This is a genomic window from Thermocrispum agreste DSM 44070, from assembly GCF_000427905.1.
Lineage (GTDB): Bacteria > Actinomycetota > Actinomycetes > Mycobacteriales > Pseudonocardiaceae > Thermocrispum > Thermocrispum agreste.
In genome coordinates this window covers 402305-450000 of the sequence record NZ_ATYX01000006.1, presented here as the reverse complement: position 1 = coordinate 450000, position 47696 = coordinate 402305, and the positions used below count along the sequence as shown (strand labels likewise).

Below are 47696 nucleotides of genomic sequence, written 5' to 3'. Positions count from 1 at the left end.
GGCGACGACGGCTCGGTCACGTCCACGCCGTTGTGCTCCCGGGTGATGCCCAGGGCGGTGCACAGGCGTGCCGGGCCCCGCGCCAGGTCGGCGTGGTTGCGGGCGGCCGGGCGCCGCCGGGCGGCCAGCTGCACGCCGTCGACGATCTCCGCCGCACGCAGCAGCACCGCGCCCGGCTCACCGTCGGTCATGCTGACCACGTTGGCGCAGAAGTGCATGCCGTAGACGAAGTACACGTACAGCCTGCCTGCCGGCCCCCACATCACATCGTTGCGGGCGGTGCGCCCGCGGTAGGAGTGCGAAGCGGGGTCGTCGGCGCCCCGGTAGGCCTCCACCTCGACGATCCGGGCGCGCACCCCGTTGGCCTCGATCGTGCTGCCCAACAGCAGGTGAGCGGCGTCCACCGGGTCGACCGACAGTTCCTCGCGCGTCAACAGCCGGGTCACGCTGCCGCAGCTTACGGCGGCCGCCGTAGGCCCACGCAGCGGTCCCCCGCCCATCCGGCTCAGCCGAGGTGCGCGGGTGCTGCCGCCCACCGGCGAGCCTCACTCAGCCGTTCGGCGACCGCGGCCAGCTGCTCGGCGACCCGGGACGGCGCCGTGCCGCCGAGGGCGTCGCGGCTGGCGATCGACCCTTCCACCGACAGCACCTCGCGCACCTTCGGGGTCAGCGCCGGGTGCACCGCGGCCAGCTCGCCGTCGGTCAGGTCTTCCAGCCCGGCTCCCCTGCTCTCGGCGATCCGGACGCACTCGCCCGCCGCCTCGTGCGCCACCCGGAACGGCACGCCCTGGCGCACCAGCCACTCCGCGACGTCGGTGGCCAGCGTGAACCCGGCAGGAGCGAGCTCGGCCATCCGGCCGGTGTGGAAGGTCAGGGTGCTGATCATCCCGGCCAGCGCCGGGTACAACAGCTCGAGCTGCTCGATCGAGTCGAACAGCGGTTCCTTGTCCTCCTGCAGATCGCGGTTGTAAGCCAGCGGCTGCGCCTTCAGCGTGGCCAGCAGGCCGGTGAGGTTGCCGATCAGTCTGCCCGCCTTGCCCCTGGTCAACTCCGCGACGTCGGGGTTCTTCTTCTGCGGCATGATCGACGAGCCGGTGGCCCACGCGTCGTCCAGCGTCACGTAGCCGAACTCGGCGGTGTTCCAGATGATCACTTCCTCGGCGATGCGGGACAGGTGCACTCCGAGCATCGCCAGTACGAACGCGAACTCCGCGGCGAAGTCGCGCGACGCGGTGCCGTCGACGGAGTTCTGCACCGCCGCCGGGAAGCCCAGCTCGGTAGCCACCGCCTCGGGATCCAGGCCCAGCGACGAACCGGCCAGCGCGCCGGATCCGTACGGCGACTCGGCCGCCCTGGCGTCCCAGTCCCGGATACGCGAGACGTCCCGCAACAGCGCCTGCGCGTGCGCCAACAAGTGGTGCGCGAGCAGGATCGGCTGCGCGTGCTGCAAGTGCGTCCGGCCCGGCAGAACAGCGTCCGGATGACGCCTCGCCTGATCCACCAGCGCTTCGACGATGTCGAGCACGCCGTTGGCCGCCCGGCGCGCGGCGTCACGCAGGTACATGCGGAACAGCGTGGCGACCTGATCGTTCCGGGATCGGCCGGCGCGCAGCTTGCCACCCAGCTCCGTTCCGGCGCGCTCCAGCAGACCGCGCTCCAGCGCCGTGTGCACGTCCTCGTCGGCCGGCTCCGGCCGGAAGGCACCGGACGCGACGTCGTCGGCCAGCTGGTCGAGGGCACGCAGCATCGCGTCGAGCTCGTCGTCGGTGAGCAGACCGGCCTTGTGCAACACCCGGGCGTGGGCGCGGGACCCGGCGATGTCGTACGGCGCCAGCCGCCAGTCGAAGTGGGTCGATGCGCTCAACGCGGCCATGGCTTCGGCCGGCCCGCTGGCGAACCGGCCACCCCACAGCGACGTCGCGCGCTGGTTCTGCTCGTCGTCGGCCATCAGTCGGTCCCGTACTCCATCGCGGCTTCGTCCAGCGTCTTGCCCTCGTCGCCGGACACGGCCGGGTTCGCCGTGATCCGGTCCGCCCCGCCCGCGGGCAGCTCGCCGAACAGGGTGCCGTTCTCCACCAAGACCTGCCCCTGGTCGAGCGGCTGGCGGGCGTAGAACTCCAGCTTGTCACGGGAGTCGGCGATGTCCAGGTTGCGCATGGTCAGCTGGCCGATCCGGTCGGTGGGGCCGAACGCGGCATTGGACACCTTCTCCATGGACAGCCGCTCGGGGTGGTAGGAGAAGTTGTCGCCGCGGGTGTCCAGGATCGTGTAGTCCTCGCCACGCCGCAGCCGGAGGGTGACCTCGCCGCTGACCAGCGAGGCGATCCAGCGCTGGATGGCCTCGCGCAGCATCAGCGCCTGCGGGTCGAGCCACCGTCCCTCGTACAGCAGCCTGCCGAGCTTGCGGCCCTGGGCGTGGTAGTTGGCGATGGTGTCCTCGTTGTGGATCGCGTTGAGCAGCCGTTCGTAGGTGATCCACAGCAGGGCCATCCCCGGGGCTTCGTAGATGCCGCGCGACTTGGCCTCGATGATCCGGTTCTCGATCTGGTCGGACATGCCCAGGCCGTGCCTGCCGCCGATGGCGTTGGCCTCCAGCACCAGCTCGACCGGGTCGTCGTAGGTCTTGCCGTTGATGGCCACCGGGCGGCCTTCTTCGAACCGGACCGTCACCTCCTCCGGCTCGATGTCCACCTCGGGGTCCCAGAACCGTACGCCCATGATCGGCTCGACCGTCTCCAGCGACACGTCGAGATGCTCGAGCGTCTTGGCCTCGTGGGTGGCGCCCCAGATGTTGGCGTCGGTGGAGTAGGCCTTCTCGGCCGGGTCCCGGTACGGCAGGCCGTGCGCGGTCAGCCACTCGCTCATTTCCTTGCGGCCGCCCAGCTCGCTCACGAAGTCCGGGTCCAGCCACGGCTTGTAGATGCGCAGCTCCGGGTTGGCCAGCAGGCCGTACCGGTAGAACCGCTCGATGTCGTTGCCCTTGAAGGTGGACCCGTCACCCCAGATGTCCACCCCGTCGGCGTGCATCGCGCGCACCAGCATCGTGCCGGTCACCGCGCGCCCGAGCGGTGTGGTGTTGAAGTAGACCCGGCCCGCGGAGCGGATGTGGAACGCACCGCAGTTCAGTGCGGCGATGCCCTCCTCCACCAGCTGCCTGCGGCAGTCCACCACCCTGGCGATCTCGGCGCCGTACTCCTTGGCCCGGCCGGGCACCGAATCGATGTCGGATTCGTCGTACTGGCCGAGGTTGGCGGTGTAGGCGCACGGGATCGCCCCGTTGGTGCGCATCCACGCGACGGCGACCGACGTGTCCAGGCCGCCGGAGAAGGCGATCCCGACCCGCTCTCCCTTGGGCAGCGACGTGAGAACTTTGCTCAACCTTCTTCTCTTCCTTCGTTGTCGACGTGCTCGTTCCGGTGCCGATCGGCCATGCCGGTGAACCGGCTTGCCAGCTCCGCCCCGGTGACCGGTTCCCTGGCGACGACCATGACCGTGTCGTCGCCCGCGATGGTGCCCACCACTTCGGGCAAGGCCGCCCGATCGATCGCGCTGGCCAGGAACTGCGCCGCGCCCGGCGGCGTGCGCAGCACCGTGATGTTGGCCGAGCCTTCCGCCGAGACCAGCAGTTCGCTGAGCAGCCGGGACAGCCGGGACGTGCCGCCTTGCACGCCGCGCACCGGGCTGCCGTCCTCCGGGATGACGTAGACTGGCATGCCGCCGTCGGCGCCGCGGAGCTTGACCGCACCGAGCTCGTCGAGGTCGCGGGACAGTGTCGCCTGGGTGACCTCGATGCCTTCCGCGGCCAGCATGCGCGCAAGCTCCGTCTGGCTCCGGATGGCCTTGGTGGAGACAAGCTCGACGATGCGCGCCTGACGGGCGGCGCGCGTCGCTGCCGGATGCGCCCCGGTCACCGTCGCTCCCATCGTCGTCGTGTCCCGTCTGCGCGGCTGCGGGCCGCCGCGGTGCCTGCCCGGCCCGCCTCCGGCGGCCTTCCGGGCGTGTGTGCCCGACCGGTCATGCCGCCGCTCCCGCATCGAACGCGGCAGGCGCGGCGGCCAGGAACGATTCGGCTTGTTCCTCGGTCAGGATCAGCGGGGGTGCCAGCCGCACCGTGTCCGGGCGGACCGGGTTGACCAGAAAACCTGCCTGCTGGGCCGCCTTGGCGACGGCGCCTGCCGCCGGCTTGGTGAGTTCCACGCCGATCAGCAGCCCCGCGCCGCGGACCTCCGCCACCAGGGGGTGCTTCAGGTCCGCCAGGCCGGTCATGAGCAGCTTGCCGACCTTGCCGACATGGTCGAGCAGTCCTTCCGCGTCGATGGTGCGCAGCACCGCGAGTCCGGCCGCGCAGGCGACGGGGTTGCCGCCGAACGTCGTGCCGTGCTGCCCAGGAGCGAGCAGGGTCCCGGCCTCGCCCACACCGATCACGGCGGCCAGCGGGAGCCCGCCCCCGAGGCCTTTGGCCAACGTGACGACGTCCGGCACGATCTGCGCCTGCTGGAAGGCGAACCACGAGCCTGCCCGCCCGATGCCGGTCTGCACTTCGTCCAGCACCAGCAGAGCGCCGTGCCGCCGGGTGATGTCCCGGGCGGCCCGCAAGTAGCCGTCCGGCGGGACCACCACGCCGCCTTCACCCAGGATCGGCTCGAGGAACACGGCCGCCGTTTCCCCGTCGACCGCGGCTTCCAACGCTGCTGCGTCCCCGTACGGCACGTGGTGCACCTGCGGCAACAGCGGTTCGAACGGCGCGCGCTTCGACGGCTGCCCGGTCAGCGTCAGCGCACCCATGGTGCGGCCGTGAAAGGCGTTCTCACAGGCGACGATCTTCGTTCGGCCGGTCAGCCTGGTGATCTTCAATGCCGCTTCGGCGGCCTCGGCACCGGAGTTGCAGAACAGCACCTTGCCGCCGTCCGGCGCGAGATACGCGACCCGCAGCAGCTGTTCGGCCAGCTCGAGGGCCACCGGGTTGATGTAGAGGTTCGACGTATGGCCGAGCGTCGCCACCTGGGCGCTGACCGCCTGGACCACGGCCGGGTGCGCGTGGCCGAGCGCGTTCACCGCGATACCGCCGACGAGGTCGACGTACGAACGGCCGTCGGCGTCCCACACCACGGCGCCTTCGCCGCGCACAAGCTCCAGCTCGGGGGTGCCGTAGTTGTTCATCACCGCGGCCCGCCAGCGCTGCTGCGCTGCGGCGTTCGAGCCCGACGGCTGGACCGTGTCAGACACTCCTGGCCTCCTCCTGGCGCGGCTCGGGCAGCACCATGGTGCCGATCCCGCTGGTGGTGAACACTTCGATCAGCACCGAGTGCGCGATGCGCCCGTCGATCACGTGCGCCGATCGCACGCCGCCGCGGATGGCACGCACGCAGGCCTCCATCTTCGGGATCATGCCGCTGGACAGCGTGGGCAGCATGTCCTCGAGCCGGTCGACGTGGATCTTGTCGATGAGCGACGAGCGGTCCGGCCACGCCGCGTAGAGGCCTTCGACGTCGGTCAGCACGACCAGCTTCTCCGCGCCCAGCGCGGCGGCCAGCGCACCCGCTGCGGTGTCCGCGTTGACGTTGTGCACGACGCCGTCGGCGTCCGGCGCGACCGTCGACACCACGGGAATGCGCCCGGCATTGACGATGTCGAGCACCGCGTCCGGATTCACGCTGGTGACCTCGCCGACCAGCCCGAGGTCGACGACCTCGCCGTCGACCGTGGTTTCCTTGCGGGTCGCGGTGAACAGGTGGGCGTCCTCCCCGGAGATGCCCACGGCGTAGGGGCCATGCTGGTTGATCAGGCCGACCAGCTCACGGCTCACCTGCCCGGTGAGCACCATGCGGACGACGTCCATCGTCTCCGGGGTGGTGACCCGCAACCCGTTGCGGAACTCGCCGCGGATGCCGAGCCGCTCGAGCATCGCCGAGATCTGCGGGCCGCCGCCGTGCACCACGACCGGCTTCAGGCCCGCCAGCCGCAGGAACACCATGTCCTGCGCGAACGCGGCTTTCAGCTCGCCGTCGACCATGGCGTTGCCGCCGTACTTGATTACGACGGTGGCGCCGTGGAAGCGCTGCAACCAGGGCAGGGCTTCGATCAGCACTCCGGCCTTCTCGGCCGCGGAGGCCAGCCGTTCGTCGGCCGGAACGGTGTGTTGCTTCGTCTCGTCCGGGGTCATGAGGAGTACGCGCTGTTCTCTTCGACGTAGCCGTGGGACAGGTCGGTGGTCAGCACGGTGGCGCGGCCGGGGCCCGCGTGCAGGTCGACCTCCACCGTGATGTCGGTGCCGGACAGGTCGGCCTTCGCGCGGTCCTCCCCCGCGGCACCGCCTTCGCACACCCGCACGCCGTTGATGGTGATGTCCAGTCGTTGCGGGTCGAACTCGGCCGCGTTGCCCACGGCCATGGCGACCCGGCCCCAGTTGGGGTCGGATCCGAAGAACGCCGTCTTGCACAGGTTGTCCCTGGCCACCGCGCGGGCGACGGCTTCGGCCTCGGCATCGGTGGCCGCGCCGGTGACGGTGATCGTCACGTGCTTGGTCACGCCCTCGGCGTCCGCCTGAAGCTGGGCCACCAGATCACGGCTGACGCGGGTCAAGGCCGCCGTGAACTCGTCCAGGCCCGGCTGCACGCCGCTGGCGCCCGAGCTGAGCAGCAGCACCGTGTCGTTGGTCGACGTCCCCCCGTCGACGTCGAGCCGGTTGAAGGTCTCGTCGACCGCCGCACGCAACGCGGCCTGCGCGTCGGCCGAGCTGGGCAGCTGGGCGTCGGTGGTGATGACCGACAGCATGGTGGCCATGTTCGGCGCGAGCATGCCCGCTCCCTTGGCGAAACCGCCGACGGTCCATTCGCCTGCGCTGAGCGCGCTTTGCTTCGGCACGGTGTCGGTCGTCATGACGGCCGTCGCGGCGGCAAGGCCGTGCTCCGGAGTCGACCCGAGCTGCCCGGCCGCGGCGTCCACACCGGACAGCACGGCGTCCATGGGCAGCCGCTGCCCGATCAGGCCGGTCGAGCACACGGCCACCTCGATGGCGCCGATGCCGAGCACCTTGGCGACGTGCTCGGCGGTGGCGTGGGTGTCCTGGAAGCCTTCCGGGCCGGTGCAGGCGTTGGCACCGCCGGAGTTGAGCACCACGGCGGTGAGCTTGCCGGTGGTCAGCACCTGCTGCGACCACAGCACGGGCGCGGCCTTGACCGTGTTGCGCGTGAAGACGCCTGCCGCGATGCGGGACGGGCCGTCGTTGACGACCAGGGTGAGGTCCTTGGCGCCGGATTCCTTGATGCCGGCGGCCACGCCGGCGGCCCGGAATCCCCGCGCGGCGACGACGCCTTGCGACCGGTCCAGCGCGTCGTTGTCGGTCATGGTGCGACTCCCGTCGTTGGCAGGCCTGTGGTTTCCGGCATGCCGAGGGCCAGGTTGAGGCACTGCACGGCGGCCCCGGCGGTGCCCTTGGTCAGGTTGTCGATCGCGGCGACCACGACGAGACGACGAGCGTTGGTGTCGACCGCGATCTGCAGGGCCACGTTGTTCGAGCCCAGAGTGGCCTTCGTGGTCGGCCAGGAACCGTCGGGCAGGACGTGGACGAACGGCTCGTCGTGGAAGGTCTTCTCGTAGACGGCGCGGGCGGAAGCGGTGTCGACGTCTCCGGCGTCAGGCGACAGCGGGGCGGTCGCCGTGGTCAGGATGCCGCGCGGCATCGGGGCGAGCACCGGTGTGAACGAGACGGTGACCGGAGCACCGGCGGCAGCCGCCAGGTTCTGCTGGAACTCCGGGGTGTGCCGGTGTACGCCGCCGACCCCGTACGCCGACGCGCACCCCATCACCTCCGCGCTGAGCAGGTGGGGCTTGAGTGCCTTGCCCGCCCCGGACGTCCCGGTCACCGCCACCACGGTGACGTCAGGCTCGATGAGTTTCGCGGTCAGCGCCGGCGCCAGGGCGAGCGACCCACCGGTCGGGAAGCACCCGGGCACCGCGATGCGCCGCGCTTGCGTCAGCCGATCCCGCTGCCGCGTGCCGTCGGCCAGCGGTAGCTCCGGCAGGCCGTACGGCCACGCACCGGCGTGCTCGCCTCCGTACCAGCGAGCCCAGTCGCCGGCGTTGGTCAGGCGGTGATCCGCGCCGAGATCGATGACGAGTACATCGTCCGGGAGCTGCGCGGCCAGCGCCGCCGAATGACCGTGCGGCAGCGCCAGGAACACCACGTCGTGCCCGGACAACACCTCCGGCGTGGTCTCTTCCAGCACGCGGTCGGCCAAGGGGAACAGATGTGGATGGTGCGCGCCCAGCGGCGTGCCCGCATTGCCGCCCGCGGTCAACGCACCGATGCGAACGGACGGGTGGTCGAGCAGCAACCGGAGCAGTTCTCCACCGGCGTAGCCGCTCGCGCCCGCCACGGCAACCGAGATCATGCGAATAATTATGCACCCCCATGCAAACTCACTCAACGCGGGCCGGTCGACGTGACACTGCTGAGCGAAGACAGGCCCGGTAGCGGCCGGTCCCAGCCGCTACCGGGCGAACCCGGACAGCAACTCGGCTCCCGCCTTGCGCCCGCAGAGCGGAAGGGGGCGCAGGCCAGCGCGCCGATCCTCGCTGTCTCCCCCCGTGCGCCTGCTGAGCGGGGTGCGGACGGAGATCGATTGCCCTCATGTGGCGTCACGGATGGGGCGGTCCCCGCCGTCCGTCAGCACAGCCGGGCGAGTCCGGCTGCGCGGATGGCGTGCGGCCTGCCGCTGCCGCGCGCCCAGCCGCGGAGGGCTGGCCGCCTGCGGCTGCGGAGCGTGGCCCGCCACGGATGGGCTCGCTCCCCTGCGACTACGGCCGACTGCAGGTCCGCACGCCGGGCGGGACGCACCTACTGGCACTTCCGGACCGCAGATCATGGCGGTTTTCTGGCGCCCGGCACGCCCACCTGCGGTCGGCTCTGGCGCGCGGACCCTTCGGCACTGGCCCGGCGGCCAGCTGGTCCGAGGCTCGAGCAGTGAGCTGGCGGAGGTACACCGTGCCGCCACGGCACCGGAGAGGTCGGCCGGTCCTTCCGAGCTAGGGCCGCCGAGCTGAACGCCCACGCTCGGCGGCCCTCGCCGAAAATGGCTGCCTTCCGTGCCGATGCCCCGTGTCGGCCCGGCATTCCAGGGCACTCGGTTGCGACGCTCCTGCCCCGCACCAACGATCCCCACCAGCCCGGACTCCCGGGACGTTCGATTGCTTCCCTCGTGGCCGAGCGGTCCCTTCCGGGCCGATACGGCGCATCCCGGCTGAGCCCCCAATAGCACAGCGAACGCCCCGGCAGCGGCGGCTGACCGGGGCGTTCGCGAGGTTCAGCGGATCAGCGGAAGCGGGCGGGACGCAGCGCCTCCTCGAGGACGGCGGGCTGCTTCGCCGTGCGAACCTGCGCCTGCGCCGCACCCTCCGGCACCGGCTTGGGCAGCGGCGCACACTGCGCGTCGGAGTCGTTGCCCTTCGTGCGTTCCGGCAGCTTGCCGGTCGCCAGGTAGTCGGCGACCTGGTCGTCCACGCAGACGTTGCCGCCGAGCGAACCGGAGTGAGTGGTGCCACCCGGCACGCTGATCAGGCTGGACTTCGGGAACCGCTTACGCACTTCCAGCGCACCGGAGAACGGCGTCGCGGCGTCCTCCTCCTCGCTGATCAGCAGAATCGGCGGGGCCTTGCTCCCGTCGACCGTGGGCGCCGTGCCCGGCTTGGCGGGCCAGCTCCGGCACGGCGCGTTGTACCAGGTGTTGGCCCAGGTCAGGAACGGGGCCCAGGAGTGGATGCGCCAGCTGTCCTCGCGCCACGTCTTCCAGTCCTTCGGCCACGGCGCGTCGGTGCACTCCACCGCCAAGTAGATGGCGTAGCCGTTGTCGTCCCCCATCCCACTGACCGCGTCGTACTGCTCCTTCAGCAGCGACCAGTCCTTGTCGTGCACCCACGCGGCGAACGCCGTCGCGATGGCGTCCCAGTCGTACTGGCCGTATCCCGCGGGCAGGAACAAGTCGATCAGCTCGGCAGACCCGATCTTGCCGCCTGCCGGTTCGCGGTCCAGCAGCTCCTTCTGCCGGTAGAACTCCCGCTCCACCTCGATCGCCTTGTCGCCGAGGTGGTAGACGTCGTCGTAGCGGGCGATCCAGTCGAAGTAGATCTTGACCACCCGGTCGAAGTGGATGTCCTGGTTCAGGTTCGCCTCGTACCAGACCGTCGCCGGGTTCACCACACCGTCGAAGACCGCACGGTGGATGCGCGACGGGTACTGCGTGGCATAGACCTGGCCGAGGTACGTGCCGTAGGAGAAGCCGTAGTAGCTGATCTTGTCCGCGCCGAGCGCTTTGCGGATGGACTCGATATCGGCGACCACGTCGCGGGTCTTCAGGTGCGGCAGCAGCTCCTTGGCCTCGGCCTTGGCGCACGCCTTGGCGTACTCCGCCATCTTCTTCAGCCACGTGCGCTCCAGCTCGCTCGTCGACGGGACGTACTCCGGCTTGTCGTAGCCGAAGTAGTCCGGATCGCAGCGCAGCGCGGGCTCGCTGGAGCCGACTCCGCGCGGGTCGAACCCGATCCAGTCGTAGGCCTTGCCCGCGTTCTTCGGCACGAAGTCACCCAGAATCGACAGACGCAGGCCTGCTCCCCCCGGCCCGCCGGGGTTGACCAGGATCGGCCCCTGGTACTCCGCCTCGGACGACGTGTGCTTGATGCGGGAAACCGCCAGCTTGATCTTCTTGCCGCCCGGCCGCGCATAGTCGAGCGGGACGACGACATGCCCGCACTCCGCGCCCGCCCTGGCCAGGACCGGATCCTCGCACTCTCCCCACTCGATCGGCGGAGGCTGGTAGGTCGGCGCGGCTTCCGGCGCCGCACCGGCGGCCGGCGCCAGCGCCGCGACGCCTGCCGCCAGTCCGGCAGCGGCCACCGCGGCCATGATCTTTCTCATCGCTGTCCCCTCGTGTGTTCGCCCGATCATGCCCGGGCCGGACGATGATCAAGCGACAATACTCAGCGAATCGCCGCGCGTCCGCCAGCCAACGGTCGTCGGTCATCACCCAGCCGGATGTACTTGCCTCGAGCCCCGGGCGAGCCGGAGGGTGGCCGCTGCACATGTGTCGGCCACATCAGTGCGGCCGTCCCCGCCACGTCAATGGATCGGGCGAGATGGTCGTCCATGAGGCCAACCGATGCAGCGAGACGGTCACCACGGCGCCGTCAATGCAGCAAGACCATCACCACCGCGCCAGTCGCCACCCACGCGGATGGCACCAGCTGCACGGGCCACAGCAGCAGTGCGATGTCCACCGCCGCACCGGGTCGATCGCTCCCTGGCCTGGCCGATCGCCGTGGCCGGGCGGACACGGTGCCCCTCGACACCACACTCGACACCGCAGTAGCGCCATGCGGCCAGCCGCACCAACAGCCACAGCAGCGCGGTGCTCGCCCGGCCGAGCACCGATCTGGGCGGGCTCGATCGCAGCTGCCGCATGGACACGTTGCACGGATGTGGGCATCGGCCGGCTCGACGGCGCCGGCCACGTCCGCCCGCCCTCCCCTGCCCGCTACCGTCACGACCATGACCCAGCCGTTGATCCGGGCCGTCCGCGACGGCCTGGCCGAGCTCGCCGACTCGGGCAGGGCCCCGGACATGCAGCGCTACATGAAGTCCGCCATGCCGTTCCGCGGTGTGCCGAAACCCGCGCGCGCCCAGCTGGCCCGGCGGGTCTTCGCCGAGCACGTCATCGCCGACCGGGCGACCTGGGAGGCGACGGTGCGGCAGCTCTGGCACGAGGCGACCTACCGCGAAGAGCGCTACCTCGCCATCGAGCTGACCGGCCACCGCATGGCCCGCGCCTGGCAGGACCCGGACGCCGTGCCGCTGTACCGCGAGCTGATCGTCACCGGCGCATGGTGGGACTTCGTGGACGAACTCGCCATCCGCCGGATCGGCCCGATCCTGCGCCGGTTCCGCGACGAGCTCACCCCGCTGATGCGGTCGTGGGCCCGGCACGAGGACCGCTGGCTGCGCCGTTCCGCGGTGATCTGCCAGGTCACCGCGAAGGCCGCCACCGACCGCGACCTGCTCGCCGATGTCATCACGGCCAACATCGACGACAAGGACTTCTTCCTGCGCAAGGGAATCGGGTGGGCACTGCGCGACTACGCGAAGACCGACCCGGATTGGGTCCGGGCTTTCGTCGCCGAACACCCTGGGCTCTCGCCGCTTTCCCGCCGGGAGGCGCTCAAGAACCTCTGACCACTCGGGCCGACACCGCCGTCCTTTCGTGCCGGGGCGCCGGGCCAAGCGCTCCCACCGGGAACACGGCCCTGTCAGGACATCCCGCCCACACGAACCGGCGCCGCACACGAGCGATCCGGCCTTCCCGAACCCGACACCACGCTCGAGCGACCCGGACCTGCCGAACCCGACACCACGCTCGAGCGATCCGGACGTCGTTCCGACGGAGAACCAGGGGAAGTATGCCGCCGCATCCTCGATGCGCTGGAGCGCGAGATCGTGCCGCAACCGACGACGAGCCATGAGACTGTCGGATGCCAAGTCCGGTCCTTGCGGACCGAAGCCACGCACTGTCCGATCAGCCCGGACCAGTGCCATGCTCGCGCTGTGCGACCCGCCCGGGCCGGTTCACCCCCTGTCCTCGTCGCGTTGACTCGGCGGGGGCGGCAGGTACGCGCCCGGCGTGTACGGATCGCAGCCGATCAACGGCAGCCTGCGCAAAATGGCGCTCTGGGTTCGGCCGAACGCTTCCGCGATGTCCCGCAGGTCCTCGCCCGCGATCCAGCGCTTCTCCAACTCCGCATCCAGCTCCGCGGTCCACGGCCGCCCGGTGTTGCTCGGCTGTTCCCGGCGCCGGTGCCGATGTCTCCGCGGCTGCCCGGCCGCCGCCAGCAACTCGTCCGACAGCACCTCGGCCACGGCACTCAGCGCGCCGGCCGCCACCTCGACCTGGCCGGCCGCGACCGGGCGGCCTTCCGGGTCCGCCACGTCCAACCGCACGGTGACCTGCCGCTCGGCGGCCTCGGATTCCTGCTGCGCGACCACTTCGAGGCGGTACGCGTGGCCATCTCTCCGGAACTGGGTCCGGTGCTCCTCGATGATCGTCATGGCCCCGACGGTATGCCCGGTCCCGGCCTCAGCGAGGCGTCCGGCGCGAACGACGCCACTTACGGCGCCACTGACGTCACCAGGGTGATCAGCGGCGCCCGGAATGCGCCACTCACGTCACGCGCGCAGCGTCGCCCCGAACTCCTCCGCCGCAGCAGCCACCGCCGCGTCCCGCAGCTCGACAGCTTCCTCGCTGGACAGCGTGCGCTCCGGGTCCCGGAACCGCAGCTTGAACGCCAGCGAGCGCTTGCCGTCGCCGATCTGCTCACCGGTGTAGATGTCGAAGAGCGTGACGTCCTCCAGGCGCGCACCGGCACCGGAGCGAAGCGCCTTCTCCACCGATGCCGCGGGCACGGATTCGTCGACCACCAGTGCGACATCCATCAGGACCGGCGGGTACGGCGACATCGGCGGAGCAGGCCGGTTCTCCACCACCGGGACGGCGTCCAGGTCCAGCTCCATGGCCACGGTCCGCTTCGGCAGGCCCATCGCCTCGACGACCTTCGGGTGCAGCTCACCGGCGTATCCCACCGGGAAGTCGCCCACCAGCAGCCGCGCACACCGGCCCGGGTGCCACGGCGCGTGCTCGGCCGCCTCGATCTGCAGCTCGACGCCGGACACCTCGGCCACGATCCTGGCGGCCTGCACCGCGTCGGCCCACGCGGCCGACCGTCCGGGACCCCACCAGCCGGCGCGCTCCCGGTTGCCGCTCAGCACCACCGCCACATGCAGTGGTTGCTTCGGCACGGAGGCTTCCAGCGTGGCCAGTTCCTCGTCCGACGGACGCTCGGTCACCGGAGGGTCGGGCACCCGGGGGGCGCCCTTCTGCGGCAGGAAGACCTGGCCGATTTGGAACAACGCCACGTCCCGCAGGCCACGCGACTGGTTGCGCTGCAGCGCGTCGAGCAGCCCCGGCAGCAGCGTGGTGGCCAGCTCCGCGCTGTCGGCATCGAGCGGGTTCAGCAGCGAGACGGTGTTCCGCCGGACGTCGTCCGCAGGCAGGCCCATCTTGTCCCAGGTCTGCTTCGACACGAACGGCGGCGGCGCCACCTCCACGTAGCCCGCTTCGGCCAAGGCGCGGGCCACCGACCGCTTGCGCCGCTGCTCGGCGGTCAGCCCGGTGCCGGGCGGGGCGGCAGGCACCGTCGACGGAATGGTGTCGTAGCCCTCCAGCCGCAGCACTTCCTCCACCAGGTCGGCGGGCCGTTGCAGGTCGGGCCGCCACGACGGCGGCTCCGCGACGACCAGACCGGTCCCGTCCGGCGCGGTGTCGATGGAGACCTTGCACCCGATCTGGGTCAGCCGCCTGGCCGTCACGCCGCGCTCGTACCGCACGCCCGCGACCTCGTCCGGCAGCGAGATCGGCATCGTCACCGGGGGAAGCTTCTCCATCCGGCCCTCGTCGGTCCGGCCGAGCTGGACGGTGCCCCCGCCGTAGGTGCGCAGCAGGTTCGCGGCCATCTCGACGGCCACCGGGGCGACCGCCGGGTCGGTGTGCCGCTCGAACCGTTTGGCCGCCTCGGAGAACAGGTGGTGCCTGCGCGCCGTGCGGCTGATCGACGCCGGATTCCAGAACGCGCCTTCCAGCAGCACGTCGGTGGACTCCGGGGTGATCTCCGTGCTCGCCCCGCCCATCGTGCCTGCCAGCGAGATCGGGCCGGTGTCGTCGCAGATGACGATGTCGCCCGGGTCGAGCACCCGCTCCACGTCGTCGAGCGTGGTGAGCTTTTCGCCTTCCTTGGCCCGGCGCACCACCAGTTCGCCCTTGACGCGCTCGGCGTCGAAGGCGTGCAACGGCTGGCCCAGCTCCAGCATCACATAGTTGGTGACGTCCACCGCCAGCGAGATGGACCGGATGCCCGCCAGCATCAGCCTGCGCTGCATCCACCACGGAGTCGGCGCGCTCGGGTCCAGCCCGGACACCCGCCGCACCACGAACCGCTTGCAGCCGTCCGGGTCCTCGATCCGCACCGGCCACGCGTCGCCCTTGGCCTTCGGCAGCTCCCGCAGGCCGGGATCGGCGAACGGCAGGTCCAGCGCGCACGCCAGCTCCCGGGCCAGGCCGCGCACCGACAACGCGTAGCCACGATCCGGCGTCGGCGTCACCTCGAGCACGGCGTCGTCCAGCCCCAGCCCCTCGGTGGCGTCGTCACCCGGCGTGGCCGAGTTCCTCGGCAGCACCAGGATGCCGCTGTGGTCCTCGCCCAGGCCCACCTCCCGGGCCGAGCACATCATGCCCTCGCTGAGGTGGCCGTAGGTCTTGCGGGCACTGATGGCGAAATCACCCGGCAGCACCGCACCGGGCAGCGCCACCACCACCAGATCGCCCTCGGTGAAGTTCGTCGCGCCGCAGATGATGCCGCGGGTGGCGTCCGTGGAGCCGGGCTCCACCGCGTCGCCGACGTCCACCCGGCAGTACCGGATCGGCTTCTTGAACTGCGTCAGCTCGGTGATCTTCTCCACCCGGCCGATCACCAGCGGGCCGCGCACCTGCTCCAGCCGGTGCACCCCGTCGACCTCGATGCCGACCCGGACCAGCGCGTCGACCACCTCGTCGACACCGATCCCCTCGGTCAGCGCCAGGTGCTCGGTCAGCCAACTGAACGGAACCTTCATCAGCAGGCCTCCATCCCGAACGGCAGGGTGAACCGCACGTCACCCTCGACCATGTCACGCATGTCGGGGATGCCGTTGCGGAACTGCAGCGTGCGCTCCAGGCCCATACCGAAGGCGAATCCGCGGTACTCGTCCGGGTCCACCCCGCAGGCGCGCAGCACGTTCGGGTCGACCATGCCGCAGCCACCCCACTCGACCCAGCCCGGGCCGCCCTTCTTCTCCTCGAACCACACGTCGACCTCGGCCGACGGCTCGGTGAACGGGAAGAAGTGCGGGCGCAACCTGGTCCGCGCCGACGCCCCGAACATCGCGCGGGCCAGCACGTCGAGCGTGCCCTTCAGGTCGGCCATCGTCAGGCCCTTGTCCACCGCAAGGCCCTCGACCTGATGGAACACCGGCACGTGGGTCGGGTCGGCCTCGTCGGTGCGGTAGCACCGGCCCGGGCACACGATGTACACCGGCAGCTTGCGGTGCAGCAGCGTCCTGGCCTGCACCGGCGAGGTGTGCGTGCGCAGCACCAGCCGCGAGTCCTCCGGCGCGACGTAGAACGTGTCCGCCATCAGCCGGGCCGGGTGGTCCTTGCCGAAGTTCAACGCGTCGAAGTTGAACCACTCGGCCTCCAGCTCCGGGCCGTCGACGACCTCGTAGCCCATGCCGACGAACACGTCCGCGATCCGCTCGGCCATGGTGATCACCGGGTGGCGGGCGCCACGCGGGATCCGGTCCCACGGCAGCGTGACGTCGACCGCCTCCTGGCGCAGGACCTTCTCGTCCCGCTCGGCGCGCAGCTGGGCCAACCGCTCGTCGTAGGCGGACTGGATGGCTTGCCGGGCCTCGTTGACCCGCTTGCCCGCCGCGGCCCGGTCCTTGGCGTCCAGCGAGCCGATCATCCGGCGGGCGCGCAGCACCGGCGAGCCGTCGCCCAGGTGCGTGGGTTTCACCGCGGCCAGCTCGTCCAGGTCCGCGGCGGCAGCGAAAGCCTCCCGCGCGGACCGGACGGCCTCGTCCAGTGCGGACTGCGCGAGTTCGGCTGGTGGTGTTGCGTTCATGACTCCTCGGCCGGCTTGATGACCACGTTCCGTGCACCAAGATCGTGCCGCATCGGCTGCCGCGGAACGGGACCGGCCCCCTCGCCTCCTCGCTCTGACTCGTCTACGTCACTGTCGGCTGCTCTGCGAGCGCTGCGCGCGAGCGGTCGCGTACAGGCAGACGGCTGCCGCTGTGGCCAGGTTCAGGCTCTCCGCGGCGCCGTAGATCGGCACGGCCACGGCGGCGTCGGCGGCCCGGGTCACCTCGGGTGCCAGGCCGTGCGCTTCGTTGCCGAACAGCCACGCCGTCGGCTCGGCCAGCGCGGCCTCCACGTCGGCGTCGTCCAGCCGCTGCGTCGCGCGCCCGTCAGCGGCGACAACGCGAAGCCCGGCGGCACGGCACGCAGTCATAACGTCCGCCACATCGCGCTCGCGAGCCACGGGCAGATGGAACAAGCTCCCGGTCGACGCCCGCACGCATTTGCCATTGTGCGGGTCCACCGAATCGCCGGCGAGCACCACTGCGTCCGCGCCCGCCGCGTCCGCGACCCGCACCACGGTGCCGGCGTTGCCCGGATCGGACACCCCCACCAGCACCGCCACCATGCGCGGGCTGTCGCCGATGGCCTCGGCCACGGTGACGTCCACGGTGTCGCACACGGCGACCAGCCCCTGCGGCGTGACCGTCTCGGACAGCAGCTCGGCCGCGCGCGGAGTCACGGTGGAGACCCGCACCCCGGCGGCACGAGCCTGCCGCACCAGGTCCGCGTGCCTGCTCGCGGCCTGCTCGGTGACGAACAGCTCGTGCACCGCTGCGGGGCGATCGCGGCCTGCCGCGCGCGCCAGCGCCTCGCGGACCGCTTGCGCCCCTTCGGCGAGAAACCGCCCGGCCGCCGACCGGCCGGAGCGCGTGGTCAGCTTCCGGGCGGCCACCACCCGTGGTGTGCGGTGGGTGAAGATCTCCTGCGTGATCAGGCCGACTTCTTCGCTTCCTGGGCCGGAACGTTCTGCTTGGCCAGCTCGACCAGCGCGGTGAACGCGGTCGCGTCGTTGACCGCCAGGTCGGCCAGGATCTTGCGGTCGACTTCCACCTCGGCGGCCTTCAGGCCCTGGATGAAGCGGTTGTAGGTCATGCCGTTGGCGCGGGCCGCCGCGTTGATCCTGGTGATCCACAGCTGCCGGAAGTCGCCCTTGCGCGCCCTGCGGTCGCGGTAGGCGTAGTTGAGCGAGCGCAGCGACTGCTCCTTGGCCTTGCGGTACAGCCGGGAGCGCTGCCCGCGGTAGCCCTTCGCCTGCTCGAGAATCGCGCGACGCTTCTTCTGGGCGTTCACTGCCCGCTTGACGCGTGCCATGGGTCCATCCTGTCGAATCTCGGGGGCGGATCCGCCGCCCCGGGGTGGTCGTGGTCAGTTGGCCGGAATGTGCTGTCCGGCGCCGGGCACCGTCAGATGCCGAGCATCCTCCGGACGGTCTTCACGTCGGCCTTGGCGACGTCGCCGGTGCCTTCCAGGCGGCGCGTCACGCGGCTCGACTTCCGCTCCAACAGGTGCCGCCTGCCGGCACGCTGACGACGCAGCCGGCCACTGCCGGTGACCTTGATCCGCTTGGCGGTACCGCTGTGCGTCTTCTGCTTAGGCATGAATTCTCTTCCTTCTCATGGCAGGCCGATACCGCCCTCTGCCGGGGCGGTGGTCGTGACCTGACCCGTCTACCTGCCCGAGCGGGCAGATCGCTTGCTGGACTCGGCGTCCTTGCCGGCCTTCTTGCCCTTCTGCTGCTTGATGGGCGCCAGCACCATCACCATGTTGCGGCCGTCCTGCTTCGGTGCGGACTCGACGACGCCGAGGTCGGCCACGTCGTCGGCCAGCCGCTGCAGCAGCCGGAATCCGAGCTCGGGACGCGACTGCTCCCGGCCGCGGAACATGATGGTGACCTTGACCTTGTTGCCGCTCTTGAGGAAGCGGGCGACGTGGCCCTTCTTCGTCTCGTAGTCGTGGTCGTCGATCTTCGGCCGGAGCTTCTGCTCCTTGATCACCGTCTGCTGCTGGTTCCGGCGGGACTCACGGGCCTTCTGGGCAGCCTCGTACTTGTACTTGCCGAAGTCCATGAGTTTCGCCACCGGAGGGCGTGCCTGCGGGGCGACCTCGACCAGGTCGAGATCGGCCTCCTGCGCCAGGCGCAATGCATCCTCGATGCGGACGATGCCTACCTGCTCGCCGTTCGGCCCGACGAGCCGAACTTCGGGCACGCGGATGCGCTCGTTGATGCGCGTGTCGGAGCTGATGGGGCCTCCTTGGTCCGTTGTTGCCTTTGCTGTTGTCGTCCGGGGCCCCCTTGACGCCGACAAGCGTCGGGCCCCACCTGCCATCGGCAGTGGGGCCCACAACTCCGATCGTGTCCGCACCGGCGGACACCTCGCCGATGGTGCCATCGGCGAGACCGGACCCGGCCGCCTCGAAGCGGCGACTCGGGTGGGAGCGGGGCTCCACTTGCTCACACCCGGACATCCGGGTGTGAGTGGCTCATGGCAGGGTACCAGACGTGGCTGATGATAGTGCGAACGCGGCCAGGGATGGAGAGTATTCCGAGCTGCCGCAGCGGGACCTTGCCGACGTCCCCAGCGTCGAGGTTGTCACCAGGGCCGCCGTCATGCTGCTGTCCGCGGCCGCCGAGCGCCTGGGCTTGGCCGACGAGGATCCCGACACCAGCCCGCGCCGGGACCTTGACGAGGCACGCAGGCTGATCACGGCGCTCGCCGGTCTGGTCACGGCGTCGGCCGAGTACCTGGGTGCCCACGCGGCGCCGCTGCGTGACGGCCTGCAATCGGTGCAGCGTGCGTTCCGGGAGGCCTCCCCCGTGCCGGATCCGCCCGGACAAGGCCCCGGAGAGAAGTACACCGGACCGGTGCACTAGCCAGGGCGTCCCCGGCTCCGGCTAGCGCAGGCGCTCGGCCTGCGTCCACAGTTCCGCGACGATCTCGGCCGCCGGGCCGGTGCGGGCCGTGCGATGACCGGTTCCTGCCCACAAGGCCAGGCCCTCCGGGTCCCCGGCGGCCGCGGCTGCCGCACGAATCGGCGCGGTCAGCTGGTGCACCTGCGGATGGACCGCCGGCGTGGCGCCGTCGAACTGCTCGACGAACGACGTACGGATGGCCCGGGCAGGGCGGCCGGTGAACGCGCGCGTGACGACCGTGTCCGGGCGTCCTGGATCGGCCAGCGCGTCCTTGTGCGCCTGTTTCGCGCCGGATTCGTCGCTCCGGACGAACGCGGTCCCGAGTTGAACGGCGGAAGCGCCCGCGGCCAGTGCCGCAGCGATCGCGTCCGGTGTCGCCATGCCACCTGCCGCGATCACCGGCACGCCGGGCCGGATCCGGCGCAGCAGCTCGACGAGGGGGGCCCGGCCCGGCTCGTCGGTCATCCGGTGCGTGCTGCGGTGCCCGCCGGCCTCCGGCCCCTGCACGCACAGCGCGTCCGCCCCGGCAGTCACCGCGTTCCGTGCCTCGTCGGCGGTGGTGACCGTGACGATCACGGTGCTGCCTGCGGCACGGAAGGCCTCGATCACCCCGGCGTCCGGAATGCCGAAGGTGAACGAGACCACCGGAACGCGCTCGGCGAGCAGCATCTCCACCTTCTCCGCGAAGAAGTCGTCGTCCTGCCAGTCCGGCTCGGGAATCGTCACACCGTAACGCTCGGCGACCGGCCGCAGGCGCTCGCAGTACGGCCGCAGGTCGACTTCGCGACGCGGCGGTTCGGGGACGAACAGATTCACACCGAAGGGCTGGTCGGTTGCCTGCCGCACCGCGCGGATCTGCTCCCGCAGAGCATCCGCTCGCAGGTAGCCGCCCGCGAGGAAACCCAGGCCACCCGCGCTGGTCACCGCCTGCACCAGGGCAGGTGTCGACACCCCACCCGCCATCGGTGCCTGCACGATCGGAATCGCGCGCCCGGACACGTCGATCATGGCCGCTTCACCGTACGGTATCGCAGCTCCGGCCGCCCGACCTGGCCGTAGGACGGACGACGCTCGACCACGCCGCTGTCGGCCAGGTACTCCAGATAGCGCCGGGCGGTCACCCTGGACGTCCCGGTGCGTCTGCCGGCCTCCGCCGCCGAGAGGCCGTCCGCCGCCTCGCGCAGCGCCGCCATGATCGCCTCCAACGTCGCGCCGCTCATCCCTTTCGGCAGCGCGCCGTGGTCGACCGTGCGCAGCGTGCCGAGGATGCGATCGACCTCCGACTGGTCGGCTTCCCCGGACGCCTGGCGGTAGCGGGCGTAGGCGGTGAGCTTGTCCCGCAGCGTGGCGAAGGTGAACGGCTTGATCAAGTACTGCACGACGCCGACCGAGACGGCAGCCTTCACCACCTCGAGGTCGCGCGCCGACGTCACGGCGATGACGTCGACCGGATTGCCGGCGGCACGCAGCCCCCGGCACAACGTCAGCCCGTGCGTGTCCGGCAGGTAGAAGTCGAGCAGCACCAAGTCGGCATGCCCGGACTTGAGGAAACGCGTCGCCTCCGCACCGGAATGCGCCACGCCTGCCACGGTGAACCCGGGCACGCGTTCGACGTACTCGCAGTGCGCTTGTGCGGCGATCGGCTCGTCCTCCACCACGAGCACGGCGATGTCGGACGGCGGGCTCACGAGCGCACCCCGGCAGGCAGCCGCACAGTGAACACTGCTCCGCCGGAGCTGTCGTTGCGCACGTCCACCGAGCCGCGGTAGCGCCGCACCACCTGGCCGACCAGAGCCAGCCCCAGGCCGTGCCCCGGCGCGGATTTCGTGGACCAGCCGCGCCGGAACACCATCTCGGTGTCCAGCACGCCGGCACCGTTGTCGGACACTCGCATGAACAGTTCACCGCCCTCGCCGCGCAGATCGACCCGGACCCGTGGCGGGGTCCTGCCACCTTGTACCGCCGCGTCCATGGCATTGTCGACGAGATTGCCGAGCACCGTCACGGCGTCCCTCGGCGCGATGCCGTGGTCGCCGATCAGCGAATCGTCCACCGCCGCTCCCTCCTCCAGCACCAGCTCGATCCCGCGCTCGTTCGCCTCGGCCAGCTTGCCGAGCAGCAACGCGGCCAGCACGGGCTCGGCGACCGCGCCAACCACTCGGTCGGTCAGCTGCTGGGCGATCTCCAGTTCCGCGGTGGCGAACCGCACAGCTTCCTCCGTGCGGCCGAGCTCGACCAGCGAGACGACGGTGTGCAGGCGATTGGCCGCCTCGTGGGCCTGCGACCGGAGCGACTCGGCGAACCCCCGCACGGTGTTCAGCTCGCCGGTCAACGCCTCCAGCTCGGTGTGGTCGCGCAGCGTCACCACGTTGCCCATCGGCCGGTCGCCGCTGCGCACCTGGGAGGTGTTCACCACCAGGACACGGTCGTCGGTCACGTGGATCTCGTCGGGGCGCGGCCGGGTCGACGTGAGTGCGTCGGCCAACGGATCCGGGAGGCCGAGCTCGGCCACCGGCGTGCCCTCCGGCGGTGTCTCCGGCAAACCGAGCAGCGCGCGGGCGCTGTCGTTGCACAGCCCGACCCGGCCGTCGGCGTCGACCAGGATCAGCCCCTCCCGGACGGCGTGCAGGATCGCTTCGTAGTAGGAGAACATGCGCGCCAGTTCGGCCGGCCCGACACCGCGCGTCTGCTTCTTCAGGCGGGAGCTCACCAGCCACGAGCCGGCGATCCCGACGGCCAGCACGGCGCCCGCGAGCATCAGCAACGGACCCAGCCGCTCGTTCAGCTCCGCGGTGACCGCCTCGACCGTGATGCCGACGCTGACCAGGCCCACGATCTCGTCGCCGTGGTGGACGGGGACGACGGCCCGGATCGACGGGCCGAGCGTGCCGGTGTAGGTCTCGGTGAAGATCTGCCCACGCAGCGCCGGACCGCGATGTCCCAGGAACGTGCCGCCGATCTGCTCCGGGTTCGGGTGGGTGTAGCGGGTGCCGTCCGGGGCCATGATCGTGATGAAGTCGACACCGGTGTCGGTACGCACCCGCTCGGCAAGTGGCTGCAAGCGCCGCGTGGGATCGTCGCTGCGCAGCGCCTGCTGAACGTCCGGCATCCGCGCCACGGCGACGGCAACCGCGGTGGACTCCTCCCTGGCCGCATCCTCGCTCGCCCTGGCGGCCTCCCGGTAAGCCAGCAGCACGCCCGCGCCGACCAGCACCGCGACCATCACCAGCAACAGAACCAGCAGCTGTCCCGCCAGGCTCCACGGTCGCCGCGGCCTGCTCGGTCGCTGGGCCATCGCCGCCTCCGGATCGTGCCGTGAGTGAACGGAATGAACATAACGGTGACCGGAGTCACAAGTCCCCCGATAGTGCTACCCACGCACAACCGACGTCTGGAGGAGGCACTGATGGCGAAGGAGCCTGCCGCCACCGCACCGCCGGCTCGCCGAGACCGGGTGCACTACTTGTACCTGGCGGTGGTCGGCGCGGTCGTGCTGGGCATTGTCGTGGGCTTCGCCTTCCCCGATTTTTCCTCCGAGCACCTCAAGCCGCTCGGGGAAGGCTTCGTCAAGCTGATCAAGATGATGATCAGCCCGATCATCTTCTGCACGATCGTGCTCGGCATCGGCTCGGTCGCGAAAGCGGCCAAGGTCGGCAAGGTCGGCGCCCTGGCGCTGACCTACTTCCTGATCATGTCCACGGTCGCGTTGGCGATCGGGCTGGTCGTGGGCAACGTGCTCCACCCGGGCGAGGGCATGCGGCTCGACCCGGACGCCGTGGCCAAGGCTCAGCAGTCGGCGCAGGGCGGCGAGTCCACCGAGGAGTTCCTGCTCGGCATCATTCCGGAAACCCTGGTGTCCGCACTGACCTCCGGATCGGTGCTGCAGACCTTGCTGATCGCCCTGCTGGCCGGGTTCGCGCTGCAGCGACTCGGCCCGGCGGGCGCGCCGATCCTGCGCGGGATCGAGCACTTCCAGCGGCTGGTGTTCCGCATCCTCGCCATGATCATGTGGGCGGCCCCGGTCGGCGCGTTCGGCGCCATCGCGGCGGTCGTCGGCGACACCGGCTGGGCGGCGTTGAAGAGCCTGGCCGTCATCATGCTCGGCTTCTACGCCACCTGCATCGTGTTCGTGTTCGTGGTGCTCGGTGCCGTGCTGTGGTTCGTCGCCCGGATCAACCTGTGGCAGCTGCTGCGCTACCTGGCGCGGGAGTTCCTGCTGATCCTGTCCACCTCGTCCAGCGAGTCGGCGCTGCCGCGGCTGATCGCGAAGATGGAGCACATGGGGGTGAGCAAGCCGGTCGTCGGGATCACCGTGCCCACCGGCTACTCGTTCAACCTCGACGGCACCGCCATCTACCTGACGATGGCGACGCTGTTCATCGCCGCCGCGCAGGGCAGCCCGCTCGGCGTCGGCGAGCAGATCGCGCTGCTGCTGTTCATGATCATCGCGTCCAAGGGTGCGGCGGGTGTGACCGGCGCCGGCCTGGCCACGCTGGCGGGCGGCCTGCAGACGCACCGGCCGGAACTGGTCGACGGCGTCGGCTTCATCGTCGGCATCGACCGGTTCATGAGCGAGGCGCGGGCCCTGACCAATTTCGCGGGCAACGCGGTGGCCACCGTGTTGATCGGCCACTGGACCGGGGAGCTGGACCGCCAGCAGGCGCGGCGGGTGCTGACCGGACAGGATCCGTTCGACGAGCAGACCATGCTGGACGATCACCACACCGAGCCGGCCGCCGCGGGCGAGCCGGAGCGGGAGAAGGTGACCGCCTGACATTGCGGGCGCGACGTCGCGGCGATTTCACGACCGATGGCCGGGGCACCAGCGCTCCGGCCATCGGCGTCTCGACGGGTTCTCCGGCAGCGGGCCGAGCGCACCGTGGACGGCTGGAGTCGGCCAGCCATCGTCCGGCTACGTCAGCCTCTTCCTGCGGGCCAGGCCGCGGGTACGCCTGCGGGGGCGGCCGTAGCGCCTCGGGAGCGCACGACCCGGCGACCGCGCAGCCGCGGCGACCGGCCACGGTTCGCCCTCCGAGGCAACCGTCGGATCCCGGATTCACACGCTCCGCCAGCCCCCACGGCTGGGATGCGCACGACCGGCCGGGCGCCGCGGTCCAGCGCGCTGCCGGCAAGCCTCCGACCCCGTGGCTACGCCGACCTGCCCAGTACGCTTGTCGGCGCGGGGACGTCGCAGGCCTGGCGGCTGCAGGGATCCGCCGATCATGGTGCGAGGTGGGCGCGAAGGCCACGGTGTCCGCGATTCATCATCACGGCGTGGTTCAGCCGGAACACCGGGCGAGCCACCAGGGCGCACCAGCGCAACAAGGGTTTGCGTGCAACGACCTCTTGAACGATCTCGAGCACGGTGCCGTCGGCATGTTCGCGGACCCATGCTCGCAGCGAGCCGTCGAGATCACCGGTCAGCCGGACGCACAACCTGCCCGCATCCGGGTCTTCCTCCACCCGGTGCAGGCGGATCACGATGCGATACGGCAGCATCGCACGGCACACCACTTCCGCGGTGTCGTCGTCCAGGCGCAGCACCGACCGGACGTCCGGCCACCAGCGCGGATAGCCGGACACGTCGGTGACCTCGCGGAACACCAGTTCCGCAGGCGCGGCCACGTGCCACGACGTCCGGAACCGGTACTCGTGCAAGCTCACGGCGCCAGTATGCGACTTCCTGGGCGAGCCGGCGCACCGAGCAGCAGACGCCGCCCTGCTCAGCAAGCTGGGCGGCCCGGGGCCATGCCGCCGTTGTTCCTGCGGGGAGCTGGCCGGTCACCACGCAGTTCGGCGATGCGCGGCCGGAACCCGCCGTCATCGGCAACTGGCAGGGCCAGTGCGGCCAGGTCGAGGCTGTGGGCGAGCGGCCTGACCGACCTGCCAGGCGTGGGCCGGGCCGCGCGGATCGCGCCGGGCGACGGTGTGCCTCGGCGGTCAGCCGAGAATGGGCTTGAGGAACTGCCCCGTGTAGCTCGCCTCGTTCGCCGCCACGTCCTCCGGGGTGCCTTCGGCCACCACCGTTCCACCGCCGGAGCCGCCCTCCGGCCCCATGTCGATGATCCAGTCGGCCGTCTTGATGACGTCCAGGTTGTGCTCGATGACGATCACCGTGTTGCCCTTGTCCACCAGGCCGTGCATCACCACCAGCAGCTTGCGGATGTCCTCGAAGTGCAGCCCGGTGGTCGGCTCGTCGAGGATGTAGACGGTGCGCCCGGTGGAGCGCTTCTGCAGCTCGGCGGCCAGTTTCACCCGCTGCGCCTCGCCGCCGGACAGGGTGGGCGCCGGCTGCCCCAGCCGCACGTAGCCGAGGCCCACGTCCACCAGCGTCTGCAGATGCCGGTGGATCGGCTTGATCGGCTCGAAGAACTCCGCGGCCTCCTCGATGGGCATGTCCAGCACGTCCGCAACCGTCTTGCCCTTGTAGTGCACCTCCAGGGTCTCGCGGTTGTACCTGGCGCCCTTGCACACCTCGCACGGCACGTAGACGTCCGGCAGGAAGTTCATCTCGATCTTGATCGTGCCGTCGCCCGCGCACGCCTCGCAGCGCCCGCCCTTGACGTTGAACGAGAACCGGCCGGGCTGATACCCGCGAACCTTCGCCTCCGTGGTGGCCGCGAACAACTTGCGGATGTGGTCCCACACCCCGGTGTAGGTCGCCGGATTGGACCGCGGCGTGCGGCCGATCGGCGACTGGTCCACCCGCACCAGCTTGTCCACCAGGTCGAGGCCACGCACCCGGGTGTGCCTGCCCGGCACCTGCCGCGCACCGTTCAGCTTGTTCGCCAGCACCGTGGCGAGGATGTCGTTGACCAGCGTGGACTTGCCGGACCCGGACACCCCGGTCACCGCGACCAGGCAGCCGAGCGGGAACGACACGTCGATGTTGCGCAGGTTGTGCTCGCGCGCACCGACCACGGTCAGCCTGTTCCGCTTCGACGCCGGGCGGCGCGACACCGGCAGCGGGATCTCTCTGCGGCCCGCCAGGTAGTCACCGGTCAGCGAGCGTTCGTTGGACAGCAGTTCCTCGTACGGCCCGCTGTGCACGATCTGCCCACCGTGCTCCCCCGCCCCCGGGCCGATGTCCACCACCCAGTCGGCGGCCCGGATGGTGTCCTCGTCGTGCTCGACCACGATGAGGGTGTTGCCCAGGTCGCGCAGCCGGGTCAGCGTCTCGATCAGCCGGTGGTTGTCCCGCTGGTGCAGGCCGATCGACGGCTCGTCCAGCACGTACAGCACGCCGACCAGGCCGGACCCGATCTGGGTGGCCAGCCGGATGCGCTGCGCCTCCCCGCCGGACAGCGTGCCCGCCGCGCGGTCCAGCGACAGGTAGTCCAGCCCCACGTCGAGCAGGAAGCGCAGGCGCGCCTGGATTTCCTTCAGCACCGCGCCCGCGATCATCGCCTGCCGCTCGTCGAGCTTGAGCCCGTCGAGGAACTCCGCCGCCTCCGCCACCGACAACGCGGTGACCTCGGCGATCGAGCGGGGCCCCAGCGTCTCGTGCTCCAAGGTCACGGCCAGGATCTCCGGCTTCAGCCTGGTGCCCTGGCACGCGGGGCACGGCACCTCGCGCATGTAGCCCTCGTACCGCTCCCGCATGTACTCGGACTCGGTCTGCTCCCGGCGGCGCTCCAGGAACGGGATGACGCCCTCGAAGTTGGCGTAGTAGGAGCGCTGGCGGCCGTACCGGTTGCGATACCGGACGTGCACCTGCTCGCTGGTGCCGTGCAGCACCGCCTTCTGCACCTTCGCGGGCAGGTCACGCCACGGCGTGTCCATGCGGAATCCGATCGTCTCGGCCAGCGCGGTGAGCAGCCGCTGGAAGTACTCCGCCGACTGGCCCACCGCCCACGGCGCGATCGCTCCTTCGGCGAGCGACAGCGAGTCGTCCGGCACCACCAGCTCCGGGTCGACCTCCTTGCGCACGCCGATACCGGTGCACTCCGGGCACGCGCCGTACGGCGAGTTGAACGAGAACGACCGCGGCTCGAAATCCTCCACCGCGAGCGCGTGGCCGTTCGGGCACGCCAGGTGCTCGGAGAAGCCGCGTATCCGGCCGGGGTCGTGCTCCGGCAGGTCCACGAACTCCAACTCGACCAGCCCGTCGGCCAACCGCAGCGCGGTCTCGATCGAATCGGTCAGCCGCTGCTTCGCCGACGGCTTGACGGTCAGCCGGTCGATCACCGCCGCGATGTCGTGCTTCTCCTGCTTCTTCAGCTTCGGCGGATCGGTGAGCGGATAGACCTGGCCGTCCACCCGCACGCGCGCGTAGCCCTGCTGCTGCAGGTTGGAGAACAGGTCGACGTACTCGCCCTTGCGGCCGCGCACGATCGGGGCGAGCACCTGAAACCTGGTGCCCTCCTCCATCGCCAGCACCTGGTCGACGATCTGCTGCGGGGTCTGCTTGGCGATCGGCTCGCCGCACTGCGGACAGTGCGGCTTGCCCGCCCGCGCGTACAGCAGGCGCAGGTAGTCGTAGACCTCGGTGATCGTGCCGACCGTGGAACGCGGGTTGCGCGAGGTGGATTTCTGGTCGATCGACACCGCGGGCGACAGCCCCTCGATGAAGTCGACGTCCGGCTTGTCCATCTGGCCGAGGAACTGCCGCGCATACGCCGACAGCGACTCGACGTACCGCCGCTGCCCCTCCGCGAAGATGGTGTCGAACGCCAGCGACGACTTGCCCGAGCCGGACAGGCCGGTGAACACCACCATGCTGTCGCGCGGCAGGTCGAGATCGACGCTCTTCAGATTGTGTTCGCGCGCACCTCGGACGACGAGACGATCGGACACCCGGGTGGCCCCTTCCTCGGATTGGATTCGGCAGCGGCAATCGGTCGGACTCGCCGACCTCCCCCATGCTAGGCGCGGGCACCGACAACGTCCGGCTGGGGCGGCCGCGACCTGCGCACTTCGCCGCCCCGCTGGCCGGCGGATCGAGCGACCGCCCGGCAGGTGGTCCGGGATCCTTGCCCGCGGTGGCCGCAGCGCACCCCGGCGGACCGTCCGGCAGCGCCGTCCTCGGCCGCGGATCCGGCCCACGGACGGGCGCCCGATGGGCACGAGGACGCACCCCGGCCCGGGGTGGAGCGGCGGTGCGGCGCGGCATAACCTGCACGCATGCGGATCAGTGAGGACTACACCGGGCATGTCGAGCCTGGCGGAGACGCCCAGCGGCGCACGCTCGCCGCGCTGACCATCACCAAACTCTCGGTCGGCCCGATGGACAACAACACGTACCTGCTTGTCGACCGGGAAAGCGGGGAGGCGCTGCTGATCGACGCGGCGAACGACCCGGACCGGATCTCCGACATGATCGGCTACGACCGGGAACGTCCCACGCTGCGCACCATCGTCACCACGCACCAGCATCGGGACCACTGGCAGGCACTGGGCGCGGTGGCCGGCGCGTACGGCGCCAACACGGCCGCGCACCCGCTGGACGCCGATCCGCTGCCCGTCCCGCCCGACTTCCTGCTCGAACACGGCGACACCATCTCGGTCGGCTCGTGTCAGCTCGAAGTGATCCACCTGCGCGGCCACACACCGGGCTCGATCGCCTTGCTGTACCGCGATCCGGAAGGCCACCCGCACCTGTTCACCGGCGATTCGCTGTTCCCGGGTGGCGTCGGGAAGACCACCACTCCGGAGAACTTCAAGCAGCTGATGACCGACGTCGAGGAACGGATCTTCAACGTCCTGCCCGACGACACCTGGTTCTACCCCGGCCACGGCGACGACTCCACGCTCGGCGCGGAACGAGGGAAACTGCCGGAGTGGTGGGAACGCGGCTGGTGACGCTCCCGCCGGACCCGGCGGGCTCAGCGCCGCGAGGTGCGGCTCGCCGTCCGCACACCGGGTGCTTCGCGGGGAGTCACGAGACCCCCGGCGTCGCATCGAGCCGCTGACCGGCCGCGGGTCAATCGTCGGGTCAATCGTCGTCGTCGGACTCGGTCTCGACCTTGGTCTGCGCGACCGGTGTGTTCCCGCTGCAGCTGAGCTCGACGGTGACACGCACGTCATTGTCGGACTCGAACCGGATGCGTGCCCTGTCGTGGCCGCGGTCGTCGACCTCGTCGAGCTCGAACCCTTGCGCGGGCACGATCTGCACCACGGACAGCGGCGAGCAGCGGGCCACCACGCTGCCCCCGCGGCTGGTGAACGACCGTGTCGTCGGTTTCGTGGCAGGCGGCGACGACGCGGGTGCAGACCGCAGGGGCTGCGACCGTGGCGTGGAGGACTGCGGGGCAGGCGCCTGCCCCGGTGCCGCGGCCAGGCGCTGGTCGACCTCCTCCTGGCTGAGCGGACGTTGGGGGGAGTCCACGATGCCGCTGCCGATCGCACCCACGGCGACGACGCCGATCAGCGTGGCCGCCCCCGCGGCAAGCAGCCAGGCCAGCACGACTCCCGCCACACGCGTCTTGTTCCGCTCGGCCACGCTCCCAGCATGGCCCCCGATGGTTAAAACTGCGCTATGGCAGCCTCATCATGCCGTGAGTTGCCCCCGAATGCGCACGTCAGTGGCTTAAGTTGGACGACGTGCCGCACGTGCTGCTGATCGAGGACGACGCCGCCATCCGCGCCGCGTTGATCCGTGGGCTGTCCGAACGCGGCCATGCCGTCTCGTCGGTGGGGACCGGCATGGCGGGCTTGGAGCAGGCGGTGAACTCCCGCCCGGACACGGTGGTTCTCGACCTCGGGTTGCCGGACGTCGACGGCCGGACCGTGCTGCGGATGCTGCGCGGGGCCAGCAAAGTTCCGGTGGTCGTCGCCACCGCACGGGACGACGAGTCCGAGATCGTCGCGCTGCTCAACGCCGGCGCGGACGACTACATCGTCAAGCCGTTCAGCGCAGCGCAGCTCGATGCCCGCATTCGCGCCGTCCTGCGGCGCGGCGGCGAGCAGAAGAACAGCCAGGTCGTCGAGGTCGGCCAGCTGCGCATCGATCCACGCACCCGCGAGGCGACCCTGGAGGGCAGGCCCCTGGACCTGACCCCACGGGAGTTCGCTCTGCTGCACTACCTGACCGCACGCGCCGGTGAAGTGATCAGCAAGCGCGAGTTGCTGGCCGAGGTGTGGCAGTTGCCCTACGGCGGTGCCGACAAAACGGTCGACGTGCACCTGTCCTGGCTGCGCCGCAAGCTCGGCGAAACCGCGCACGAACCGCGCTACCTGCACTCCATCCGCGGTGTCGGGGTGCGCATCGCTGCGCCAGAGGGCTGATGCGCCGCCGGGTGTTGCTGCTCGTCGCCGCCACCACGTCGCTGGTGCTGGTGGCGTTCCTGGTGCCGTTGGCGCTCCTGATCCGCGACGTCGCCGCAGACCGGGCCGTGCAGGCCGCCACCACCCAGGCGCAGGCGCTCAGCTCCCTCATCGCCACCACCGACCGGGCGTCGCTCGAGGTCAGCGTGGCTCAGGCGGATCAGGCGTCGGCTCACGACCTCACGGTCTTCCTCAGCGACGGGACCCAGCTGGGGCATCCCAGCCCGCACAGCGCCTTGGTGCGGCTGGGCAGCCGGGGCACGAGCGCCTCGGCCGACGTTCCCGGCGGCCGGGAAATCGTCTTCGCGGTCCGCGACGGCACCGGCGGCAACGCGGTGATCCGGGCGTTCGTGCCGGACGCTCTGCTCAGCGCGGGCGTGGAGCGCGCATGGCTGGTGCTCAGCGGGCTCGGCGTCGCGCTGCTGACGGTCAGTTTGCTGGTCGCCGACCGGATGGCGCAGCGGCTGGTGCGTTCGACCATCGAGCTGGCGGACGTGTCGAACCGCCTCTCCAGCGGTGATCTGACCGCGCGCGCCGACACCAAGGCACCCGCCGAGATCGGGGTGGTGGCCAGAGCGCTCAATCACCTGGGCAGCCGGATCGACGAGCTGCTGGCCGAGGAACGGGAAACGGTGGCGGACCTGTCGCACCGGGTGCGCACGCCGCTCACCGCACTTCGCCTGGAAGCCGAAGCCCTGCAGGATCCGGACGAGGCGGAACGCATCGGCAACGGGGTCGATGCGGTGGAACGTGCGGTCACCCAGGTCATCGCCCAGGCGCGCCGCCGCAGCAGTGAGCCAGCCGCCGGGTGCGACGCCGCAGAGGTGGTGCGCGAGCGGGTGGAGTTCTGGGCCGCGCTGGCCGAGGACACCGGCCGCAAGCCGGCCTACGAGATCGCTCCCGGGCCGCTGCCGGTGCAGTGCAGCCGCGGCGACCTGACGGCCAGCCTGGACGCCCTGCTGGGCAACGTCTTCGCCCACACGCCAGACGGCACCGACTTCACCGTCCGCTTGCAGCCCCGCCCGGGCGGCGGCGCGGTGCTGTGGGTGGAGGACGACGGTCCGGGGCTGCCGGAGGCCGGCTTGGCAGGCCGAGGCCGGTCCGGGACGGGGTCCAGCGGTCTAGGGCTGGACATCGCCCGGCGGGCCGCCGAGCGGAGCGGGGGTGGCCTGACCCTGGGCACCTCTCCCGGCGGTGGCCTCAGCGTGCGCATGGACCTTTTGGGCTTGCCTTAACCGTCTGGCAGCGCGCCGCTGGATCGGGGCAGGGAATCGTCGACGGTGCCAACACCGCATCGACGAAAGGGCGGACCATGAAGCCAATCACGACCCTGGCTGGACTGGCGGCCGCGGCCGCCGTGGTGACCGGCGGCGTCCTGCTCGCGACGAGCGATGACGACACGAACGTCGCCCCCTCGGCTCAGCGGGCCATCGGGACGCCCACCCAGCTGGAGCCCGCGGCGACCACGGACTCCGGCACGGCGAACCCCACGCCTCGGTCTCCCGCCGACGGCCAGGCAATCACCGCCGAGCAAGCGTCCGTGATCGCCGTCGGCCACATTGGCGGCGGCACGGCCGTCGACATCGAGCGCGAGTCCGAGCACGGCCGGACCGTGTGGGACGTCGAGGTGGTGCACGACCGGCAGGAAATCGAGGTCCACGTCGACGCCGTGACCGGCGAAGTCACCCGCATCGACCGGGACGACCGCGACGACAGGCACGACGACGACCGGTACGACGACGATCACCACGATCGGCACAGTGATGACGACGACCGGTACGACGACGACTGAGCATCGGCCGACAACGGCAAGGGGCGGATCGCTGACGATCCGCCCCTTGCCTTCGCCTCCGTTGCCGGGCGACAAGCGGTCACGCGCCTACCGCCCGGCCGTCACCGCGTCATTTCTGCGGGGACGTCGGTTCGCTTCCGCCGATCTGCTCCTGCAGCTCGTCGTAGAAGCTGCCGATACGGGAGTACACCCCCGGCTTGCCCGGCCGAGCGCACCCTTCGCCCCACGACACGACCCCGATCAGCTTGTTGCCCACCACCAGCGGACCACCGGAGTCGCCGTTGCAGGCGTCCTTGCCACCCTCGGGGAAGCCGGCGCAGATCATGCCGTCCGCCTCGTACAGCGAGCCGTAGGCCGCGCTGCACTCCTCGTCCGAGGTCACCGGCACGTCCACCTTCATCAGGTGGTCGGACTGCTCACCGCCCTCGGTGGTGTCGCCCCAGCCCAGCGTGGTGGCCATGGTGCCCGCTTGGTAGGCCGGGTCGTCCAACGGCGCCAGCTCCACAGTGCCCTGATCCACCGGCTCCGCCAGCGTCACCACTGCCACGTCGTGGTTGAAGTCGCTCCAGTCGTACTCGGGGTGCACCCAGATGTCGCTGACGTCGGACACGGTGCCCTCGTCCGAACTCATCACCGTCCGGCCGGACACCACCTTGAAGTCCTCCAGCTCGGCGCCCTCGACGCAGTGCGCAGCCGTGACCACCTTGTCCGGGGCGACCAGCGAGCCGCCACAGAACCCGAACCCGTCCGGCGTGATCAGCCGCACCGTGTACGGGTAGTCCTCGATGTTGGCTTCTTCCCCGCCGACGACGAACGGCTTGACGGGAGTCTTGGCCGACGGGTCGTCGGCCGCCCCCGCGGTTGCGCTGGCACCCAGAGCCGCCGCGCATGCCATCACCGCAACGGCCGCGCTCCTGGCCGTTCTGCGCGCGAAATTCCCCATGGTGATCTCCTCCATTGCCCCGCGTTGTCCGGCGCGGGACCTCGATTTCGTGATTCAGTAACCGGGTTCGCCCGGTCACGTGTCAAGAAGTACCGGAGTTGATCGTTACGGCACCAGATGCAACCGTTGTGCTCCATTCGGGTTATTACCGCCGGTCACACTCTGCCGTCGCGCCGAAAGCGGCCCTCATCAGGACGGATGCCACGCGCACCTCGGCGAGGAGATCACACACGTATCCCTAGCAGCACGTACTCGACGCACAAACGCTGCCATTCGCGTCACAGCGGCGAAATCAGGAGAATCGCCACGCCTCCGCCCGCTGCGGCCGACATCGGGCACCTTTTTGTGAAGGTCTCTTCACATTTTGCGCGCGGCAAGAATCGCAAAGACCGGGACTTCACGGAATCCTCGATGTCGCCAATTTCACACGCATGATCCGGGTCGCTCCCGGCGGGGATCGGCATGCCCGGCCACGGCCCACACCTCGCGGACGGAGTACCGCGGCACCGCAGCTCGCAGAAAGAGGAAGGGCGGGCCGCCCCGCCGGCCCGCCCCGCGCGACCTCCGTGCACGCCTAGCTGCCGATCTGTTCCTGCAGCAGGCCGTGGAAGCTGCTCACCCGGGCGTACACCCCCGGCTTGCCCGGCCGAGCGCATCCGTCACCCCACGACACGACCCCGATCAGCTTGCTGTCCACCACCAGCGGACCACCCGAGTCCTGCGTGCAGGCGTCCTTGCCACCCTCGGGGAAGCCGGCACAGATCATGCCGTTCCGCTCGTAGAACTCGGGATAGGCGCGCTGGCAGTCCGCGTCGCCGACCACCGGAACGTCGACCTTCCGCAGATGATCGGACGGCGAACCGTCCTCCCGAGTGAGCCCCCAGCCGAGCACGGTGGCCATGGTGCCCGGCCGGTAGGCCGGGTCGCCCGGCTGGGCCAGGGTGGCCAGCTCCTCGTTCACCGGCTTGCTCAACGTCAGCACGGCGACGTCGTAGTTGTAGCCCTCCACGTGTACGAGGGGTGCGTCCACAGCGCCTTCACGCGCGACACGGTGCCCTCGTCCGAACTCATCACCGTTCGCCCGGACACCACTCGAAGCTCGTTCGGGCGCAGGCCCTCCACACAGTGCGCAGCCGTGACCACCTTGTCCGGTGCGACCAGCGTGCCGCCGCAGAACCCGGTCCCGTCCGCCTCCGTCAACCGCCCGTGAAGGGGTAGTCCTCGATGTCGGCTTCTTCCCCGCCGACGATGAACGGCTGGACAGGAGCGGCCTCCGCGGCCGCGCCCGCCCCCAGCGTCGCCACGAACGCCAGCGCGGCAGCGACTGCCGCCCTGACCGCCTTGCGCTTGGCAGCTGCCATCGATCTCCTCTCTCCGGCTTCGGTTTCACCGATCGCTCGTCAGGTGCACGGGTCCCGGCGCGGTGCGGTTCGTCAATCTTCCACTGAGTTCGTGACATCGTTGTCAACACTTGTCGTCGACTTTGCTGCAGCACCGGCGAGCGCACGAATGCGCACGATCGTGCTAGCATGGGTGCCATGACCGCGGCGACTGGTTTGGAATCCGTCCTTGCCGAAGCGGGCCTGCGGGTCGACGCCCGGGAGTTCCTTCGGCTGGTTGCCGACGCTGCGCGCCGGATCGCCCCGATGCACGGTTCGCCGAGCGACTACTTCACCGAGGAACAGCGGAAGGTGCTCACCGACGTCGGCCTCGACCTGCGCGACGCCCAGGAAGGCGAGCTCGATCCCCGTGCCCGCTCGGTCGCCGCGGCGGCCGCGTTCGCCGAGACCTCCTACTCGGTGAGCGAAGCGGCCCAACTGCTCGGGGTGGACGCCAGCCGGATCCGGCACCGGTTGAAGGACGGCAAGCTGCTCGGCTGGAAGGACCACGGCTGGCGGCTGCCTGCCTGGCAGTTCACCGAGCACGGCACCCTGCCGGGACTCGACGTCGTGCTGCGCAGCATCCCGGACGATCAGCCCCAGCTGGTCGTCGCCGCGTTCATGAACACGCCGCAGGCGGATTTGGAGCTGAACGGCAAGCCGGTCTCCCCGCGCGCGTGGTTGCTGGCGCACGGCGACCCGCAGCGCGTGGCGGACCTAATCGCCACGCTCGGCACGGCGGCGTAGGGGCGGCGGGATCCGCTTGATGGCTCGGCTTCCCTCGCCGCCGCCGCCCGGCGAACTGGCCGGCGCACTGCGCCCGTCGGAGGACATCGTGGCGGTGCATCCGGCCACCCGGCTGGTCCGGATCTTCACCGCGCTGGGCAATCATCCGCAGAAGTGGAATCAGTTCCGGTACGCCGGACCACTCCCCCACGGACGTTTCGACCCGCAGGACGTCACCAGCCGGCCGGACACCCCGCAACCCGGGGTGCTGTACTTCGCGCTGTCGGTACGGACCAGCGTCGCGGAGGTCTTCCAGACCACGTCGATCGTCGATCGCCGGACCCGATCCCCGCACCTGGTGGTGCTCCGCCCGGCCCGCACGCTGCGGCTGCTCGACCTCACCGGGCTGTGGCCCACCCGCGCCGGGGCGTCCCAGGAGATCTCGTGCGGCTCGAAGAAGATGACCCAGCGGTGGACCAAGGCCATCCGCGCGGCCTACCCCGATCTCGACGGCGTGTGGTACCGCTCGTCGATGGACTCCGGCGACCCGGCGATCGCGCTGTGGGACCCGCCGGCGGGCGACGCCCTGCCGCCGGCGCCGGACGTGCTGCTGCCACTGAACCACCCGGGCCTGGATCTGCCGCTGGCCAGGGTGTGCGCCGACCTGAACTACGTGTTGCTCGGCTGAGAGTCCGCCGCCACCGCGGCCGGCGTGGGGGTGCCCGCTTCGGCCGCCCGGCGGTCCCTGCGGCTCTTCAGCAGGCTCAGCAGGGTCGTCACCGCCAGCACGGTGACGATGACGCCGAGCGAGACCCAGTTGCTGATCTCGAAGGTGTCCGGCACCCAGTGGTATTCGTGCGCGGCGTGCAGGAACAGCTTGGCGCCGATGAACGACAGGATCACCGCCAGGCCGTAGTTGAGGTACACCAGCCGCTCGACCAGGCCGCCGATCAGGAAGTACAGCTGCCGCAGTCCCATGAGGGCGAACGCGTTGGCGGTGAAGACCAGGTAGGCCTCCTGCGTGATGCCGAAGATCGCCGGGATGGAGTCGACGGCGAACAGCAGGTCCGCGCTCGCGATGGCGGCGATGACCAGGAACATCGGGGTGATCCAGCGCTTGCCGTCGCGCTTGACGACCATCTTGTGCCCGACGTAGTCCTCGGTCACCGGGAAGATCTTCCTGGTGCGCCGGATCAGCGCGTTCTCGTGGTACTCGTCGTGGTCGGTGCCGCGCAGCATGGACACCGCCGTCCACACCAGCACGGCACCGAACACGAAGAAGACCCAGACGAACCGTTCGATGAGCGCGGCGCCGACGGCGATGAACACACCGCGCATGACCAGCGCCAGCAGGATGCCGATGAGCAGGACCCGGTGCTGGTGGATGGCAGGCACCTTGAACGAGCCCATGATCAGCATGAAGATGAACAGGTTGTCCACGCTGAGCGAGTACTCGGTGATGTAGCCGGAGAAGAACTCGACACCCGAGTCGTGGCCGCCCCACACCCACACCCCGATGCCGAACAGCACCGCGCACGCGACGTAGAAGGTGACCCACCGGGCCGCTTCACCGGTCGTCACCTCGTGCGGCTTGCGATCGACGATGACCAGATCGACGACGATGAGAACGAGCAGACCGCCGAGGGTGGCCAGCCACAGCCAGACAGGCACCGACATCAAAAACATACCTCCGGGTCAGGTGGTCTCCCGGAGGTCTCTTCCACCGGCCGGGCCGGTCGGCGAAGCCGGGTGCCACCGGCGGACGATGCCGGGGCAGCCGTGCTGACGACTCCACCGCGAGGGAATACTCCCCTCCACGTTCCGCTCAATCTTGGCCGATGCCGGGCGTCCACGCCAGTGAAAGTACCCGTAATCACGTCGGTTCGACCCTCGCGGCGACCCGGAACCGGGCACGGCGCCACTTTCCCGGCAGCCCGGGCCCTGGCCGGGGGTCCTTTCCATCGGCACGGCAACGGTTCGGCAGCGGTTGCCGGTCCCTGAAGCCTCCCTCAGCTACTCCCCGCTACGGTCGATCGCATGCGCGTGGTGCGCCTTCCCCGCAAGCGCCTGCCCAGGCTCCTGCTCGTCGTGACCCTCGTCGCCGGCGTCGTCGCGGCCGTGGGCGGGATCGCCTATGCCGTGCGGCCGCAGCCGCCCGACGTCACCGTCGCCGAACGGTTCGTCCACGTCCCCTCGTCGCCCGGCTCGCCGCGGCAAGAACGGCTGGACACCACGCTCTACATCCCGGAAACGGCACGGGCGACACCGGCGCCGGCGGTGCTGCTCCCGCACGGCTTCGGCGGCAGCAAGCACAGCGTCACCCGCGACGCGCAGGAGCTGGCGGAACGAGGATTCGTCGTGCTGGCCTACTCCGCACGCGGACACGGTCGCAGCTCGGGCAAGATCGGGCTCAACGATCCCGACGCCGAAGTCGCCGACGCCGGCAAGCTGCTGGACTATCTCGCCGCCCAATCGACCGTGGCCAAGGACGCCGACGGGGACCCGAGGGTGGCGGTGGTCGGCGCCTCCTACGCCGGTTCACTGGCCCTGCTGCTGGCCGGGACCGACGACCGGGTCGACGCGATCGTCCCGGTGATGACCTACAACGACCTCGAGCAAGCGCTGATCCCGAACACCGGCACCACCGGCAGGTTCACCCCGCGCTCACCGGCCGAGTCGATCGGCGAGCCCGGCGGGGTGTTCAAGCAGGCGTGGACCGGCAACCTCTTCCTGGGCGGGATGGGCACCCCCGACCGCGGTACGGGCGGGCCACCCCCCGATGCGCCCGAGGCCGGGGCGGACCCGGACGACGCACCGGGCGGTCAGGCGGAAGGAGCCGCTGGTGCCTTGTCGAGTGGCTCCCTCGGGGGCGGCCTCGCCTCCCCGCGTGGCGCCTTTGGCGGGCCTGGCGGTGGCGACGGCGAGGCGATCGGTCCGTGCGGCCGTTTCACCCCCGAGGTGTGCCAGGCGTATGCCGACATGGCCGAGGACGGCAAGCCCAGCAGACAGACCCGTGCGCTGCTGGCCAGAGTCTCGCCGAAGTCGGTGACGATGAACATCACCGTGCCTGCCCTGTTGGTGCAAGGCGAGCGGGACACGTTGTTCGGGCTCGACCAAGCGGACGCGAACGCCAAGCAGATCGCCGCGGCGGGCGGGGAGGTTCAGGTCGTCTGGTACGCGGGCGGGCACGACGGCGGCGGTCCCGGGCCGCAGCTGCGCGCGAAGATCGGTGACTGGCTCGCCTACCAACTCGGCGGGCCGGATGCACCGGCGGAGAACCCGCTGCCCGCCTTCCGCTACGACATCCAGGGGACCTACCAGGCATCGCGCGCCCCCTCGGTACGCACCATCGAAACCAGCAGCTATCCCGGGCTGGGCACCGCCGTCACCACCCGGCACGACGTGCCCTTGCACGGCGGCCCCCAGACCATTTCGAACCCACCCGGCGGCAACCCGGCCTCGATCAGCGGTGTGCCGGGCATCAACGCGATCGCCGGCCGCTCCTCGATCGCGGCCAGCCTGTTCGGGGTCGATCTCCCCGGGCAAGCGGCCGCGTTCACCAGCGCGCCGATGCGGTCGCAGCTGACCGCGGCCGGGTCGCCCACCGTGCGGCTGCGGGTCACCGCGCTGCCCGGCTCGGGCGGGGCGCGCGGCGGGACCAACGACGTCGTGCTGTTCGTGAAGTTCTACACCGTCGACCCGGACAACCGCCGCACGCTGGCCGGGAACGCGGTGGCTCCGGTGCGGATCCCGGACGTGCGCACGGGAGAACCGGTCGAGGTCACCGTCAGCCTGCCCGGCATCGTCAAGCCGGTCGATCCGGATCACCGGGTTCAGGTGGTGGTCGCGACCACCGACCAGGCGTATCACAACGCCACCGAACCGATCTCGTACCGGGTCTCGGTGGCCGGGCCGATCAGCATCCCCAGCGTGAGCGGAACCGCGACCGGCGGGCAGTGGCCGGCCGCCCAGCTGCTCGGCATCGGCGCCGTCCTGGCGCTCGGGTTGGGCGTGGCGCTCGTGGCGGCCGTCCGCCGGAGGCGGGCGCGCAGCGTCGACGACGAGCTGTCCGACGTCCCGCTGGTGATCGAGGGCCTGACCAAGAAGTACCCGGGCGGGCTCACCGCGGTCGACGACCTGTCCTTCTCGGTGCAGCGCGGCCAGGTGCTCGGCCTGCTCGGCCCGAACGGTGCGGGCAAGACCACCACGTTGCGCATGCTCATGGGGCTGATCACCCCGACTTCGGGCCAGATCAGGGTGTTCGGGCACCGGGTGTATCCCGGCGCCCCGGTGCTGTCGAGGATCGGCTCGTTCGTCGAGGGCTCCGGATTCCTGCCGCACCTGTCCGGACGGCAGAACCTCGAGCTGTACTGGGCGTCCACCGGCAGGCCACGCGAGCAGGCGCACTTCGACGAGGCGTTGGAGATCGCCGGGCTCGGCTCGGCGGTCGACCGCAAGGTGCGCACCTACAGCCAGGGCATGCGCCAGCGCCTGGCCATCGCGCAGGCCATGCTCGGCCTGCCGGAGCTGCTGGTGCTCGACGAGCCGATGAACGGACTCGATCCGCCGCAGATCCACCAGATGCGCGAGGTGCTCAAGCGGTACGCGGCCACCGGCCGGACGGTACTGGTCTCCAGCCATCTGCTCGCCGAGGTGGAACAGACCTCCACGCACGTGGTGGTGATGCACCGCGGCAGGCTCATCGCCGAGGGCGAGGTCGGCGAGATCGTCGCCGCGGGCGGCGAAGCCACCTTCGTCGTGGACAAGCCCGAGGAGGCGGCCAGGGCGTTGACCGCCGTCAAGGGCGTGACCTCGGTGGAGACCAACGGCCGGGCGGTGCATGCCAACCTGGACGGCATGGCGCGCAGCGAGGCGGTCGCCGCGCTGGTCAACGCCGGGGTCGCGGTCGAGCAGGCAGGGCCACGGCGACGGCTGGAAGACGCCTTCCTCCGGCTCGTCGGAGAGGAGCCGCACGAATGACCGAGCACAAGCGCGACGACCTGTCCGACGTGCACACCGACCCCGCGGCGCTGGACGACCTGACATCTGCCGCCCAACGGGAATCGCTCGGCGTCGGCACCAGCGGCGGCGTCGCGGGCTACGACCCGCGCAGGACACTGCGGTTCGGCGTGGAGCTGCGCCGCCAGCTCGGCCGCCGCCGGACGCACCTGCTGCTGGGCCTGGTCGCGCTGCTGCCGATCGTGCTGGCCGTCGCCTTCGAGATCGGCACAACCAACGCCAACCGCAGGCAGGGCGGGTTCATCGACCTGGCCACCGTCAGCGCCCCGAACTTCGTCGTGGTCACGCTGATCGTCGCGGGCGGCTTCCTGCTGCCGATGATCGTGGCGCTCTACTTCGGGGACGTGATCGCCTCGGAGGCCTCCTGGTCGTCGCTGAAGTACCTGCTGACCATCCCAGTGCCCCGGCATCGCCTGCTGCGGCAGAAGGCGCTGGTCGCGGCCGCGTTATCGGTACTCACCATCACGGTGCTGCCGCTCACCGCGCTCGTCGTCGGGGTGATCTGCTACGGCGCCGGGGACGCGATCTCCCCCACCGGCGAGGCAGCGCCGTTCTGGACCGCGGTGGTCTCCCTGCTGATGTGCATCGGCTACATCGTCGTCCATCTGGCCTGGATCGCCGGGCTCGCGCTGCTGCTCAGCGTGAGCACCGACGCCCCGCTCGGCGCGGTCGGCGGCGCGCTGGTGGCCTCCGTCGTCTCGCTCATGCTCGACCAGATCACCGCGCTGGAGGACCTGCGCAACTTCCTGCCCACGCACTACGCCTACGCGTGGACGGACCTGATGGCGGCGGAGATCAACTGGACGAACATCGCCAACGGGGCGCTGAGCGCGACCTGTTACGCCACGGCCTTCTGCCTGCTGGCCGGACGGCACTTCGCCCGCAAGGACATCACCAGCTGAGGTGTTCACGGTCCCGGCGGGCATCGCCGTCGCGGACTCACCCGGTACACCCGTCACGGACTCACCCGAGACACCTGTGACGGGTCAACCGGTACGCCCCTTTCCGGTCAGCGGTATGCCCCCTTACGGGACTGCGCGTGCCTGTGCGCAGGCTCCGTCAGCCCTCGGGCCGGCAGCGCGCAGGCTGCCACGACAGGCGGCGGGAGCCTGATGCCCGCGAAACTCCTGACGAGTCGCGTCACCAGCCGGCCACCGGACCCCGCCGGTGGTGTCCGCCAAACCGGGAGGGGACGGCGGAGAACGCCACGCGCGCCTGCTGCGCAGCCGCTCGGCGCCTCCGATGGCCACTGGGCGCCGAGGGCGCTACACCCCGGCGGCGTCCATGCCGCGCAGTTCCTTCTTCAGGTCGGCGATCTCGTCCCGCAGTCGGGCCGCGAGCTCGAACTGCAGGTCGCGCGCAGCCTGCATCATCTGCTCGGTCAGCTGGGCGATCAGGTCCGCCAGCTCGTCCCGCGCCATCGACTTCACGTCCCGGTCGACCAGCACACCCGCGGTGCGTACCCGGTCGCCCTGCTCCGGCTTCTTGCCGCGGGACGCGTTCCGGCCGGACCCGCCGACCTCGACCTTCTCGGTGTCCTCCGCCTCGGAGTAGACCCGGTCAAGGATGTCCGCGATCTTCTTCCGCAGCGGCTGCGGGTCGATGCCGTGCTTCTCGTTGTAGGCGATCTGCTTGGCCCGCCTGCGGTTCGTCTCGTCGATGGCCTGCTTCATCGACTCGGTGATCGTGTCGGCGTACATGTGCACCTGTCCCGACACGTTCCTGGCCGCGCGTCCGATGGTCTGAATCAGCGACGTGGTGCTGCGCAGGAACCCTTCCTTGTCCGCGTCCAGGATCGCCACCAGCGACACCTCGGGCAGGTCCAGGCCCTCTCGCAGCAGGTTGATGCCGACCAGCACGTCGAACTCCCCGGTGCGCAGCTGCCGCAGCAGCTCGACCCGGCGCAGCGTGTCCACCTCCGAGTGCAGGTAGCGCACCCGGATGCCGAGCTCGAGCAGGTAGTCGGTGAGGTCCTCGGCCATCTTCTTGGTCAGCGTGGTGACCAGCACGCGCTCGTCCCGCTCGGCCCGGACCCGGATCTCGTGCACCAGGTCGTCGATCTGCCCCTTGGTGGGCTTGACGATCACCTCCGGGTCGACCAGGCCGGTCGGCCGGATGACCTGTTCGACGTACTCGCCGCCGGTCTGGCCCAGCTCGTACGGCCCGGGGGTGGCCGACAGGTACACCGTCTGTCCGATGCGTTCGGTGAACTCCTCCCAGGTCAGCGGGCGGTTGTCCAGCGCGCTCGGCAGCCGGAAGCCGTGCTCGACCAGCATCCGCTTCCGCGACGCGTCGCCCTCGTACATGCCGCCGATCTGCGGCACCGTCACGTGCGACTCGTCGATGACCAGCAGGAAGTCCTCCGGGAAGTAGTCCAGCAACGTCGCAGGCGGCGACCCGGGCGGGCGCCCGTCGAGGTGCCGCGAGTAGTTCTCGATCCCGGAGCAGAACCCGACCTGCCGCATCATCTCGATGTCGTACTGCGTGCGCATGCGCAGCCGCTGCGCCTCCAGCAGCTTGTTCTGCGACTCCAGCTCGGCGACCCGCTCCTCCAGCTCTCGCTCGATGTCCCGGATCGCGCGCTCCATGCGGTCGGCGCCGGTGACGTAGTGGGTGGCCGGGAAGATCCGCAGCTCGTCCACTTCGCGGACGATCTCCCCGGTCAGCGGGTGCAGGTAGTACAGCTTCTCGATCTCGTCGCCGAACATCTCCACCCGCACGGCCAGCTCCTCGTAGGCCGGGATGACCTCGAGCGTGTCACCCCGGACGCGGAACGTGCCCCGGGCGAACGCCAGGTCGTTGCGGGTGTACTGCACGTCCACCAGCGCGCGCAGCAGATCGTCCCGGTCGATCTCGTCCCCGACCCGCAGCAGCATCGACCGGTCCAGGTACGACTGCGGCGTGCCCAGGCCGTAAATGCACGACACCGACGCGACGACGATGACGTCCCGCCGGGACAGCAGACTCATCGTCGCCGAGTGGCGCAACCGCTCGACGTCGTCGTTGATCGACGAGTCCTTCTCGATGTAGGTGTCCGTCTGCGGGACGTACGCCTCGGGCTGGTAGTAGTCGTAGTAGCTGACGAAGTACTCGACCGCGTTGTACGGGAACAGTTCGCGCAGCTCGTTGGCCAGCTGGGCGGCCAGCGTCTTGTTCGGCGCCATCACCAGCGTCGGGCGCTGCATCCGCTCGATCAGCCACGCCGTGGTGGCCGACTTGCCGGTTCCCGTCGCACCGAGCAGCACGACGTCCTTCTCGCCGCGCCGGAGCCTGCGCTCCAGCTCGTCGATCGCCTCCGGCTGGTCGCCGGACGGCTGGTACTCGCTGACCACCTGGAATCTACCGCCCTTGCGCGGGATCTCCGACACCGGGCGGTACTCCGAATGCGCGAGAACAGGTCGTTCGGTTGCGAATGCCACGGTTCCAGGGTAGGCGGCGGCACCGACAACGTCAGATCACCTCGGGCAGGATGAAGGCGTGCACCCGCCGAAAGTCGAACGGTTCGACGTCACAGCCAAGATCAACGTCGACAACAAGGGCATCGTGCGCGCGGTCGACGAGTACCGGGTTGAGCCGTTCGGGCTCTACATGGCGCGGCCGACGCCGGGCAGGAAGAACTTCTCGTACCTGGAATCGTGGCTGCTTCCCGAGTTCGGCCTGCGCATCAGCGACTTCCACTTCACCCCGGGCCACGAGCGCGACCAGGACTTCTACCTCGACGTGGTGCAGATCGGCGTCGACGGCGGGACGTGGACCACCCGCGACCTGTATCTCGACCTGGTGCTGCGGACCGGCAAAGCGGTCACCCTGATGGACACCGAGGAGCTGATGGCCGCCACCACGCAAGGACTGATCTCCGAGCAGGACGCCGCCTGGGCCGTCCGGACGGCGACCGCGGCCGCGACGGCGCTCGCCGCACACGGCTACGACCTGCGCCGCTGGCTGGCAACCCGGCACATCACGCTGACCTGGCGGCGCCGCTGAGATCTCCGATGCCTGGCTGCCCGCGGCCGATGACCGGCTGACCCCCGCATCAACCGTTCGGTTGATCGAGGCTTGACCGCGCTGTGGATTCGCCAGCCCCTCGTCGTGACGGACGCTGGATCTGTCACGACGAGGGGAAAAGCACACCATGCCGGTCATCGAAGTACAGGGGCTGCACAAACGCTACGGCGACAAGATCGCCGTGGACGACGTGTCGTTCGCGGTCGAGGAAGGTGAGATCTTCGGCATCCTCGGCCCCAACGGCGCCGGGAAGACGACGACCGTGGAATGCATCGAAGGCCTGCGGGTGCCCGACCGGGGGACGGTGTCGGTGTACGGGATGAACCCGCGGACCGACCGCAGGGAAGTCACCCGGCTGATCGGCGCCCAGCTGCAGGAGAGCCAGCTGCCGGACAAGCTGCGGGTGGGCGAGGCGCTGGAGCTGTTCGCCTCGTTCTACCCCGACCCTGCCGACCCGGACCAGCTGCTCGCCTCGCTCGGCATCGCGGACAAGCGCGACACGCCGTTCCGGAAGCTGTCCGGCGGCCAGAAACAACGGCTGTCCATCGCGCTCGCGCTGGTCGGCAACCCGAAGATCGCGGTGCTCGACGAGCTGACCACCGGGCTGGACCCGCAAGCCCGCCGGGACACCTGGGACCTGATCGAGCAGGTGCGCGACCGCGGCGTGACCATCGTGCTGGTCACCCACTTCATGGAGGAAGCGGAACGGTTGTGCGACCGGCTCGCGCTCATCGACCGGGGCCGGGTGGTGGCGCTGGACTCGCCCGCGGGGCTGGTCGCCAAGGTCGACGACGAGCAGCGCATCCGGTTCCGACCGTCGCAGCCGATCGACACCGAGGAGCTGCTGGCGCTGCCCGAGGTGCGCACGGTCACCAGGACCGGTACCCAGCTGGTGGTCACCGGCGACAACGACGTGCTGCACGCGGTCACTTCGCTGCTGGCCCGCAAGCGCATCGTGGCCTCCGAGCTCCGGCTCGAGCAGACCACGCTGGACGACGCGTTCCTGGCGCTGACCGGGCGCGGCCTGGACACCGCGGACGAGGGAGGAAACTGACGTGACCGCATTGGCCACACTCACCAAGACCGAGGCGAAGCTGCTGCTGCGCGACCCGGCGGCGGTGTTCTTCGTCATCGTCTTCCCGCCGCTGCTGCTGCTGGTGCTCGGCGCGATCCCGCCGTTCCGGGAGCCGAACCCGGAGACCGGCGTGCGGACCATCGACCTGTACGTACCGATCCTGGTCGCGATGGCCATCGCCATGTTCGCGCTGTCCGGGCTGCCGAACCAGCTCGCCGGGTACCGCGAGCGCGGCATCCTGCGCCGCATGTCGACCACGCCGGTCTCGCCGGCCATGATGCTGACGGCGAACCTGATCGTGTTCGTGGTCACCGCGCTCGGCGTGACCGCCGTGCTGCTGGCGCTGGGCAAGCTGGCCTTCGACGTCGACCTGCCGCGGCAGCTGCCCGGCTATGCGCTGGTCTATCTGCTCAGCCTGGTCTCGATGCTCTCGATCGGGTTGTTCATCGCCGCCGTGGTGCGCACCGCGAAGGCGGCCGCGGCGGCGGGCCAAGTGCTGTTCTTCCCGATCTTGTTCTTCGCCGGGCTGTGGCTGCCACGTGCGGCGATGCCGGACACGCTGCGGCAGATCAGCGACTACACCCCGCTGGGCGCCGGCGTGCAGGCACTGACCGACACCGCCGCAGGCGGCACACCGCAGTTGTTGCACATCGTCGTCATGCTCGCTTGGATCGCAGTGACAGGAATCGCTGCGGCCCGGCTGTTCTCCTGGGAGTAACGAGCGTGCGAGACGACTCGCGCCGCTTCCCGGTCGTCACCGTCGACCGGGAAGCGGGCTTCGACGCATGGGAGCGTCGTGAATCACGGCTGTTCGCGGCGCTGCCCTACGTCATGCTGGCCGCATCGGTGACCATCACGGTGGTGCAGTCCGGCTACCCCATCCGGATGTGGCTGGTGCTGCCCCTCGCCGGGCTGGCGGCCGGGTGGACCTGGTGGTTCCTCACCGCGCACCCGCGGTGGCGGGAGGAGCGGCCCGGCCTGATGGCGGTCTACTTCGTCGGGTTCCTGGCCGTCACCGCCACGCTGGTGCTGGAAGCGCCCTGGTTCGGCATCTACGCATGGGTCGGCTTCGTGCACTCGTTCGAATGCCTGCGCGGGCCGTGGCGGTTCGCCGGGCAGATCGCCACCGCGATGCTGATGGCGATCACCCAGAGCGGCGGCGAGCTGCCCGCCACACCGCGTGCGGCGGCGACGTGGCTGATGCTGGTCGCCGTCAACGCCACCGTGGCGGGCGCGTTCACCTACATCGCCTACGTCACGCAGCTGCACAACCGGAAACGCAAGGAGGCCCTGCTCCAGCTGGAAGAAGCCAACGCCAAGCTGGAGCGAGCGCTCGAGGAGAACGCGGGCCTGCACGCGCAGCTGCTGGTGCAAGCCCGCGAGGCGGGCATGCTGGACGAGCGCCAGCGGCTGGCCGGCGAAATCCACGACACGCTGGCGCAGGGCTTCACCGGGATCATCACCCAGCTGCAGGCCGCCGAGCAGGCCGCGGACGATCCGGCACGGTGGCGGCGGCACATCGCCGCGGCCGCCACGCTGGCCAGGGAGAACCTGGCCGAGGCTCGCCGGTCGGTGCAGGCGCTGACGCCGGATGCACTGGACAAGGCGCCGCTGCCGGAAGCGCTGCAGGACCTCACCCACCGCTGGTCCGGGCTGCGGGACACGCACGTCGAGTTCACCACCACCGGCACGCCCCGGCCGATGCACCCGGAGATCGAAGCGACGGTGCTGCGGTTGACCCAGGAGGCGTTGTCCAACGTCGCCAAGCACGCCAGGGCGACCCGGGTCGGGGTGACGCTGTCC

Annotated in this window: 41 protein-coding genes and 1 pseudogene (2 of these 42 running past the window's edge); 15 read left to right on the top strand and 27 right to left on the bottom strand. The window is 70.4% G+C overall.

The window, feature by feature from the left end; all coding sequences use genetic code 11:
- The 9 genes from YWY_RS0104295 to YWY_RS0104255 form a co-directional block, all read right to left on the bottom strand.
- Positions 1 to 500: the 5' portion of a DNA-3-methyladenine glycosylase gene (locus tag YWY_RS0104295; RefSeq protein ID WP_051309722.1), read on the bottom strand. Its footprint begins 157 nt before the window's first position; only the first 500 of its 657 coding nucleotides appear in the window; the start codon lies at positions 498 to 500; its stop codon lies off the left edge, out of view.
- 5 nt (positions 501 to 505) lie between these two features.
- Entirely contained in the window at positions 506 to 1948 is a 1443-nt protein-coding gene (gene argH, locus YWY_RS0104290; RefSeq protein WP_038044369.1) for an argininosuccinate lyase, read from the bottom strand.
- Positions 1948 to 3378 carry an argininosuccinate synthase gene (gene argG, locus YWY_RS0104285; protein WP_028846605.1) on the bottom strand — a complete coding sequence of 477 codons (1431 nt, stop codon included), beginning with the start codon at positions 3376 to 3378 and terminating at the stop codon, positions 1948 to 1950. The genes argH and argG overlap by 1 nt, the downstream gene beginning before the upstream one ends.
- Positions 3375 to 3923 carry an arginine repressor gene (locus YWY_RS0104280; RefSeq protein WP_051309720.1) on the bottom strand — a complete coding sequence of 183 codons (549 nt, stop codon included), beginning with the start codon at positions 3921 to 3923 and terminating at the stop codon, positions 3375 to 3377. Before YWY_RS0104280 ends, argG begins: the two co-directional genes overlap by 4 nt.
- 91 nt (positions 3924 to 4014) lie before the next feature.
- Complete coding sequence (locus YWY_RS0104275) at positions 4015 to 5226, bottom strand: acetylornithine transaminase (protein WP_028846603.1); 1212 nt, start codon at positions 5224 to 5226, stop codon at positions 4015 to 4017.
- Positions 5219 to 6163 carry an acetylglutamate kinase gene (gene argB / locus YWY_RS0104270; RefSeq protein WP_028846602.1) on the bottom strand — a complete coding sequence of 315 codons (945 nt, stop codon included), beginning with the start codon at positions 6161 to 6163 and terminating at the stop codon, positions 5219 to 5221. Before argB ends, YWY_RS0104275 begins: the two co-directional genes overlap by 8 nt.
- Positions 6160 to 7347: a bifunctional glutamate N-acetyltransferase/amino-acid acetyltransferase ArgJ gene (gene argJ / locus YWY_RS0104265; RefSeq protein ID WP_051309673.1), complete on the bottom strand. Its 1188-nt coding sequence runs from the start codon at positions 7345 to 7347 to the stop codon at positions 6160 to 6162. The genes argB and argJ overlap by 4 nt, the downstream gene beginning before the upstream one ends.
- Positions 7344 to 8393, bottom strand: coding sequence for an N-acetyl-gamma-glutamyl-phosphate reductase (gene argC, locus YWY_RS0104260; RefSeq protein WP_038044368.1), 1050 nt, complete (start codon positions 8391 to 8393; stop codon positions 7344 to 7346). Before argC ends, argJ begins: the two co-directional genes overlap by 4 nt.
- 920 nt (positions 8394 to 9313) lie before the next feature.
- Positions 9314 to 10912: an alpha/beta hydrolase gene (locus YWY_RS0104255; protein WP_028846599.1), complete on the bottom strand. Its 1599-nt coding sequence runs from the start codon at positions 10910 to 10912 to the stop codon at positions 9314 to 9316.
- Positions 10913 to 11542: 630 nt separating this feature from the next.
- Here YWY_RS0104255 and YWY_RS0104245 point away from each other — a divergent pair.
- Positions 11543 to 12223, top strand: coding sequence for a DNA alkylation repair protein (locus YWY_RS0104245; RefSeq protein WP_038044367.1), 681 nt, complete (start codon positions 11543 to 11545; stop codon positions 12221 to 12223).
- Positions 12224 to 12613: 390 nt separating this feature from the next.
- Here YWY_RS0104245 and YWY_RS0104240 read toward each other — a convergent pair whose 3' ends face one another.
- The 7 genes from YWY_RS0104240 to infC all read right to left on the bottom strand — a co-directional run bounded on the left by YWY_RS0104240 (position 12614) and on the right by infC (position 18985).
- A complete protein-coding gene (locus tag YWY_RS0104240; RefSeq protein WP_028846597.1) occupies positions 12614 to 13093 on the bottom strand; it encodes a hypothetical protein in 480 nt (159 codons plus the stop codon).
- A gap of 117 nt (positions 13094 to 13210) precedes the next feature.
- A complete protein-coding gene (gene pheT, locus YWY_RS0104235; protein ID WP_028846596.1) occupies positions 13211 to 15709 on the bottom strand; it encodes a phenylalanine--tRNA ligase subunit beta in 2499 nt (832 codons plus the stop codon).
- Positions 15709 to 16758 carry a phenylalanine--tRNA ligase subunit alpha gene (gene pheS, locus YWY_RS0104230; RefSeq protein ID WP_028846595.1) on the bottom strand — a complete coding sequence of 350 codons (1050 nt, stop codon included), beginning with the start codon at positions 16756 to 16758 and terminating at the stop codon, positions 15709 to 15711. Before pheS ends, pheT begins: the two co-directional genes overlap by 1 nt.
- Positions 16759 to 16866: 108 nt before the next feature.
- Positions 16867 to 17670: a TrmH family RNA methyltransferase gene (locus YWY_RS0104225; RefSeq protein WP_245566539.1), complete on the bottom strand. Its 804-nt coding sequence runs from the start codon at positions 17668 to 17670 to the stop codon at positions 16867 to 16869.
- 38 nt (positions 17671 to 17708) lie between these two features.
- Positions 17709 to 18089, bottom strand: a complete 381-nt coding sequence (gene rplT, locus YWY_RS0104220) for a 50S ribosomal protein L20 (protein WP_028846593.1) — start codon at positions 18087 to 18089, stop codon at positions 17709 to 17711.
- A 92-nt stretch (positions 18090 to 18181) separates the two neighbouring features.
- Positions 18182 to 18376, bottom strand: a complete 195-nt coding sequence (gene rpmI / locus YWY_RS0104215) for a 50S ribosomal protein L35 (RefSeq protein WP_028846592.1) — start codon at positions 18374 to 18376, stop codon at positions 18182 to 18184.
- A 69-nt stretch (positions 18377 to 18445) separates the two neighbouring features.
- A complete protein-coding gene (gene infC, locus YWY_RS0104210) occupies positions 18446 to 18985 on the bottom strand; it encodes a translation initiation factor IF-3 (protein WP_028846591.1) in 540 nt (179 codons plus the stop codon).
- A 293-nt stretch (positions 18986 to 19278) separates the two neighbouring features.
- Between infC and YWY_RS0104205 the strand changes: the two genes are divergently transcribed.
- On the top strand, positions 19279 to 19650 hold the full coding sequence (locus YWY_RS0104205; protein ID WP_028846590.1) for a DUF1844 domain-containing protein: 372 nt from the start codon (positions 19279 to 19281) through the stop codon (positions 19648 to 19650).
- Positions 19651 to 19671: 21 nt separating this feature from the next.
- Here the strand turns inward: YWY_RS0104205 and YWY_RS0104200 are convergent, their stop codons facing one another.
- Genes YWY_RS0104200 through YWY_RS0104190 form a run of 3 tightly spaced genes read right to left on the bottom strand, consistent with a single transcriptional unit; the run spans position 19672 to position 22984 of the window.
- Positions 19672 to 20697, bottom strand: a complete 1026-nt coding sequence (locus tag YWY_RS0104200; RefSeq protein WP_028846589.1) for an NAD(P)H-dependent flavin oxidoreductase — start codon at positions 20695 to 20697, stop codon at positions 19672 to 19674.
- Entirely contained in the window at positions 20694 to 21377 is a 684-nt protein-coding gene (locus YWY_RS0104195) for a response regulator (RefSeq protein WP_028846588.1), read from the bottom strand. The genes YWY_RS0104200 and YWY_RS0104195 overlap by 4 nt, the downstream gene beginning before the upstream one ends.
- Positions 21374 to 22984 (bottom strand): sensor histidine kinase, encoded by a 1611-nt coding sequence (locus tag YWY_RS0104190; protein WP_028846587.1) that lies wholly within the window; start codon positions 22982 to 22984, stop codon positions 21374 to 21376. Before YWY_RS0104190 ends, YWY_RS0104195 begins: the two co-directional genes overlap by 4 nt.
- 159 nt (positions 22985 to 23143) lie before the next feature.
- Between YWY_RS0104190 and YWY_RS0104185 the strand changes: the two genes are divergently transcribed.
- A complete protein-coding gene (locus tag YWY_RS0104185; protein ID WP_028846586.1) occupies positions 23144 to 24463 on the top strand; it encodes a cation:dicarboxylate symporter family transporter in 1320 nt (439 codons plus the stop codon).
- 446 nt (positions 24464 to 24909) lie between these two features.
- Here YWY_RS0104185 and YWY_RS0104180 read toward each other — a convergent pair whose 3' ends face one another.
- Together YWY_RS0104180 and uvrA are read right to left on the bottom strand one after the other, a co-directional pair.
- Positions 24910 to 25353, bottom strand: coding sequence for an SRPBCC family protein (locus YWY_RS0104180; protein ID WP_028846585.1), 444 nt, complete (start codon positions 25351 to 25353; stop codon positions 24910 to 24912).
- Between the two features lie 276 nt (positions 25354 to 25629).
- A complete protein-coding gene (gene uvrA, locus YWY_RS0104170) occupies positions 25630 to 28485 on the bottom strand; it encodes an excinuclease ABC subunit UvrA (RefSeq protein ID WP_028846584.1) in 2856 nt (951 codons plus the stop codon).
- Between the two features lie 327 nt (positions 28486 to 28812).
- Here uvrA and YWY_RS0104165 point away from each other — a divergent pair, with 327 nt between their 5' ends.
- On the top strand, positions 28813 to 29490 hold the full coding sequence (locus YWY_RS0104165) for an MBL fold metallo-hydrolase (RefSeq protein ID WP_028846583.1): 678 nt from the start codon (positions 28813 to 28815) through the stop codon (positions 29488 to 29490).
- Between the two features lie 133 nt (positions 29491 to 29623).
- On the opposite strand, the gene YWY_RS20220 is transcribed toward YWY_RS0104165, so the two are convergent.
- Complete coding sequence (locus tag YWY_RS20220; RefSeq protein WP_051309671.1) at positions 29624 to 30130, bottom strand: hypothetical protein; 507 nt, start codon at positions 30128 to 30130, stop codon at positions 29624 to 29626.
- Positions 30131 to 30231: 101 nt separating this feature from the next.
- Between YWY_RS20220 and YWY_RS0104155 the strand changes: the two genes are divergently transcribed.
- The 3 genes from YWY_RS0104155 (at position 30232) to YWY_RS23050 (ending at position 32746) form a co-directional block, all read left to right on the top strand.
- Entirely contained in the window at positions 30232 to 30915 is a 684-nt protein-coding gene (locus YWY_RS0104155) for a response regulator transcription factor (RefSeq protein WP_028846582.1), read from the top strand.
- The gene (locus YWY_RS0104150) at positions 30915 to 32189 is read left to right on the top strand and encodes a sensor histidine kinase (protein ID WP_028846581.1); all 1275 of its coding nucleotides are present in this window, start codon (positions 30915 to 30917) and stop codon (positions 32187 to 32189) included. The genes YWY_RS0104155 and YWY_RS0104150 overlap by 1 nt, the downstream gene beginning before the upstream one ends.
- 77 nt (positions 32190 to 32266) lie before the next feature.
- Entirely contained in the window at positions 32267 to 32746 is a 480-nt protein-coding gene (locus YWY_RS23050) for a PepSY domain-containing protein (RefSeq protein ID WP_051309669.1), read from the top strand.
- A 109-nt stretch (positions 32747 to 32855) separates the two neighbouring features.
- Here YWY_RS23050 and YWY_RS0104140 read toward each other — a convergent pair whose 3' ends face one another.
- The 3 genes and pseudogenes from YWY_RS0104140 to YWY_RS24355 form a co-directional block, all read right to left on the bottom strand.
- Entirely contained in the window at positions 32856 to 33689 is an 834-nt protein-coding gene (locus YWY_RS0104140; protein ID WP_028846580.1) for a S1 family peptidase, read from the bottom strand.
- Positions 33690 to 34263: 574 nt separating this feature from the next.
- Positions 34264 to 34832 (bottom strand): annotated as a pseudogene (locus tag YWY_RS23955) (serine protease).
- A gap of 53 nt (positions 34833 to 34885) precedes the next feature.
- On the bottom strand, positions 34886 to 35050 hold the full coding sequence (locus YWY_RS24355; protein WP_211227471.1) for a hypothetical protein: 165 nt from the start codon (positions 35048 to 35050) through the stop codon (positions 34886 to 34888).
- A 177-nt stretch (positions 35051 to 35227) separates the two neighbouring features.
- On the opposite strand from YWY_RS24355, the gene YWY_RS0104130 reads away from it, so the two are divergent.
- Both YWY_RS0104130 and YWY_RS0104125 read left to right on the top strand, forming a co-directional pair.
- On the top strand, positions 35228 to 35815 hold the full coding sequence (locus YWY_RS0104130) for a hypothetical protein (RefSeq protein ID WP_028846579.1): 588 nt from the start codon (positions 35228 to 35230) through the stop codon (positions 35813 to 35815).
- 19 nt (positions 35816 to 35834) lie between these two features.
- Positions 35835 to 36482, top strand: coding sequence for an RES family NAD+ phosphorylase (locus YWY_RS0104125; RefSeq protein WP_028846578.1), 648 nt, complete (start codon positions 35835 to 35837; stop codon positions 36480 to 36482).
- On the opposite strand, the gene YWY_RS20205 is transcribed toward YWY_RS0104125, so the two are convergent.
- Complete coding sequence (locus YWY_RS20205) at positions 36464 to 37471, bottom strand: TerC family protein (RefSeq protein WP_051309668.1); 1008 nt, start codon at positions 37469 to 37471, stop codon at positions 36464 to 36466. The genes YWY_RS0104125 and YWY_RS20205 overlap by 19 nt on opposite strands.
- 360 nt (positions 37472 to 37831) lie before the next feature.
- On the opposite strand from YWY_RS20205, the gene YWY_RS0104115 reads away from it, so the two are divergent.
- Both YWY_RS0104115 and YWY_RS0104110 read left to right on the top strand, forming a co-directional pair.
- Complete coding sequence (locus tag YWY_RS0104115) at positions 37832 to 40774, top strand: alpha/beta fold hydrolase (RefSeq protein WP_038044366.1); 2943 nt, start codon at positions 37832 to 37834, stop codon at positions 40772 to 40774.
- Positions 40771 to 41715, top strand: coding sequence for an ABC transporter permease (locus YWY_RS0104110; RefSeq protein WP_028846576.1), 945 nt, complete (start codon positions 40771 to 40773; stop codon positions 41713 to 41715). Before YWY_RS0104115 ends, YWY_RS0104110 begins: the two co-directional genes overlap by 4 nt.
- Before the next feature lie 363 nt (positions 41716 to 42078).
- On the opposite strand, the gene uvrB is transcribed toward YWY_RS0104110, so the two are convergent.
- Complete coding sequence (gene uvrB, locus YWY_RS0104105) at positions 42079 to 44232, bottom strand: excinuclease ABC subunit UvrB (protein ID WP_028846575.1); 2154 nt, start codon at positions 44230 to 44232, stop codon at positions 42079 to 42081.
- 58 nt (positions 44233 to 44290) lie between these two features.
- Here uvrB and YWY_RS0104100 point away from each other — a divergent pair, with 58 nt between their 5' ends.
- From YWY_RS0104100 to YWY_RS20200, 4 genes are all read left to right on the top strand, one after another.
- Positions 44291 to 44797: a ribonuclease FAU-1 family protein gene (locus YWY_RS0104100; RefSeq protein ID WP_028846574.1), complete on the top strand. Its 507-nt coding sequence runs from the start codon at positions 44291 to 44293 to the stop codon at positions 44795 to 44797.
- Positions 44798 to 44945: 148 nt separating this feature from the next.
- Positions 44946 to 45872, top strand: coding sequence for an ABC transporter ATP-binding protein (locus YWY_RS0104095; RefSeq protein WP_028846573.1), 927 nt, complete (start codon positions 44946 to 44948; stop codon positions 45870 to 45872).
- Between the two features lies 1 nt (position 45873).
- On the top strand, positions 45874 to 46611 hold the full coding sequence (locus YWY_RS0104090; RefSeq protein ID WP_028846572.1) for an ABC transporter permease: 738 nt from the start codon (positions 45874 to 45876) through the stop codon (positions 46609 to 46611).
- Positions 46612 to 46616: 5 nt separating this feature from the next.
- Positions 46617 to 47696, top strand: partial view of a sensor histidine kinase gene (locus YWY_RS20200; protein ID WP_051309666.1) — the 5' portion only. It continues 273 nt past the right edge of the window; the window shows 1080 of its 1353 coding nt (coding positions 1-1080); it begins with the start codon at positions 46617 to 46619; the stop codon falls past the right edge of the window.

What these genes read in the sequence shown, in the direction of transcription:
- rplT (WP_028846593.1), bottom strand. Translation starts at nt 18,089, where the DNA reads ATGGCACGCGTCAAGCGGGCAGTGAACGCCCAGAAGAAGCGTCGCGCG.
- YWY_RS23050 (WP_051309669.1), top strand. Translation starts at nt 32,267, where the DNA reads ATGAAGCCAATCACGACCCTGGCTGGACTGGCGGCCGCGGCCGCCGTG.
- pheT (WP_028846596.1), bottom strand. Translation starts at nt 15,709, where the DNA reads ATGAAGGTTCCGTTCAGTTGGCTGACCGAGCACCTGGCGCTGACCGAG.
- YWY_RS20205 (WP_051309668.1), bottom strand. Translation starts at nt 37,471, where the DNA reads ATGTCGGTGCCTGTCTGGCTGTGGCTGGCCACCCTCGGCGGTCTGCTC.
- YWY_RS24355 (WP_211227471.1), bottom strand. Translation starts at nt 35,050, where the DNA reads ATGGCAGCTGCCAAGCGCAAGGCGGTCAGGGCGGCAGTCGCTGCCGCG.
- YWY_RS0104110 (WP_028846576.1), top strand. Translation starts at nt 40,771, where the DNA reads ATGACCGAGCACAAGCGCGACGACCTGTCCGACGTGCACACCGACCCC.
- YWY_RS0104280 (WP_051309720.1), bottom strand. Translation starts at nt 3,923, where the DNA reads ATGGGAGCGACGGTGACCGGGGCGCATCCGGCAGCGACGCGCGCCGCC.
- YWY_RS0104190 (WP_028846587.1), bottom strand. Translation starts at nt 22,984, where the DNA reads ATGGCCCAGCGACCGAGCAGGCCGCGGCGACCGTGGAGCCTGGCGGGA.
- YWY_RS0104255 (WP_028846599.1), bottom strand. Translation starts at nt 10,912, where the DNA reads ATGAGAAAGATCATGGCCGCGGTGGCCGCTGCCGGACTGGCGGCAGGC.
- argJ (WP_051309673.1), bottom strand. Translation starts at nt 7,347, where the DNA reads ATGACCGACAACGACGCGCTGGACCGGTCGCAAGGCGTCGTCGCCGCG.
- YWY_RS0104130 (WP_028846579.1), top strand. Translation starts at nt 35,228, where the DNA reads ATGACCGCGGCGACTGGTTTGGAATCCGTCCTTGCCGAAGCGGGCCTG.
- pheS (WP_028846595.1), bottom strand. Translation starts at nt 16,758, where the DNA reads ATGAACGCAACACCACCAGCCGAACTCGCGCAGTCCGCACTGGACGAG.
- YWY_RS0104125 (WP_028846578.1), top strand. Translation starts at nt 35,835, where the DNA reads ATGGCTCGGCTTCCCTCGCCGCCGCCGCCCGGCGAACTGGCCGGCGCA.
- YWY_RS0104245 (WP_038044367.1), top strand. Translation starts at nt 11,543, where the DNA reads ATGACCCAGCCGTTGATCCGGGCCGTCCGCGACGGCCTGGCCGAGCTC.
- YWY_RS0104200 (WP_028846589.1), bottom strand. Translation starts at nt 20,697, where the DNA reads ATGATCGACGTGTCCGGGCGCGCGATTCCGATCGTGCAGGCACCGATG.
- argH (WP_038044369.1), bottom strand. Translation starts at nt 1,948, where the DNA reads ATGGCCGACGACGAGCAGAACCAGCGCGCGACGTCGCTGTGGGGTGGC.
- YWY_RS0104165 (WP_028846583.1), top strand. Translation starts at nt 28,813, where the DNA reads ATGCGGATCAGTGAGGACTACACCGGGCATGTCGAGCCTGGCGGAGAC.
- rpmI (WP_028846592.1), bottom strand. Translation starts at nt 18,376, where the DNA reads ATGCCTAAGCAGAAGACGCACAGCGGTACCGCCAAGCGGATCAAGGTC.
- YWY_RS0104150 (WP_028846581.1), top strand. Translation starts at nt 30,915, where the DNA reads ATGCGCCGCCGGGTGTTGCTGCTCGTCGCCGCCACCACGTCGCTGGTG.
- YWY_RS0104095 (WP_028846573.1), top strand. Translation starts at nt 44,946, where the DNA reads ATGCCGGTCATCGAAGTACAGGGGCTGCACAAACGCTACGGCGACAAG.
- YWY_RS0104115 (WP_038044366.1), top strand. Translation starts at nt 37,832, where the DNA reads ATGCGCGTGGTGCGCCTTCCCCGCAAGCGCCTGCCCAGGCTCCTGCTC.
- YWY_RS0104140 (WP_028846580.1), bottom strand. Translation starts at nt 33,689, where the DNA reads ATGGGGAATTTCGCGCGCAGAACGGCCAGGAGCGCGGCCGTTGCGGTG.
- argB (WP_028846602.1), bottom strand. Translation starts at nt 6,163, where the DNA reads ATGACCCCGGACGAGACGAAGCAACACACCGTTCCGGCCGACGAACGG.
- YWY_RS0104240 (WP_028846597.1), bottom strand. Translation starts at nt 13,093, where the DNA reads ATGACGATCATCGAGGAGCACCGGACCCAGTTCCGGAGAGATGGCCAC.
- argC (WP_038044368.1), bottom strand. Translation starts at nt 8,393, where the DNA reads ATGATCTCGGTTGCCGTGGCGGGCGCGAGCGGCTACGCCGGTGGAGAA.